Here is a 50193-nt window from a genome sequence, read left to right as displayed (position 1 = left end):
CGATGGTACTGCAGGGGGGACCCTGTGGGAGAGTAGGACACCGCCGAACAAATTTTGAGAGGGTTGGGTTCTGAACTTCGGTTCGGAGCCCAACCCTTTTTTGTTTGCCGTAACTTGACGTTCACGTTCCGCGCTCAGCATCCCCGTATGGGTACTGCTGCAATGCTGAGGGCCGCCGGCGTCGGAGTCGGTGACGAAGTCGTCGTTCCGGCCTTCGGGAACGTGGAAGTCGCCGAGGCCGTGACACTCGCCGGCGCGATACCGGTGTTCGCGGACATAGATCCGGTGACATACTGCCTCGACGCGTCCTCCGTCGACGCCGCCATAACGCCCCGTACCGCGGGCGTCGTTGTGGTCCACCGCTTCGGACGGCGCGCCGATCTCGGGCGGTTGCACACCCTCGGTCAGCGGCACGGGCTGCTGGTCTTGGAGCAGGGCGAGTCCGAGGCGCCGTACGACGAGGTCGCCCAGCGGCGGCAGCGGGCCGCCTATCTCGACGCCAAGCTCAGGGGCGTGCGCACGCCCGACGGCGGGGACGGGCACACCTTCCAGCAGTACGTCGTGCGTGTGCCGGGCAATGGCCGGCCGGACCGGGACGCCTTCGCACGGGCCGTGCGGACCAGGGGAGTCGAGTGCCGAGTGCCGGTGAAGACGCCCGTGCACCGGCTGCCGGAGTTCCGGCGCTGCGTGTCGCTGCCGGAGACCGAGCGGGCCGCCGACGAAACGCTGGCGCTTCCCGTGGACTCCTCGCTCACCAAGCGGGAGATGCAGAAGGTCGTGTCGGCGTGCAATGCCCTCGGTGGATTGCTTCAGCCCGCTTTCTGAACGGGTTTGGGAACGCGGCTCCGTTCGGGGTATGATTTCTTTCGTTGTCGCGGGGGAAACCTCGAAAACGCAACAGGCCCCTATAGCTCAGTCGGTAGAGCGTCTCCATGGTAAGGAGAAGGTCAACGGTTCGATTCCGTTTGGGGGCTCAGCCAAAAGGCCCCACCCATCCGGGTGGGGCCTTCGTCGTGTGCCCGATCTCGCTCCGCTTCCCGTCCTAGTCCTTGTGCAGACCCGGGACCCGCATTGCGAGAATCGCCATGTCGTCGGACGGGGCGTCCGATGCGAACCGCTCCACCGCCCGCATGATGCGTGCCGCGACCGCGCCCGCCGTGAGGCCCGTGCAGGTCGTCAGGACGTCGGCGAGACCGTCGTCGCCCAGCATGCGGGTGCCCTCGCGGCGTTCGGTCACTCCGTCCGTGACGCACAGGAGGACGTCGCCCGGGTCGAGGGTGACCGTCTGCTCGTACAGCTCGAGATCCTCGATCACGCCGAGGAGCGGCTGCGGTTCGGCCGCCGCCTCGACCGTGCCGTCCTGGCGCAGGCGGAGGGGGAGCGGGTGGCCGGCGCAGACCACCTTCAGCTCCGCGCTGCCGTCCTCCTGCGGGCACATCTCGCCGTAAAGGAGCGTCAGGAAGCGGCTGCGGGCGCCCTCGTCGAGAATGGCCGAGTTCAGACGCTCCAGGACCGCCGGACCGGTGAGGCCCTCACGGGCGAGCAGGCGCAGGGCGTGCCGGGCGAGGCCCGTGACGGCCGCCGCGTTCGGGCCCGTACCGCAGACGTCACCGATGGCGAAGCCGTACACGCCGTCGCGGATCGGGAAGACGTCGTAGAAGTCGCCGCCGACCTCGTTGCCCTCGCCCGCCGCGCGGTAGATGACCTCCACCTCGACGCCGTCGATCTGCGGGAGGCCGGGCGGCAGGAGGCTGCGCTGGAGCGACTGGCTGATGGCCGTGCGCTCCGAGTACAGGCGGGCGTTGTCCAGGGCCAGGGCGGCCCGGCGGGACAAGTCCTCGGCCAGTTCCAGGATTTCCTGCCGGAAGTGTTCGTCGGTCGGTTTGCCGAGCGTCAGCATGCCGATGACGCGGTTGCGCGCGACGAGCGGGAGGACCACGGTCTCGCCGCCCACCGCGGACGCCGTGGCGAGGGTCGGGCCGATGCCCGAGGAGATGTGGTGCGCGGGGCCGCCGGTGAGGCCGAGGCTGCGCATGGAGGTACGCAGGGCGGCCTGGTGCGCCACCTCGGCGGGGGCCGTCCAGACGCGGGCGCCCGGGGTCGGTACCGGGTCGGGCGGCGGCATCTTCGACAGCAACGACTTGATGCCGTCGATGAGGTCCTCGTCCTCGTGCAGGACATACGAGAGATACGGCTCCGAGGCCTGGTCGGCGATGGTGTAGACGGCGCACCACGTGGCCAGGGTCGGCACCGTCATCTGGGCCATCAGGGCCAGGGTCTGGTCGCGGTCCAGGGTGCCGGCCAGCAGGTCGGAGGCCTCGACGAGGAAGCTCAGCGAGCCGCGGCGCAGCCGCTCCAGCTCGCCGAGGCGGGCCGACTCGACGGCCAGGGCGATGCGGTCGGCGGCGAACTGGAGGCGCAGGGCCTCCTCGTTGGAGTAGCGGGTCGGTGCCTCGGCGGCGACGCCGAGGGAGCCGGTGAGGCGGCCCTCGACCTTCAGCGGGACGGTGACGACCGAGCGCATGCCGGTACCGCTGAGCAGCGGTACGGCGCCCGGTACGGCCGTCAGGTCGTCGTGGACGGCGGGCATGCGGGCCGAGCCGTAGCGGCCGGGGCCGGCCTCGACGGGCACGCGCGCGAAGCGCTGGCGGGCGGAGGGCAGGCCGGTGGAGGCGCGGACCTCCAACTCCGTTTCGTCGTCGGTCGCGAGGAGCAGGAAGGCCGAGTCGCCGTCGAGCATGTCGCGGGCGCGCTCCACCGTGCGCTGCAGGAGGCCGTCGAGGTCGTCCGGGGCCGGCGAGCCGATGAACACCTCGAAGGGGTCGGCGCTCTGGCCGTCCGCCGATGCGGCGGTGTCGGAGGCAGGCACGCGCAACGGCGTCTGGAGCACGGCGCGTTCGTGGTCCCTGACCAGGAGGCAGACCGTGGAGGGCTCACCGCCGGTGTCACGGACCCTCAGATGCGAGGCGTACACCGGGGTCACGCGGCCGTCGGCGCCGCGGATGCCGTAACTGCCCTCCCAGCGCGAGAGCTGGAGCGCCTCGGCGATGCCAGTGCTGGTGCCCGGGGTGTGCGGCCAGGCCGCCAAGTCGGTGAGGGGCTTGCCGGTGACCTGGTCTGCGGGGTAGCCGAAGAGGTCCCCGGCGTCCTCGTTCCACGCCGTGATGGCGCCCGTGCGGTCGATCTGGACGACCGCCACGCGGACCCGGCCGTCGGCCAGCGGCAGGAGGGCGGCCGGGAGGGACGGACCGGCGGTGCGCGTGCCCACCGGGCGCTCGGGGAGGTCGAGTCGGAACCAGACGTTCTTGTGCGTCGGCGTGTACTCGACGCCCCAGCGGGCGGCCAGGGCGGCGCAGAGCTGGAGGCCGCGGCCGCCCTCGCGGTCGGGGCTTCCCATGTTGACGGCCGAGCCCTGGAGGGGGACCTCGCGCTCCGGGTAGCGGTCGGCCACCTCGATCCGTACGCCGTCGTCGGCGCGCAGGCACAGCACGTCGGCATGGGTGCCGGCGTGTACCACCGCGTTGGTGACCAGCTCGCTGGTCAGGACCACGGCGTCGTCGACGATGTCGGCGAAGCCCCAGCCTTGGAGCGTGTCGCGGACGAAGGACCGGGCGGTCGCGACCGATCGTCCGACGGGCTCGAAGGTGGCGGCCGCGCGCGCGGTGATCACAGAACTCCTCGACCTGTTGTCGGCATGCAGGACTCCCTGGCCGGCCAGGTCCTGCCGCTGCTGCGGCATGCGCTTGCCCGTCGGCCCGGGGTCCGGGGTCTGTCCCCCGGGGATCACTCCGGTGGTCATGGTCTGCGGCCGCCCCTCCGATGCCCGCTCGTGCTCGTGCCACCGCCCAGGCCGGACGGACCGGTGCGGCTGGACAGCCGCATGCAAGGTTACTTACCTTCGCCGTCCGAGCGGGTGCCGGTCGCCGGTGTTTACGCCCCCGGGGTGTGCGGACGATGTGCGAAGCTGCCGAACTGTTATGGCCTGGTTCGGCAGGGGTGAAACACTGGGCAAGCTTCTTGTGAAGGTCCGGGCGGGCCGGGTGTGATCCGAGTACTGCGGGCAGCAGCCAGTGGTGTGGCCGGATCCGGACCGGCGGAAACGTCCGGCGGTCAGCAGCAGTAACCGGTGTCTGGTACGCCGAAGAGAAGTACCCGAGCACGGCAGTGACGGTCGACCCCTGCGGGAGGGACACAGTGGAGTCTGGCGCGGCGACGCGGGGCGCTAAGACGCGCGCGAAAGGCGGACAGTCCCTGAGCAGGCAGCGGGGCGGGACCACCGTGGTGGACACGGCGGCCCTGAACCGGCTGCTGGTGGCTCTCGTGGCGATGCGCGACGGGAACTTCCGCAAGCGGCTCACGGTGTCCGGGGACGGCGTGATGTCGGAAATCGCCGCCGTCTTCAACGAGGTGGCGGACCGCAATCTCCATCTCACGGGTGAGTTGTCCCGGGTGCGGCGCACGGTCGGACGTGAGGGAAAGCTCACAGAACGGCTGGAAACGGGTGCCTTCGAGGGCTCCTGGGCAGCCGCCATCGAGGCCTCCAACGCCCTGGTCGACGATCTCGTACGGCCCGTGTCCGAGGTCGGCCGTGTGCTGACCGCGGTGGCCGAAGGTGATCTGTCGCCGCGCATGGAGCTGCGGACGCAGGCGCCGGACGGGACCGGGCATCCGCTGCGGGGCGAGTTCCTGCGGGTCGGACGGACCGTCAACAATCTGGTCGACCAGCTCTCGACGTTCACCGACGAGGTCACGCGCGTGGCCAGCGAGGTGGGCACCCAGGGCAAGCTGGGCGGTCAGGCCCGGGTGCGCGGAATGTCCGGTTCGTGGAAGGACCTGACGGAGTCCGTCAACACGATGGCGAACCGGCTGACCGCACAGGTCCGGGACATCGCGCTGGTGACGACCGCGGTCGCGCGGGGTGATCTGTCGCGCAAGGTCACCGTGCACGTGGCCGGCGAGATGCTGGAGCTGAAGAACACCGTCAACACGATGGTGGAGCAGCTGTCGTCCTTCTCCTCCGAGGTGACGCGGGTCGCCCGTGAGGTGGGCACGGAGGGCATCCTGGGCGGTCAGGCGCAGGTGCCCGGGGTGGCCGGCGTGTGGAAGGAGCTCACCGACTCCGTCAACACCATGGCGGGCAACCTCACCGCCCAGGTGCGCGGCATCTCCCAGGTCACCACCGCCGTCGCCAGTGGTGATCTGTCGCAGAAGGTGACCGTCCCGGCGCGCGGTGAGGTCGCACAGCTCGCGGAGACGATCAACCAGATGACCGAGACGCTGCGGATCTTCGCCGACGAGGTCACGCGCGTGGCCAACGAGGTCGGTGCCGAGGGACGGCTCGGCGGTCAGGCGAACGTGCCGGGCGCGGCGGGGACGTGGAAAGACCTGACGGATTCCGTGAACACGGTTTTCCGGAATCTCACCACGCAGGTGCGGGACATCGCCGCGGTGACGACGGCGGTGGCCAGCGGTGATCTGTCGCAGAAGGTCACGGTCGACGTGGCCGGCGAGATGCTCGAACTGAAGAACACCGTCAACGGGATGGTTGATCAACTGTCGTCGTTCGGTGCCGAGGTCACGCGCGTGGCCCGGGAGATCGGGGTCGAGGGTGAGCTGGGCGGCCAGGCGCAGGTCGCCGGCGCGGCCGGTACGTGGAAGGACTTGACCGACTCCGTCAACACCGCGTTCCGCAACCTCACCGGTCAGGTCCGCAACATCGCGCAGGTGACGACGGCGGTCGCCAACGGCGACCTGTCGCAGAAGGTCACGGTCGATGTCTCCGGCGAGATGCTCCAGCTGAAGAACACCGTGAACACGATGGTGGACCAGCTCTCCAGCTTCGCCGACCAGGTCACGCGGATGGCCCGGGACGTAGGCACCGAGGGCCGGCTGGGCGGCCAGGCACGGGTGGACGGCGTCTCGGGCACCTGGAAGGAGCTGACGGACTCCGTCAACTTCATGGCGGGCAACCTGACCTCCCAGGTGCGGCAGATCGCGCAGGTGACGACGGCGGTGGCCCGCGGCGACCTGTCGCAGAAGATCGACGTCGACGCCCGTGGCGAGATCCTCGAGTTGAAGAACACGATCAACACGATGGTCGATCAACTGTCCGCCTTCGCCGACCAGGTCACCAAGGTGGCCCGCGAGGTGGGCACGGAGGGCCGCCTCGGCGGTCAGGCACAGGTGCCCGGTGTGGCCGGTGTGTGGCGCGACCTGACCGACTCCGTGAACGGCATGGCCGGCAACCTCACCGCCCAAGTGCGCAACATCGCGCAGGTCGCGACGGCTGTGGCGCGCGGTGACCTGTCGCAGAAGATCACCGTGGACGCGCGCGGCGAGATCCAGGAGCTGAAGAACACCCTGAACACGATGGTCGACCAGCTGTCGTCGTTCGCCCAGGAGGTCACGCGCGTCGCGCGCGAGGTGGGCACGGAGGGCATGCTGGGCGGCCAGGCCGAGGTGCAGGGGGTCGCGGGCACCTGGAAGGACCTCACCCAGTCCGTGAACTTCATGGCGAACAACCTGACCATCCAGGTGCGCAACATCGCCGAGGTCACGACCGCGGTCGCCAAGGGCGACCTGTCCAAGAAGATCACTGTTGACGCGAAGGGCGAGATCCTTGAGCTCGTCACGACGGTCAACACGATGGTCGACCAGCTGTCGTCCTTCGCCGAGCAGGTGACCCGCGTGGCCCGCGAGGTGGGCACCGAGGGCATCCTGGGCGGCCAGGCGCACGTGCCGGGTGTCACGGGCATCTGGAAGGACCTCAGCAACAACGTGAACCTGATGGCCAACAACCTGACCATGCAGGTGCGCAACATCTCCCAGGTCTCCGCGGCCGTCGCCAACGGCGACCTGACACGGCAGGTGACCATCGAGGCGCGGGGCGAGGTGGCGCAGCTCGCCGACACCATCAACACCATGGTGAAGACGCTGAGTTCGTTCGCCGAACAGGTCACCAAGGTGGCCCGCGAGGTGGGCACGGACGGCATCCTCGGCGGTCAGGCGCACGTACCGGGCGTGGCCGGCACCTGGAAGGACCTCACCGAGTCCGTGAACCAGATGGCGTCCAACCTGACCGGCCAGGTGCGCAACATCGCCATGGTCACCACGGCCATCGCCAAGGGTGACTTGACGAAGAAGATCGACATTGACGCCCGTGGTGAGATCCTCGAACTCAAGACGACGATCAACACGATGGTTGATCAGCTGTCCAGCTTCGCCGAGGAGGTCACCCGGGTCGCCCGCGAGGTGGGCACCGAGGGGCAGCTCGGCGGCCAGGCACGCGTGCGTGACGTCGACGGCACCTGGCGCGACCTGACGGAATCCGTGAACGAGATGGCCGGGAACCTCACCCGGCAGGTGCGTGCCATCGCGCGCGCGGCCACCGCGGTGACCCGCGGCGACCTCAACCTGAAGCTGGACGTGGACGCCGCCGGCGAGATCCAGGAGCTGCAGGACTACATCAACAAGATGATCGCCAACCTGCGCGACACCACGATCGCCAACGAGGAGCAGGACTGGCTCAAGGGCAACCTCGCCCGCATCTCCGCCCTGATGCAGGGCCGCCGCGACCTGGAGGACGTGGCGTCGCTCATCATGAGCGAGCTGACGCCGGTGGTCTCGGCGCAGCACGGCGCGTTCTTCCTGGCGATGCCGCTCGTCGACGGCAAGGACATGAGCGCGGAGGACGAGGAAGCGTACGAACTGCGCATGCTCGGGTCGTACGGCTACTCGATGGGCTCCATGCCGACGTCGTTCGGGCCCGGTGAGGGCCTGATCGGCACGGCTGCCGAGGAGAAGCGCGCGATCCTGGTGGAGAACGCGCCCAGCGGCTATCTGAAGATCTCCTCCGGGCTGGGGGAGGCCCCGCCCGCACAGGTGATCGTGCTGCCGGTGCTGTTCGAGGGCAAGGTGCTCGGCGTCATCGAGCTGGCCTCCTTCGCGCCGTTCACCCAGATCCAGAAGGACTTCCTCAACCAGATCGCCGAGATGATCGCGACCAGCGTCAACACCATCTCCGTCAACACCAAGACGGAGCTGCTGCTGAAGCAGTCGCAGGAACTGACCGAGCAACTCCGGGAGCGGTCGGCCGAATTGGAGAACCGGCAGAAGGCGCTCCAGGCGTCGAACGCCGAACTCGAGGAGAAGGCGGAGCTGCTGGCCCAGCAGAACCGCGACATCGAGGTCAAGAACACCGAGATCGAGGAGGCGCGGCAGGTCCTGGAGGAGCGCGCCGAGCAACTCGCCGTCTCCATGCGGTACAAGAGCGAGTTCCTGGCCAATATGTCGCACGAGCTGCGCACCCCGCTCAACTCGCTGCTGATTCTGGCCAAGCTGCTCGCGGACAACGCCGACACGAACCTGACGCCCAAGCAGGTCGAGTTCGCCGAGACCATCCACGGCGCCGGCTCCGATCTGCTCCAGCTGATCAACGACATCCTCGACCTGTCGAAGGTCGAGGCGGGCAAGATGGACGTCTCGCCGACGCGCATCGCGCTCGTCCAGCTCGTCGACTACGTGGAGGCCACGTTCCGGCCGCTGACCGCGGAGAAGGGCCTGGACCTGTCGGTACGGGTCTCGCCGGAACTGCCGGCCACCCTGCACACGGACGAGCAGCGGCTGCTCCAGGTACTGCGGAACCTGCTGTCGAACGCGGTGAAATTCACCGACTCCGGTTCGGTGGAGCTGGTGATCCGGCCCGCCGGCGCGCACGTTCCGGTGGGCATCAGGGAGCAGTTGCTCGAGGCCGGTTCGGTCAGCGATCCGGACGCGGCGCTGATCGCGTTCTCGGTGACCGACACGGGCATCGGCATCGCGGCCAGCAAGATGCGGGTCATCTTCGAGGCGTTCAAGCAAGCGGACGGCACAACCAGCCGCAAGTACGGTGGTACGGGGCTCGGGCTGTCGATCTCGCGGGAGATCGCGCAACTGCTCGGCGGTGAGATCCACGCGCAGAGCGAGCCGGGACGAGGCTCGACGTTCACGCTGTATTTGCCGCTTTACCCGAGCGAACTGCCGCCGCAGGGTTATCAGCAGTCCCTGCCGGCGTTGGCGGTGGGCGAGCTGCTCGCCTCGGAGCACCAGACGTCCGAGCTGTCCGACGTGGAGATCGAGACTCCGGCCGAGGTGAAGTCGTACCAGGAGACGCAGAACGGGGCGGCGGCGCTCTTCCGGCGCCGCCGCCGCGGCGCTCCGGCAGCCGAGCAGTGGCCGGCAGCCGCCACCGCCGAGCAGGTGGCGGCACCGGAGTCGCACCGCGGGGTGCGGTTCGGCGGGGAGAAGGTGCTGATCGTCGACGACGACATCCGTAACGTCTTCGCGCTGACCAGCGTCCTGGAGCAGCACGGCCTGTCGGTGCTGTACGCCGAGAACGGACGAGAGGGCATCGAGGTGCTGGAGCAGCACGACGACGTGGCGGTCGTCCTGATGGACATCATGATGCCCGAGATGGATGGATACGCGACGACGACGGCGATCCGCAGGATGCCCCAGTTCGCCGGTCTGCCGATCATCGCGCTGACCGCGAAGGCCATGAAGGGCGACCGGGAGAAGGCGATCGAGTCCGGAGCCTCCGACTACGTCACGAAACCGGTCGATCCCGATCACCTGCTGTCGGTGATGCAGCAGTGGATGCGCGAGGAATGAGAGAGGCGAACGACCTCGGCGTGAACGTTACGGGAACCTTCGGCGGGCGCAGGGAGTTGCTGACTCTGGGTGCCCGGGGCCGTGTAGAAGCGCGAGATTCCGGGAACCTTCTGGTCTCCCGCTGCGTTTCTGCTACGTGCACAGTGACATCGCGGTGACAGGGTGTGGCGACGGGCGGGGTGCGGCTACCATGACCGGCACAAGGACGGGCGGCGAAAGGGAGTCGTCCCCTGGGGCGGCGCCCGGTGTACCGCCGGGGCGAGGAGGGCGGGCCATGGTGCAGAAGGCCAAGATCCTCCTGGTCGATGACCGGCCGGAGAATCTGCTGGCGCTGGAGGCCATCCTCTCTGCGCTCGATCAGACGCTGGTGCGGGCATCGTCCGGGGAGGAAGCGCTCAAAGCACTGCTCACGGACGACTTCGCGGTCATTCTGCTGGACGTCCAGATGCCGGGAATGGACGGTTTCGAAACCGCCGCGCACATCAAGCGGAGGGAACGGACCAGGGACATCCCGATCATCTTCCTGACCGCGATCAACCACGGTCCGCACCACACCTTCCGGGGCTACGCCGCGGGCGCGGTCGACTACATCTCCAAGCCGTTCGACCCGTGGGTGCTGCGCGCCAAGGTGTCCGTGTTCGTCGAGCTGTACATGAAGAACTGCCAGCTGCGGGAGCAGGCGTCGCTGCTGCGGCTCCAGTTGGAGGGCGGCGGCAAGGGCGCGGTCGGCCCCGGCAAGGAGCCGGCGGGACTGCTCGCCGAACTGTCCGCGCGTCTCGCGGCCGTCGAGGAACAGGCCGAGGCGCTGTCCAAGCAACTGGACGACGAGTCCGCGGACGCGGCGGCGGTGGCAACGGCAGCCCATCTCGAACGCAAACTAACGGGGTTGCGCCGCGCGCTCGACGCCCTGGAGCCGGGCACCGCTGGCGGTGCCCCCACAATGCCGTCGCAGAACTGACGTCCGCGGGGAGGGCAGTTGCCCATGAGCGCGCGTCAGTTCCGCGCCGGAGCAAGGGCGACACGAACGGGTGAAGCAGTGGGCACACGTGTCCGCTGCCGTCTCCACCGGTAACCTCACACCCATGGCCTCACGTCCCTCCGCAGCCAAGAAGCGGCCCGCGAAGAAGGCGGCTGCTCCCTCGAAGGCTCCGGCGAAGAAGGCCGCCGCGAAGAAGGCGCCCGCCAAGAAGGCCGCCGCGAAGAAGGCGGCACCGGCACCCAGGCCGGCGCCGAGTCCCACCGGCGGCATCTACCGGCTCGTGCGCGCCGTCTGGCTCGGTCTCGCGCACGCCGTCGGGGCCGTCTTCCGCGGCGTAGGGCAGGGTGCGAAGAACCTCGACCCCGCGCACCGCAAGGACGGCGTCGCGCTGCTGCTGTTCGGCATCGCGCTGATCGTCGCCGCCGGCACCTGGGCCGACCTGAAGGGTCCTGTCGGCGACCTCGTCGAGATCCTGGTCACCGGCGCCTTCGGCCGGCTCGACCTGCTCGTGCCGATACTGCTCGCGGTGATCGCCGTGCGCTTCATCCGGCACCCGGAACAGCCGGACGCCAACGGCCGGATCGTGATCGGTCTGTCCGCGCTCGTCATCGGTGTGCTCGGCCAGGTCCACATCGCCTGCGGCTCGCCCGCCCGCAGCGACGGCATGCAGGCGATAAGGGACGCCGGCGGCCTGATCGGCTGGGCGGCGGCGACCCCGCTGTCGTACTCCATGACCGACGTCCTCGCCGTACCGCTGCTCGTGCTGCTCACGGTCTTCGGGCTGCTGGTCGTCACCGCCACCCCGGTCAACGCCGTTCCGCAGCGGCTGCGCGCCCTCGGCGTGCGCCTCGGCGTCCTGCACGAGCCGGTGGCGGACGAGTTCGGCGAGGACGACGAACGGTACGAGGAGCAGTGGCGCGAAGCGCTGCCCGCGCGCACCCGAAAGCGCCCGGGCGCCCCCGAGGCGTACGACCCCGACAACGCCGAGCAGGAGGCGCTCTCCAAGCGCCGGAGCCGGCCCAGGCGCTCCGCGGTCCCGCAACCCGACATGGGCCGCCAGATGGACGCCGTGGACGTCGCAGCGGCGGCAGCGGCGGCCCTCGACGGCGCCGTCCTGCACGGCATGCCGCCCTCCCCGCTCGTCGCCGACCTCACCCAGGGCGTGAGCGTGGGCGACCGGGAGGAGACCACGCCGACCCCCGTCCCGGCCCCGGCCGAGCGGCCCGAGCCGGAGAAGCTCAAGGTCGAGAACGTCCCGGACCTGACCAAGTCGGCTCCGGGCGAGGCCCGCGAACTGCCCCCGCGCGCCGAGCAGCTCCAGCTGTCCGGCGACATCACCTACTCCCTGCCCTCGCTCGACCTCCTCCAGCGCGGCGGCCCCGGCAAGGCGCGCAGCGCCGCGAACGACGCCGTCGTCGCCTCGCTCACCACGGTCTTCACCGAGTTCAAGGTCGACGCGCGTGTCACCGGCTTCACGCGCGGGCCGACGGTCACGCGGTACGAGGTCGAACTCGGCCCCGCCGTGAAGGTCGAGCGGATCACCGCGCTCACCAAGAACATCGCGTACGCCGTCGCGAGCCCGGACGTGCGGATCATCAGCCCGATCCCCGGCAAGTCGGCCGTCGGCATCGAGATCCCCAACACCGACCGGGAGATGGTCAACCTCGGTGACGTCCTGCGCCTCGCCGAGTCCGCGGAGGACGACGACCCGATGCTGGTCGCGTTCGGCAAGGACGTCGAGGGCGGCTACGTCATGCACTCGCTGGCGAAGATGCCGCACATGCTGGTGGCCGGCGCGACCGGCTCCGGAAAGTCGTCCTGCATCAACTGCCTGATCACGTCGGTCATGATGCGGGCGACCCCCGAGGACGTGCGCATGGTCCTCGTCGACCCCAAGCGCGTCGAACTGACCGCCTACGAGGGCATTCCGCACCTGATCACGCCGATCATCACCAACCCGAAGCGGGCCGCCGAGGCGCTGCAGTGGGTCGTACGCGAGATGGATCTGCGCTACGACGACCTGGCGGCGTTCGGGTTCCGGCACATCGACGACTTCAACCAGGCGATCCGGGAAGGCAAGGTGACTCTGCCCGAGGGCAGCGAGCGGGAACTCCAGCCGTATCCGTATCTGCTGGTGATCGTCGACGAGCTGGCCGACCTGATGATGGTCGCCCCGCGTGACGTCGAGGACGCGATCGTGCGCATCACCCAGCTCGCGCGCGCGGCCGGCATCCACCTCGTCCTCGCCACGCAGCGGCCGTCGGTCGACGTCGTCACCGGTCTCATCAAGGCGAACGTGCCCTCGCGGCTGGCGTTCGCGACCTCCTCACTCGCCGACTCCCGCGTCATCCTCGACCAGCCCGGCGCCGAGAAGCTGATCGGCAAGGGCGACGGGCTCTTCCTGCCGATGGGCGCGAACAAGCCGACCCGTATGCAGGGCGCGTTCGTCACCGAGGCGGAGGTCGCGGCGGTCGTCCGGCACTGCAAGGAGCAGATGGCGCCCGTCTTCCGGGACGACGTCACCGTGGGCACCAAGCAGAAGAAGGAGATCGACGAGGACATCGGCGACGACCTCGACCTGCTGTGCCAGGCGGCCGAGCTGGTCGTCTCCACCCAGTTCGGCTCGACCTCGATGCTCCAGCGCAAGCTGCGCGTCGGCTTCGCCAAGGCCGGGCGGCTCATGGACCTCATGGAGTCCCGGAACATCGTCGGGCCGAGCGAGGGTTCCAAGGCACGTGACGTTCTCGTGAAACCCGAAGAGCTGGACGGCGTGCTCGCCGTGATCCGTGGGGAGTCTTGAGGGACAGGGAAACGCACCGTCCGGTCCAGCGCGTGTCGTGTTGGGCCGGGTGGACGCATCGCCGTGATCCACTTGTTAGAGATCGGCGAGCAACCGTTTCCCTTTGTCGCACGTCAAGTTGAGCGAGAAGACAGGTGCGGAGCTCACACTGGGGTTCGCACCCGTCCTGTCGTCGGGATGTCGGGCCATACCGATGGCGTACAAAGTCCTACCGCCCGGTTGCCCCACCCTTTCGCACCCCCCCTAGACTGAACCTCCAGCACAGGTGGCTACACGCTCGAAAGGCGCCCCCGTGTCCATCGGCAGCAACTCCCCTGAAGACGAGCGTCCGTTCCGAGACGATTCCGAGGAATCCCGTCCCTCCGTGGGTCGCGCCCTCCAGCAGGCGCGTACCCGGGCCGGGCTGACCGTCGACGATGTCAGCAGCGCCACTCGAGTCCGCATCGCCATCGTGCACGCCATCGAGGCGGACAACTTCTCGCCCTGCGGCGGCGACGTGTACGCCCGTGGGCACATCAGGACCCTGGCCAAGGCCGTGCACCTCGATCCGGCCCCGCTGCTCGCACGGTACGACGCCGAGCACGGCGGCCGCCCCGCGCCGACGCCGGCCGCCCCGCTGTTCGAGGCGGAACGCATCCGCCCGGAGCGGCGCGGGCCCAACTGGACCGCGGCCATGGTCGCCGCGATCGTCGCCGTGATCGGATTCGTCGGCTTCACCGTGTTCAGGGGCGGCGACGACGGGAGCAACGCCAAGGACGAGGTCGCCCAGGGCGCCACGCCCTCGACCAGCAAGCCCGCCACACCCACCCCCGAGAACAGCAAGCCCGGCGACCAGAAGCCCGAGCCGTCCGACAGCGCCATCGCGGCCGCGCCCCAGGACAAGGTCACCGTCCAGGTCAGCGCCGTCGACGGGCGCAGCTGGATCTCGGCCAAGGACCACAACGGCCGCATGCTCTTCGACGGGCTCCTCAAAAAGGGCGACTCCAAGACCTTCCAGGACAGCTCGAAGGTCGACCTCATCCTCGGCGACGCCGGCGCGATCCAGCTCTACGTGAACGGCAAGAAGATCGAGGACGACTTCCAGCCGGGAGCCGTGGAACGCCTCACGTACACCAAGGGCGACCCCGAGGTCGGATAAAGACCCCGCAGCGGGGCGCGTCACCACGGGGTTGGCCGAGATCGGCCAACCCCGTCGACGTGGGCTGTCAGTGAGACAAAGTAGTCTTGAGCCCATGCCTGAACGCCGTACCGTCGCACTCGTCACTCTCGGCTGCGCCCGTAACGAGGTGGACTCGGAGGAGCTCGCAGGCCGTTTGGAGGCGGACGGCTGGCAGCTCGTCGAGGACGCCGAAGACGCCGATGTCGCCGTGGTCAACACCTGTGGCTTCGTGGAAGCCGCGAAGAAGGACTCCGTCGACGCCCTCCTGGAGGCCAACGACCTCAAGGGACACGGGAGAACGCAGGCCGTCGTGGCGGTGGGCTGCATGGCCGAGAGGTACGGCAAGGAGCTCGCCGAGGCCCTCCCCGAGGCCGACGGCGTGCTGGGCTTCGACGACTACGCGGAGATCTCCGACCGTCTGCAGACCATCCTGAGCGGCGGCATCCACGCCGCCCACACCCCGCGTGACCGGCGCAAGCTGCTGCCGATCAGCCCGGCCGAGCGCCAGGAGTCCGCCGCTTCGGTCGCGCTGCCCGGGCACGGCCCGCAGGACCTCCCGGAGGGAGTCGCGCCGGCGTCCGGCCCCCGCGCGCCCCTGCGCCGCCGTCTGGACGGCTCCCCGGTCGCCTCGGTCAAGCTCGCCTCCGGCTGCGATCGACGCTGCTCCTTCTGCGCCATTCCGTCCTTCCGCGGTTCCTTCATCTCGCGCCGGCCCGGAGATGTGCTGAACGAGACACGGTGGCTGGCCGAGCAGGGTGTGAAGGAGATCATGCTGGTCTCCGAGAACAACACCTCGTACGGCAAGGACCTCGGCGACATCCGGCTGCTGGAGTCCCTGCTGCCCGAGCTGGCCGAGGTCGACGGCATCGAGCGGGTGCGCGTGAGCTACCTCCAGCCCGCCGAGATGCGCCCGGGTCTGATCGACGTGCTCACGTCCACCCCGAACATCGCCCCGTACTTCGACCTGTCCTTCCAGCACTCCGCCCCGGACGTGCTGCGCGCGATGCGCCGCTTCGGCGACACCGACCGCTTCCTGGAGCTGCTCGACATCATCCGCGCCAAGGCCCCGCAGGCCGGTGTCCGCTCGAACTTCATCGTCGGTTTTCCCGGCGAGAGCGAGGCCGACCTCGCCGAACTGGAGCGCTTCCTGAGCCACGCGCGCCTGGACGCCATCGGTGTCTTCGGCTACTCCGACGAGGAGGGCACGGAGGCGGCGACGTACGACCAGAAGCTCGACGAGGACGTCGTCGCCGAGCGGCTGGCCCACATCTCCCGGCTCGCCGAGGAGCTGGTCTCACAGCGGGCCGAGGAGCGCCTGGGCGAGACCGTGCACGTGCTGGTGGAGTCGGTCGACGGTGAGGACGGCCCGTGCGGCCGTGCGGCGCACCAGGCCCCGGAGACCGACGGACAGGTTCTGCTCACGAGCGGCGAAGGCCTGAGCCGGGGTCGTATCGTCGAGGCGAAGGTGGTCGGTACGGAGGGTGTCGACCTGGTGGCCGAGCCCCTGCAGGGCTCGCTCGCGTGTAGTGAGGAGGCGGGCAGATGACGGGAGTCCCGGCATCCGCCGCGGGCGGGTCCTCCGGCGCGCGAGGGGCCACGGGTTCCGCGGGGTCCGGTGCCGCCGGCGGTTCCGGTGCGGCTTCCGCCTCGCAGGGCGGGGGCAAGTCCGCCCGCAGCGGGAAGGTCGTGGCCGCGGCCGTCAATCAGGCCAGCGTCTGGAACATCGCCAACCTGCTGACCATGCTCCGGCTGGTCCTCGTCCCGGGCTTCGTGGCGCTGATGCTGGCCGGTGGCGGGTACGACCCGGCATGGCGCTCGCTCGCCTGGGCGGCCTTCGCCATCGCCATGATCACCGACCTTTTCGACGGTCACCTGGCGCGCACCTACAACCTCGTCACCGACTTCGGGAAGATCGCCGACCCCATCGCCGACAAGGCGATCATGGGGGCGGCGCTGATCTGTCTCTCCTCCCTCGGCGATCTGCCGTGGTGGGTGACCGTGGTCATCCTCGGGCGGGAACTCGGCATCACGCTCCTGCGTTTCATCGTCATCCGGTACGGCGTGATCCCGGCGAGCCGGGGCGGCAAGCTCAAGACGCTCACCCAGGGCGTGGCCGTGGGGATGTACGTGCTGGCGCTCACGGGATGGCTGGCCACCCTGAGGTTCTGGGTGATGGCGGTCGCGGTCGTGCTGACCGTCGCGACCGGCCTCGACTATGTGAGACAGGCCATTGTGCTGCGGCGGCAGGGAATCGCCGAGCGGCAGGCGGCGTTGGAGGATTCAGAAGGGTGAATTCCACGGCCACCGAAGTGGTGCGACTACTCACGGTGAGAGGCGAGACGATCGCCGTCGCCGAGTCGCTCACGGGTGGCCTGGTAGCTGCGGAGATCACCTCGGTCCCCGGGGCCTCCAAGGCCTTCCGGGGTTCGGTCACCGCCTACGCCACCGGCCTCAAGCACGAGCTGCTCGGGGTCGATGCCACTCTGCTGGCCCAGCGCGGGGCGGTGGATCCGCAGGTCGCGGCCCAGATGGCGGCCGGAGTGCGCAAGGTTCTCGGTGCCGACTGGGGTATCGCGACGACCGGCGTCGCCGGGCCGGAGCCGCAGGACGGACAGCCCGTGGGGACGGTCTTCGTGGCCGTCGACGGACCTCTCGGACCGGATTCCGGTTCTGCCGCTGGCGGAAAAGTCGAGGCCCTGCGGTTGAACGGCGACCGCGCGGAAATTCGTATGGAGAGTGTACGGAGCGTGCTCGCACTGCTTCTGAGGGAGCTTGCGGGCGAACAGACCGGGAATGAGCGGACACAGGATACGGAACAGAACGGGGGGTTTTGATGTTTACAGCCCTGAGTGAACACGACATCGCTCCCCGCACGGCCGCGGCGCAAGGCGGTACGGTGGGGCGAGAAGGATGCGGCTACACGGTCCGAGGAGGGAGCCACCGATGATTCTGCTCCGTCGCCTGCTTGGTGACGTGCTGCGTCGGCAGCGCCAACGCCAGGGCCGTACTCTGCGCGAAGTCTCCTCGTCCGCCCGAGTCTCACTCGGCTATCTCTCCGAGGTGGAGCGGGGGCAGAAGGAGGCTTCCTCCGAACTGCTCTCCGCCATCTGCGACGCGCTGGACGTACGGATGTCCGAGCTCATGCGGGAAGTGAGCGACGAGCTCGCCCTCGCCGAGCTGGCCCAGTCTGCCGCGGCCACCGAGTCCGTGCCGGCGCCGGTTCGTCCGATGCTGGGTTCCGTCTCGGTGACCGGTGTGCCTCCGGAACGGGTGACCATCAAGGCGCCCGCCGAGGCTGTGGACGTGGTCGCCGCGTGACGTTCACGCGCGTGGCTCTGTGACGCGACACGTGTGAGGCCCCGGCCGGGGCTTCTCCGGGACACCCGGAGGAGCGCGGCCGGGGCCTTCGTACTGCCCGGAGCCCGTCAGACCACTCGCGCGATGGATCCGGTTTGCGTCCATTTGCCGGTATCCGGTGTGCCCGTCATGGTGGAGGGACGTGACGGGGCGAACCAACGGAGGCTATGGATGTACGTCGTGAAGAGCCCGCTGTCCGAGGCGGACCTCAAGACCGTGTCCGAGGCGCTGCAAGGGGCGCTCGTCGATCTGGTGGACCTCTCGTTGGTCGCGAAGCAGATCCACTGGAACATCGTCGGCCCGCGCTTCCGGTCGATCCACCTACAGCTGGACGAGGTCGTCGCCTCTGCGCGGACCCACTCCGACACCGTGGCGGAGCGCGCGTCGACCCTGGGAGTTCCGCCCGACGGGCGCGCGGCGACCGTGGCCTCCGGCAGCGGTATCGGGGCGACGTCGTCGGGCTGGGTCAAGGACACGGACGCCGTGGGGACGCTCGTGGACGCCCTGGGCGCCGTCATCACGCGCATGCGCGAGCGGGTGCTGGCGACGGGCGAGGCGGACCCTGTGACCCAGGACATCTTCATCGGGATCACGGCGGACCTCGAGAAGCACCACTGGATGTTCCAGGCCGAGAACGCGTAGCGGTGGCGGCGGGTGCCTCCCCCGCTCTCGCTCTCGGCTTCGCTGGAGCGGGGGAGCCCCACCGCCCATGCCGGGCCGCCGTCGGCGATGCGCTCGTGTGCCCCTGGTGCGCCCTCCCGCGCGGTGAGGGCCGCGTTCTAGCGTCCCGGCGGGAGGTGGCGGGCATGGTGGTGCGGCGGGCGGTGCGATGGGGGGTCGTCCTGGGCGTCGGGGCGATGTGGTGGTGGGCCGTGCTGCGGATCGTGCTGGGGGCGGACGCCGGGCTGGTGGAGGGCGCCGTTGCGGCCGGCGGGTGGGGGCTGAGCCTGCTGCCGGTGCACTGCGTGCCGAAGGCGCGGGCCGCGGGAGCCGTCGGGCCGGAGCGCTGGGTGGTGGCCTGGCGGGCGGGGAACGTCACCAAGGCATCGCCACACCCCCGTTCGGGCGGAGGATCTGACCCGTCGTGAACGACGAGGCATCGGACGCCAGATGAAGCACGGCGTGCGCGATGTCGTCCGCCTCGCCGACGCGGCCCAGCGGTGACACCCGGGCCATCAGGGCCTCGGTCTGCGCCTGTTGCCCCTCGTCGTGACGGTCCGTCATGGGTGTGCGGATCCAGCCCGGGGCCACCGCGTTGACCCGGATACCGTGCTGGCCGAGCTCGGTCGCCAGCGTCTTGGTCAGCTGCACCACGGCAGCTTTGGCCGCGCCGTAGCACAGCAGCCCCGGACCGCCGGTGTCCACGGCGCCCGACGCCATGGTGACGATGCTGCCCCGGGTGCCGCGGTCGAGCATCAGCAGGGCCCCCTCCTGACACGCGTACAGCACGCCCTTGAAGTTGACGTCCAGGACCCGGTCGAGGTCCTCGTCGCGGGTCTCCAGGACCGGGCTGCTGTGCATGATCCCGGCGATCGCCCCCATCACGTCCAGCCGCTCGCAGGAGCGGACGGCCTCCCGCAGCAGCGTCCGGTCGGTGATGTCGAGCGGGTGGAGGGGGGCGGTGCCGCCCTGGTCCTTGATGAGGGTCGCCGTCTCGTGCAGGCCCTCCCGGTCCCGGTCCGCGCAGTGCACCGTCGCACCCGCCTCGGCCAGCAGCACGGCCGAGGCCCGGCCGATGCCGCTCGCGGCGCCGGTGACGAATGCGGTGCGTCCGGTGAGGTCGTACGCCTTGACGGGTATGAGGGGACCGTACGAGCATTTCTGACGGGTCGTCAATCAATCGTCGTCAATCGGCCGTCCGGATCCGTCGTCACCGATGGGCCGTCGTCAGTCGGTCGTGCGGGGGCGGATCCGGCGTGCCTGCGGGGAGCCCGGTGCCGGGGCGGGGCCGTGCTGGCAGGCCGGGCACCAGTAGGTGGGGCGTTCCCGGGAGCCGTCGCCCTGGTCGGCCGCGCGGATCGGGGTGTGGCAGCGCAGACAGGGGCGGGGCGCGCGGCCGTAAACGAACAGGTCCTGGCCGCGCCGACCCGTGGTGCTGCGCACCGGAAGGTCGCGGTTGGCCTCCATGAGCCTCTTGGCGAGCACCGGCAGCTTCGCCGCGCGGTCGGCGGGCAGCGCGCCCACGGGCAGCCACGGGGTGGCGCCGATCAGGAAGCACAGCTCTGACTTGTAGATGTTGCCGATGCCGGCGAGGTTGCGCTGGTCCAGCAGGGCCTCGCCGAGGGGCCGGGCCGCGTCGGCCAGGAGGTTGGCGAGGGCACGCTCCGGGTCCCAGTCCGGGCCCAGGAGATCGGGGCCGAGGTGGCCCACGGCGCGGGACTCGTCGGTGGTGCGCAGGAGGTCGAGGACCGGCAGGCGGTACCCGACCGCCGTGCGGTCCTCGGTGCCGAGGATCACACGGATCTGGTGGGCCGGGCCGCCGCTCCAGCGCCGCCCGTTTTCGTACACCTTCCAGGCGCCGTCCATCCTCAGGTGCGAGTGCAGCGTCAGGCCGCCCTCGATGCGGGTGAGCAGGTGCTTGCCGCGCGGGGTGACGTCGAGGACCGTACGGCCGGTGAGGTCGACCGTGGCGTATCTGGGCACCCTCAGGTCGCTGCGGGTCAGCACGCGGCCCGCGAGCGCGCCGTGCAGCCGCCTCGCGGTCTGCCAGACCGTGTCACCTTCGGGCATGGCTCAAGGGTGACACGGGGAGAGCGGCGGGGGTGCGGGCGGTCTCATGCTCTCAGGCGCAGGCCGCGCGGGGTCGCGATGAAGCCCGCCGCCTCCAGGAGGGTGCCGAACGGGGAGGTCAGGGCCGAGGCGCCGTTGACGCGCTCCACCGTGACCGTGCCGAGGCTGCCCGCGCGCGCGGCCGCGGCCAGCGCTTCGGCGGCGGGCCGCAGGCTGGGGTCGTCGGTGGCCGTGGTGTCCGGGGCGGAGGGCCAGGCCAGCAGGGTCTTGCCGCCGCGCTCCATGTAGAGCGTCAGCTCACCGTCCACCAGCACCACCAGCGAGCCCGCCTTGCGGCCCGGCTTGTGTCCGGCCCCGGTCGGCGGCTCGGGCCAGGGGAGGGCGGAGCCGTAGGCGTTGGCGGGGTCGGCCGCGGCGAGGACGACCGCTCGGGTGTCGGCGGACGGGGTACGGCCACGGCGGCCCCCTTGGCCTGCGCTGTACGGGAGGGCGGGGGCGCCGTAGGGGAAGCCGGAGTCGGTGGTGCCGCTGCCGCCTCGGGGGCCGCCGTAGCCGGGCGTGGCGTAGTCCTTCGGGGAGATGTAGTCGCCGGGGGCGGGGCGGTGGTCGGCGGGCCGTCCCGCGAAGTCGCCGTCCGGGCTGAAGGGGGCGAAGCCGACGTCGGGTGAGCCGTCGGCCGGGCTCATGAAGTCGTCGGCGGGCGAGCCGTCGGGCCGGCTCACGGTGCCGAGGTCCGGGCCGGGCAGCCCCTCACCCCGGTCGCGGGCGTTGGACACCGCGCGCAGGCGGTCCACGGCACCGTCCATCGCGAACTGGGCGGCGCCGAGCCCCTCCACGACATAGCCGCGGCGGGCCTGACCGCTCTCCTCGAAGACGGACAGGATCCGGTACACCGCCGAGAAACCGCCCTCGACGCCCTCCGCGGAGACCGCCCCGCGGGTGACCACGCCGTGCCGGTCCAGGAGGGTGCGGGCCAGGGCGTGGCCGCGCACGGTCGTGTCCGGTTCGCGGTGCGGCAGCAGAGACCAGCGGCCGGCGACGGTCGGCGGGCCGCTGCGCGAGGCGGGGCGGGCGGCGGCCGTCAGAGAGCCGTAACGACCGCGCGGGACGGTCCGCTTGGCGCGGTGGGCCGTGGCGCCCGCGGTGCGGCCGGAACCCAGCAGGGAGCGCATCGGGGCGAGCGTGTCGTTGGTCAGCCGCCCGGACCAGGCCAGGTCCCATACGGCGTCGGCCAGTTGGGGATCGGTCGCGTCCGGATGGGTAGTGGCGCGGACCTGGTCGGCGATCTGCCGGAAGAACAGGCCGTAGCCGCCGGAGAGGGCGTCCAGGACGGACTGGTGGACCGCGGTCAGCTCCAACGGGTGGGGCGGCGGCAGGAGGAGCGGGGCCGCGTCCGCCAGGTAGAGCGAGACCCAGCCGTCCTTGCCGGGCAGGGCGCCCGCTCCGGCCCAGACGATCTCGCCGGCCGAGGTGAGTTCGTCGAGCATCGACGCGGTGTAGTTCGCCACGCGCGACGGCAGGATCAGTTTCTCCAGCGCGGACGCCGGCACGGACGCGCCCTGCAACTGCTCGACGGCGCGCACCAGTCCGTCGATGCCGCGCAGACCGTGTCCCTTGCCGATGTGCTGCCACTGCGGCAGGAACTGAGCCAACGCGGCGGGCGGCACCGGCTCCAGCTCATGGCGCAGGGCGGCCAGGGAGCGGCGGCGCAGGCGGCGCAGTACGGCCGCGTCGCACCACTCCTGACCGATGCCCGCGGGATGGAACTCCCCTTGGACGACACGGCCGTTCGCCGCGAGCCGCTGCAGGGCGCCCTCGGTGACCGCCACGCCCAGGCCGAAACGGGCGGCCGCGGTGGCCGACGTGAACGGGCCGTGCGTGCGGGCGTAGCGGGCGAGGAGGTCGCCGAGCGGGTCCTTGACCGGCTCGGTGAAGGCCTCGGGGACACCGACCGGCAGCGCCGTGCCGAGGGCGTCGCGCAGGCGGCCGGCGTCCTCGACCGCCGCCCAGTGGTCGGCACCGGCGATGCGCACCCGGATCGCGCGGCGGGCGCCGGCCAGGTCCTTCGCCCAGTGCGGTTCGGCGCCGCGCTCGGCCAACTCGGCGTCCGTGAGCGGGCCGAGCAGCCGCAGCAGGTCGGCGACGCCCTCGGCGTCCTTGACGCGGCGGTCCTCGGTGAGCCACTGCAGCTCCCGCTCCAGCTCGGTCAGCACCTCCGCGTCGAGCAGCTCCCGCAGCTCCGCCTGGCCGAGCAGCTCGGCCAGCAGCCGGGAGTCCAGGGACAGGGCGGCGGCGCGGCGTTCGGCGAGCGGCGAGTCGCCCTCGTACAGGAACTGGGCGACGTAGCCGAACAGCAGGGAGCGGGCGAAGGGGGACGGCTCCGGGGTGGTGACCTCGACCAGGCGGACCTTGCGGGACTCGACGTCGCCCATCAGCTCGACGAGCCCGGGAACGTCGAAGACGTCCTGGAGGCACTCGCGGACCGCCTCCAGGACGATCGGGAACGAGCCGAACTCGCTCGCCACCTGGAGCAGTTGGGCGGCCCGCTGGCGCTGCTGCCACAGCGGGGTGCGCTTGCCGGGGTTGCGGCGCGGCAGCAGCAGCGCGCGGGCGGCGCACTCGCGGAACCGGGAGGCGAACAGGGCCGAGCCGCCCACCTGGTCGGTGACGATCTGGTCGACCTCGCCCTTGTCGAAGGCGACGTCCGCCGCGCCTACGGGCGCCTGCTCGGCGTCGTATTCGGTGCCTGCCTTCATGGGCTCCTGGTCGAGCAGGTCCAGACCCATGAGGTCGGCGTCCGGCAGGCGCAGCACGATGCCGTCGTCGGCGTGCATGACCTGGGCGTCCATGCCGTACCGCTCGGAAAGGCGGGCGCCGAGAGCGAGGGCCCAGGGGGCGTGGACCTGGGCGCCGAAGGGGGAGTGGACGACCACCCGCCAGTCGCCCAGCTCGTCGCGGAAGCGCTCCACGACGATCGTGCGGTCGTCCGGGACGTGCCCGCAGGCCTCGCGCTGCTCGTCCAGATACGACAGCACGTTGTCCGCCGCCCAGGCGTCCAGGCCCGCGGCCAGCAGGCGCAGCCGGGCGTCGTCCTTGGGCAACGAGCCGACCTCGCGCAGGAACGCGCCCACCGCGCGGCCCAGTTCGAGCGGGCGGCCCAGCTGGTCGCCCTTCCAGAACGGCAGCCGGCCCGGCACGCCCGGCGCCGGGGAGACCAGGACGCGGTCGCGCGTGATGTCCTCGATGCGCCACGAACTCGTGCCCAGCGTGAAGACGTCCCCCACGCGCGACTCGTAGACCATCTCCTCGTCCAGCTCGCCGACCCGGCCGCCGCCCTTCTTGGGGTCGGCGCCGGCGAGGAAGACCCCGAAGAGCCCGCGGTCCGGGATCGTGCCGCCGGAGGTGACGGCGAGACGCTGCGCGCCGGGGCGGCCTGTGACCGTACCGGCGACGCGGTCCCACACCACGCGCGGGCGCAGCTCCGCGAACGCGTCCGACGGGTAGCGGCCTGCGAGCATGTCGAGGACCGCCGTGAACGCCGACTCCGGCAGCGAGGCGAACGGCGCGGCCCGGCGGACGGTGGCCAGCAGATCGTCGACCTGCCAGGTGTCCAGCGCCGTCATGGCCACCAGCTGCTGCGCCAGGACGTCCAGCGGGTTGGCGGGCACCCTCAGGGACTCGATGGCGCCGGTGCGCATCCGCTCGGTGACCACGGCGGCCTGCACGAGGTCGCCGCGGTACTTCGGGAAGACCACGCCTGTGGAGACCGCGCCCACCTGGTGTCCCGCGCGGCCCACGCGCTGCAGACCGGAGGCGACGGACGGCGGCGACTCCACCTGGACGACGAGGTCGACGGCACCCATGTCGATGCCCAGCTCGAGGCTGGAGGTGGCGACCACGGCCGGGAGGCGGCCGGCCTTCAGGTCCTCCTCGACCAGGGCACGCTGCTCCTTGGACACCGAGCCGTGATGCGCGCGGGCGATCACCGGCGGCGCGCCCTGGGCCGCGCCCGAGCCGCCCATCAGCTCGGCCGGGGAGTGGTGCTCCTCCAGGGACTCACCGGTCGCCCGCTCGTACGCGATCTCGTTGAGCCGGTTGCACAGGCGCTCGGCGAGACGGCGGGAGTTGGCGAACACGATCGTCGACCGGTGGGCCTGCACCAGGTCGGTGATCCGCTCCTCGACGTGGGGCCAGATCGACGGCCGCTCCGCGCCCTCGCTGCCGTCGGCGACCGGGGCACCGCCCAGCTCGCCCAGGTCCTCGACCGGGACGACGACGGAGAGGTCGAACTCCTTGCCGGACTTCGGCTGGACGATCTCCACCTTGCGGCGCGGCGAGAGATAGCGGGCCACCTCGTCGACCGGGCGGACGGTCGCCGACAGGCCGATGCGGCGGGCCGGTCGCGGCAGCAGCTCGTCCAGCCGCTCCAGAGAGAGCGCCAGATGCGCGCCGCGCTTGGTGCCCGCGACCGCGTGCACCTCGTCCAGGATCACCGTCTCCACGCCGGTCAGTGCGTCGCGCGTGGCCGACGTCAGCATCAGGAACAGGGACTCGGGGGTGGTGATGAGGATGTCCGGCGGGCGTGTGGACAGCGCGCGACGCTCGGCGGCCGGGGTGTCGCCGGAGCGGATGCCGACCTTCACCTCGGGCTCGGGCAGGCCGAGGCGCACCGACTCCTGGCGGATGCCGGTCAGCGGGCTGCGCAGATTGCGCTCCACGTCGACCGCGAGGGCCTTGAGCGGTGAGACGTACAGCACGCGGCAGCGCTTCTTCGGGTCGGCCGGGTGCGGGGTCGAGGCGAGCTGGTCCAGGGCGGCGAGGAACGCGGCCAGCGTCTTGCCGGAGCCGGTCGGGGCCACCACCAGCACGTCCGAGCCCTGGCCGATGGCCTGCCACGCGCCCGCCTGGGCCGCGGTGGGCGCGGAAAAGGCCCCCGTGAACCAGCCGCGGGTCGCGGGGGAGAAGCCGTCGAGGGCTCGGCGTGCGGAGCTGACCATGCGTCCATCGTGCACCCACCCACTGACAATCGCGCTGACCTGGGGAAACGGGCCCGGCCCTACCGTGTTTCGGCTGGCGGACGGCGGCGCCAGGCCCCGCGGCCGTGGCGGACAATGACCGCATGGTGGGTTCACATGAGCGGGCGCGGCACTGGCAGTACGCGGATCTGCCGGGCGTGGACCTGCTGCGGGCCCGGTACATCCACAAGACGTTCGTGCGGCACACCCACGAGCACTTCGTGATCGCGGCCATCGCCGACGGTGTCGAAGTCTTCCACCACGGCGGATCCGACGTGTCCGCCGGTCCGGGCGCGCTCGCGCTGGTCAACCCGGACACCCCGCACACGGGACGGGCCGGTGTTCCCGAGGGATGGCGGTACGGGGCGGTCTATCCGTCGCCCGAGGTGGTGGCCGAGATCGCGGCCGAGACGACCGGGATCCGGGGCACGCCCGGCTTCGTCAGCCCGGTGCTCGACGACCCGTACAGCGCCGGCCTGGTCCATCAGGTGCTCCGTGCCGCGGACGAGGGCAACGCGCTCGCCGCCGACACCCTGCTGCGAGTGGCGGTGACCCGGCTGTTGCGGCTGAACGGCGGGCCGCTGGCCCGGCGCGAGGTGCGGACGGCCGGGGCCCGGCTCGCCGCACGCGCGCGTGCCGTGCTGGAGGACCGGATGACCGAGCCGCCCACCCTGGAACGCCTCGCCGCCGACCTGGGCACCAGCCCGTTCGCGCTGCTGCGGGCCTTCCGCGACACCTACGGCATGCCGCCCCACACCTGGCTGACCGACGCGCGCGTGCGCCGGGCGAGACATCTGCTGGACGCGGGCACGACACCCGCGGACGCGGCCGTCGCCGTCGGGTTCACCGACCAGCCGCACCTCAACCGCCACTTCGCCCGGATCGTCGGTGTACCGCCGGGTGCCTACCAGCGCGAACGCGACAAGCGAGGGCGCAAGAACGTACAAGACCCCGGGCGACGACTGCTTGTACCGTCCGGGGCGTGGCAGAACAGACAGCTCTCGCAGACATACGCGCCGAAGACGCCGGCAAACCGGACACCGCCGTCGTCCGGGACGCCCTCGGAGTCGGCGTCGCCGTAGGACTGTCCGGGTTCGCGTTCGGCGTGACCTCGGCGGGCAGCGGGCTGAGCCTGCTGCAGACCTGCGCGCTCAGCCTCCTGGTGTTCACCGGCGCCTCACAGTTCGCCCTGGTGGGAGCACTCGCGGCGGGCGGCAACCCGCTCACGGCCGCCGCCGGCGCCTTCTTCCTGGGAGTGCGCAACGCGTTCTACGGACTGCGCCTGTCGCAACTGCTGGCCCTCCCGCGCGCGGTGCGGCCGTTCGCCGCCCAGTGGGTGATCGACGAGACCACCGCGGTGTCGCTGGCACAGCCGACCCGGCGCGCCGCCCGCCTCGGATTCGCCGTCACCGGGCTGAGCCTGTACATCCTGTGGAACCTCACCACGCTGCTGGGTGCCCTGGGAGCCAAGGCGATCGGCGACACGGACGCGTGGGGCCTCGACGCGGCCGGGCCCGCCGTCTTCCTGGCCCTGCTCGCGCCGATGCTGAAGACCACCGTCGAGCGTGCCGTAGCGGGCCTGGCCGTCGTCCTGGGACTCGGCCTGCTCCCCGTCCTGCCCGCCGGAGTGCCGGTCCTGGTCGCCGCGCTCGCGGCGCCGGTCGCCCTCTTCGCCGAGGGCCGCCGGGCGGGACGTACGCGCGACGACGTGTCGACGGAACGCTCCCGTACCGCCGCACCGGACACCCCTGACGACGCACCGGAGGAAGCACGTTGAACACCTGGATCGCCATCGGTGCGACCGCCCTCGGCTGTTATGCGGTCAAGCTCGCCGGACTGCTCGTGCCCGCCGGCGCCCTCGAGCGCCCGCTCGTCAAGCGGCTGGCCGCGCTGCTGCCCGTCGCGCTCCTCGCGGCCCTCACGGCCCAGCAGACGTTCGCCCACGGGAACGCGCTCGTGCTGGACGCCCGGGCCGCGGGGCTCGCCGCGGCCGCCGTCGCGCTGGTGCTGCGTGCCCCGTTCCTGCTCGTGGTCGCCGCGGCCGTGCTGGTGACGGCGGGCGTCCGCGCGATGGGCGGCTGACGCCCGGGCCGGGCGGGCTCAGCCCACGAACCGGCCGTACGCCCTCAGGGTGCGCAGCGCCTCGATGGTCACGATGGGGCGGGCCTCCAGGGCCGGGCCCGGCGCCCACCTGCGCCACCGGATCGGCCAGCCGCCGTCCGCCTGCTGCTCGTCGGCGAGAAAGTCCAGGGAGCGCTCCATCTCGGCGTCGGTGAACCACGCGCGCGCGAGGGATCGCGGAGTCCGAGCGAAGTCGTGCGGGAAGTGGTGCTCGCCCGGGACGTACCCGGGCGCGACGGGGTGATCCTCCAGGTTCTCCGGGTCCAGCGCCGCGAGCCGCTGCTCGCGCACCAGGCGGCCCAGCCGGTCGGCGGCCGCCTCCGCACGAGGGCGGTCGGGCACCGAGTCCAGGAAGGCCACGGCGGCCTCGACCTCGTACGGCCGGGACTTCTCCAGGGACTCCACGGTCTGCCAGCAGAAGTCGGTGGCCCGGAACAGCCAGGCGTGCCACACCTCGTTGCCGTGCAGCACCCCCACCACCGGTCCGGTTGCGAGCAGATCGCTGGGCGGGTCGTCGACGATCGGGATGAACGGCGCGGCCGGATAGCCGTGCTGGCCGGGGTGGACCGCGGGAAGGGCGCCGTCCGCGGTGGACACCGACGTCAGATAGCGGCACACGCGCTCCACCAGCTGCCCGGCGCACCGCCCGATGGCGTCCAGGACGCGCAGTGCGTGACAGGTGTGCAGCGGCTGGCTGACCGGGCCGCGCAGATCGGGCTCCAGGGCGTGGCCGTACCCGCCGTCCTCGTTGCGGTACGCGTCCAGTGCCGTCTCCACCGCATCGGCGCCGCCGTTCAGGAAGTGGTGGGCGAAGAGGCGCTGCTCCAGCACGCGCGCGGTGAGCCAGACGAACTGCTCGGCGCGGAAGAGCGGGGAGCGCGCCGGGGGCGCGGCGGGGAGAGGGGAAGCTCCTGATTCGGCCATGGGTCAGACCGTAGGGCGGAAAACGGTCCCGGCAAGCCGTCCCGGGCAGGGCCCACTCTCAGGGGCGGGATACTGGAGTCATGCGGTTGACGGTCTTCTGGCAGCGGATGGCGGAACATTTCGGCCCCGGGTACGCCGACACCTTCGCGCGCGATCACGTGATGTCGGAGCTCGGCGGACGCACGGTGCACGAGGCGCTGGAGGCCGGCTGGGACGCCAAGGACGTGTGGCGTGTGGTCTGCACCGTCATGGACGTGCCGGGGGAGAGGCACTGACCGGTAACGAAGATCGCAGGGCGGCGGCGGGCTGTCGGTGGCGTGGGCGAGACTTGCACCGTGGCACCCACTGACGAGACCGGGCGGACCGCCCAGGACGCACCCCTGTCCGATACGACGCCGCCCGCCCGGCCCCCGGCCGAGGGCACCGCCGTGCCGGGCGCCCGCATGCCCCGCTGGCTGCCGCGCGCCATGGTGCTCGCCCTCGCCCTGATCGCCGTGTTCCAGCTCGGCAGTTGGGCCTTTCACCAGCTCATCGGCCTGTTGATCAACGTACTCATCGCGTTCTTCCTGGCGCTCGCCATAGAACCCGCGGTGAGCTGGATGGCCGGTCGCGGCATGCGCAGGGGGCTCGCGACCTTCCTGGTCTTCCTCGGACTGGCGATCGTCACCGCCGGGTTCATCACCCTGCTCGGCTCGATGCTCGCGGGACAGATCATCAAGATGATCGAGGGGTTCCCGGACTACCTCGACTCGGTCATCAACTGGGTCAACGAGACGTTCCGCACAGAACTCAGACGGGTCGACGTCCAGGAGGGTCTGCTGCACTCCGACTGGCTGCGCAAGTACGCGCAGACCAGCGCCGCCGGTGTGCTGGACGTGTCCACCCAGGTGCTCGGCGGTCTGTTCCAGCTGCTGACGATCGGGCTGTTCTCGTTCTACTTCGCCGCCGACGGACCCCGGCTGCGCCGCGCCATATGCTCCGTCCTGCCGCCCGCCCGCCAGGCAGAGGTGCTGCGCGCATGGGAGATCGCCGTGGACAAGACCGGCGGCTATCTCTACTCGCGCGGCCTGATGGCGCTCATCTCCGGCGTCGCGCACTACATCCTGCTGCAGGCCCTGGGTGTGCCCTACGCCCCCGTGCTCGGTGTCTGGGTGGGCCTGGTCTCGCAGTTCATCCCCACCATCGGCACGTACCTCGCGGGCGCGCTGCCCATGCTGATCGCGTTCACCGTCGACCCCTGGTACGCGCTGTGGGTGCTGATCTTCGTCGTGATCTACCAGCAGTTCGAGAACTACGTACTGCAGCCCAAGCTGACCTCCAAGACCGTCGACATCCACCCCGCGGTCGCCTTCGGATCGGTCATCGCGGGCACCGCGCTGCTCGGCGCGGTCGGCGCGCTGATCGCCATCCCCGCGGTCGCCACGCTGCAGGCCTTCCTGGGCGCGTATGTGAAGCGGTACGACGTCACGGACGACCCCCGCGTCCAGGGCCGGCGCAGCCGCGGTACGAGAGAACCCGGACTGCTCACCCGCGCGCGGGCACTGTGGGCAGCTCGACCGGGGGCGCGGGTGCCCGAGGACGGCGTCTTGGAGGACGGCTCGTCCTGAGGGCGTGCCCGGTGCGTTCGGTTCGATACGTTGCGTCCGGTTCAGTATGTGAGGACCGCCCACACCCCGGCGATCAGCACCGCTGCCGCGTAGCAGCCGGTCGCCGCGGCCACGACGCGCCACCGCAGCTGCTCGCTCCACGTGGTGCGGGACAGGAGCCACGCGAGAGCAGGCAGGACCAGGACGGCGTGCAGGCTCACCCCGTGCAGCGGCTTGAGCGGAGCCGTCGAGTGGTAGGCCGCCTCCTGGTGGCCGGTCCGGGTGAGTACCACCCCGCGCGCGATCATCGCGGCGCCCGAGGCCAGTGCCACCAGCAGGACCGCGAACCCGGAGCGCACCGCGAGCGGCATGCCCACGGGACCCGTCGGCCGGTGCCGGAAGGACGCGACCGCGAAGACGGTGAGCAGCACCACGAGCACACCGCCGCCCACGGCGAGCGTCATGGACACGGCCGTGTCGAAGGGCGTCTCCATGTTGAGGTGCGAGGGCACCCGGCGCCACGCCTGGAGGGTGATGCCGCCGACCTCCACGACGCAGTCGGCGGCGAAGACCAGGAGCAGGACCGTACGCACGCGTGGCGCAACGCTCAGATACGACGTGACCCAGGTGACCGCGATCAGCGTCACGCCGAAGGAGAGCCCGAACGTGACGGGCTTGCGCCAGGACACGGGACCGTCCCAGGGGCCGCCGTCGACCGCGAACACCACGAGGTGCGCGAGACCGGAGAGGACGAGAAGCAGGCCGGTCGCATGACAGAGGCGCTCGGCGGGACGTGGACGAGGCATGCGCCCAGACTTCCGGGAGCGCCCGGCGGGGTCGTCGTCCGGCCGAAGACACTCGTCGTACGCCGGGGGAAGTACGGGCGGGGAGAGTACGCGGGTGGGGCGGTCGTCAGTCCCGCGAGTCGAAGAGCGCGAACCGTCGTCGGCGCAGGCACGGGACACCGAGCCGTTCCGTGCCTGCGCCGACAAGCACCCCGCGTTATGCGAACTGGCCGGGCCGGTAGTCGCCTGCGGGCTGCTGGACGATGACGTTTCCGCGGTTGAAGGCGTTGATGAGGGCGATGGCGCACACCAGGGCGGCGAGCTGCTCCACGTCGTAGTGCTTGGCGGCGTTCGCCCAGGCCTCGTCCGTGACGCCGCCGGCGGCGTCGGCGATGCGGGTGCCCTGTTCGGCCAGTTCCAGGGCGGCGCGCTCGGCGTCGGTGAACACCGTCGCCTCCCGCCAGGCCGCGACCAGGTTGAGGCGGACCGAGGTCTCCCCGGCGTGGGCGGCGTCCTTGGTGTGCATGTCGGTGCAGAAGCCGCAGCCGTTGATCTGGCTGGCGCGGAGCTTCACCAGTTCCTGCGTCGCGGCCGGCAGCGTCGACTCCTCGAGCACCTTGTTCGCGGCGACGATGTGCTTCGCGAACTTGGTCGCGACCGGGCTGGTGAAGAGGTTCAACCGAGGTCCCATGGCGGACTTCTGTGTCGTTGTGGGCGGCTACACCGTCTTGGACGGAACGACTCCCACGAGATGTGACACGGGCGAATGTGACCTGCCTCTCCTCGAGACCGGGTGGGTGAGCCCCGGAAGAAGCTTGGTGCGCAGCCCCGGGAGTGCCGCGTGATGCGCTTGACACGAAAATCGAACATCCATTCTTATGGAGGCTCGGGCGAGGCTCTCGACGGGTATTTCGACACGGTTTGAGTGGAGAAGGACCCGAGTTGTCCACAGGCCGGGCCGGCGTCGAGGCGCATTGTCAGTGGCAGGCGTTAGCGTTTTTGACGTGAAGCGATCGACTCAAGCAAACCGGGTGGAACCCATGGCAGGAACCGACCGCGAGAAGGCGCTCGACGCCGCGCTCGCACAGATTGAACGGCAATTCGGCAAGGGCGCGGTGATGCGCCTGGGTGAGCGGCCGAACGAGCCCATCGAGGTCATCCCCACCGGGTCGACCGCGCTCGACGTCGCCCTCGGCGTCGGCGGCCTGCCGCGCGGCCGAGTGGTGGAGGTGTACGGCCCGGAGTCCTCCGGCAAGACGACCCTGACCCTGCACGCGGTGGCCAACGCGCAGAAGGCCGGCGGCCAGGTCGCCTTCGTGGACGCGGAGCACGCCCTCGACCCCGAGTACGCGAAGAAGCTCGGCGTCGACATCGACAACCTGATCCTCTCCCAGCCGGACAACGGCGAGCAGGCGCTGGAGATCGTGGACATGCTCGTCCGCTCCGGCGCGCTCGACCTCATCGTCATCGACTCCGTCGCAGCACTCGTCCCGCGCGCGGAGATCGAGGGCGAGATGGGTGACAGTCACGTGGGTCTGCAGGCCCGTCTGATGAGCCAGGCGCTGCGGAAGATCACCAGCGCGCTCAACCAGTCCAAGACCACCGCGATCTTCATCAACCAGCTCCGCGAGAAGATCGGCGTGATGTTCGGCTCCCCGGAGACCACGACCGGTGGCCGGGCGCTGAAGTTCTACGCCTCGGTGCGCATCGACATCCGCCGCATCGAGACCCTGAAGGACGGCACCGAGGCGGTCGGCAACCGCACCCGCTGCAAGGTCGTCAAGAACAAGGTCGCGCCGCCCTTCAAGCAGGCCGAGTTCGACATCCTGTACGGCCAGGGCATCAGCCGTGAGGGCGGCCTGATCGACATGGGCGTGGAGCACGGCTTCGTCCGCAAGGCCGGCGCCTGGTACACGTACGAGGGCGACCAGCTCGGCCAGGGCAAGGAGAACGCGCGCAACTTCCTCAAGGACAACCCCGACCTGGCCAACGAGATCGAGAAGAAGATCAAGGAGAAGCTGGGCGTCGGCGTGCGGCCGGAGGAGCCCGCGGCCGAGCCGGGCGCGGACGCGGCGGTCGCCGCCACGGGCGATGCCGCGAAGGCGGTGCCCGCACCGGCAGCCGCCAAGGCCACCAAGCCCAAGGCCGCCGCAGCCAAGAGCTGACCCGTGACACGACGAACCGACTGGGCCGAGTACGCACACCTCGACGTTCCGCGGGAGCGGCGCGGCCGAGGGGGCGTCGGCCCTGCCCGGACGGGTTACGGCACGGATGGCGACGGCGCGTTCGGTGACGGTGCGCCGGGCGACGCCGACTTCGGCGACGGGCCGGGGTGGTACGGGGGTGGGTCCCGCGGCGGGACGGACGCCTCCGCGGCCGAGGGTCCTGACGCCTTCGGCGGCAACGGTCAGGCCGACGAGTACGGCAACGGCTCGTACGGCGATGACCGGCATGGCGATGACCGATACGGCAACGTCCGGTACGGCGACGAGTCGCACGGCGGTTCGCGTCGGGCCGGTCGGGGGACCCGCGGCCAGGACGGTGGCACGCGTGGGCGGCGTGGCTTCGGCGAGCCGTCCGGTGAGGACGGAGGTTCCTTCTCCTCGTCGAGGGCCGAGCGGGAGGAGCCCCCGGGGGACCCGGCTGAGCGGGCGCGGGCGATCTGTCTGCGCCTGCTCACCGGGACCCCGCGCACGCGAAAGCAGCTCGCGGACGCGCTGCGCAAGCGGGAGATCCCGGACGACGTGGCGGAGGCGGTGCTGTCGCGGTTCGAGGAGGTCGGCCTGATCGACGACAGCGCGTTCGCCGGTGCCTGGGTGGAGTCCCGGCACCACGGCCGGGGACTGGCCCGGCGCGCGCTCGCCCAGGAGCTGCGGACCAAGGGTGTCGACAAGTCGCTGATCGACGAGGCCGTCGGCCGGCTCGATTCCGAGCAGGAGGAGGAGACGGCCCGCGAACTCGTGGAGCGCAAGCTGCGCTCCACCCGGGGCCTCGACCGCGACAAGCGGATACGGCGCCTCGCGGGCATGCTCGCCCGCAAGGGTTACTCCGAGGGCATGGCCCTGCGCGTCGTCCGCCAGGCGTTGGAGGCGGAGGGCGAGGACACGGAGTTCCTCGACGGCGAGGCCCACTGAACGCACCGCCTGCGCCGCCACCCCCTCAACAGCCCGCCCACCGGGCACCGCCGCCGGGCCAACCGCAGCCGGTCACACCGTCACCGGCAACCCCGCCGCCTTCCATGCCTGGAAGCCTCCGACCAGGTCCGTGGCGCGGTGCAGGCCGAGTTGGTGGAGGGACGCCGTTGCCAGGCTGGAGGCGTAGCCCTCGTTGCAGATGACGACGATGCGCAGGTCGTGGCTGGTGGCTTCCGGGGTGCGGTGGCTGCCGCGGGGATCCAGGCGCCACTCCAGTTCGTTGCGCTCTATGACGAGCGCGCCGGGGATCAGCCCGTCGCGAGTGCGCAGGGCCGCGTACCGGATGTCGACCAGCAGGGCGTTTCCGGCGCGGGCCGCGTCGTGGGCCTCCTGCGGCTCGATCCGCCGGTAGCCCGCACGCACCCGCTCCAGCAACTCGTCGATGCCGACGGGAACTTCGCCCTCGCCCGCCGCGCTCACTGCCAGTCCTCCGGGCGCTCGACCTGCTCGAGCCGCAGCACTTGGCCGGTGCGGCTGTAGCGGCGGATCCGGGGGAGGGGCGGGTAGTAGGCGTGCACGGAGATCGCGTGCACGGCGGGGGACTCGTTGAGGACCTCGTGGACGTGCTGCTGCCCGAAGGAGCGGCCCTTCCCGGCCGGGAGCCGCCGCTCGCGGTCCACACCGTCGGTGAGTTCCAGGGTCTTCCAGCCGTCGGTGGGCAGCCGGGCGGCCAGCGAGTTCTCCTTCAGCTCGCCGGACGCGGTGAGGAAGGCGCCGACCGATTCGGCGTGGTCGTGCCAGCCGGTGCCGGTCCCGGGCGGCCAGCCGATCAGCCAGGCCTCGCTGCCGCCGGGGCCCTCGAGCCGTACCCAGGTGCGTCCCTGGGGGTCGAGCGGGAGCGAGGCGATCAACTCGGCGTCGGCGGCCGTACGCCGTACGAAGTCGAGGAGGTCTGCCTGCGTCGGAGCGGAGCCGGCGGATACGGCAGCGGAGCCGGCGGCCGGAGCGGACCCGGTGCGAGAGGGCACCGAGGAAGAGGGGGCCGGGGGAGAGACAGACACGTACACCGTCCTGATGAGCGTTCGCGGAAGGCGCGCGTCGTAACGTCGGCGGCGCGCGCGGGTGAAGAGGGGAGCGAATTCAGCAGGTACGGCGACACACGCAGCCCGCATAGCGGACGAGGTCCATATGGACCCTCCGCCACAGGCGTACACAGGTGTCGGTCACGATCCGGAGTACACCATGCCGGTGCACCTCGGTCAACCGACAGTCACTATGTGAGGCCGGAGCGGGCTCCGGCGTGCGCTCAACGTGTGCCGGAGCCCGCTCCGGCCTCGGCCTCCGTCTTCGCGGGCCCGCCCCAGGCGGCCTCCGCCGCCGCGTACAGGTCGGCCGGGCGGACCCCGCCCAGCGCGGTGACGAGGTGACCGTCGGGCCGTACGAGCAGGACGGTGTGTGCGGGCGCACCCGGGTAGCTCTCGGCGACCAGCAGCTCGGCCGGACCCGGCAGCGCTGTCACCGCGGCCGCGAGCCGGGGCATGACGCCGGCGGTCACCCAGTGCTTGCGGTCCCACACCCCCGTACCCGGCGCGATCAGGACGACCAGCAGCGCGTCCCGGCCGAGCCGGTCCCGCAGCCGTACGAACGAGCCGTCCTCCGCCGTGACCTGTACGTCCGTCACCTGAGCGCCGGGCGTGGTGCCGACCGGGACCTCCGCATCGAGGTGCCGGGGCGCGAGCGGCGAATCGGTGTATGCCCCCGGCGCGCCGAGCGCCCCCTGCCCCAAATGGCCGTCGCCGAGCAGCGCGTCGTGGCCCCGGGCCGTGCCGGGGACGTACACGCGCAGCCCGCCACCGCCGCGCAGTATGGGCAGCGCCTGGTCGGCGGCGCGCAGCCGGGCGGCGACGACCGCGCGCCGCTCGGTCTGGTAGCTGTCGAGCAGCGCCTCGTACGGGCCGTGGTGCCAGGCCGAGGCCAGCTTCCAGGCCAGGTTGTCCGCGTCCCTGAGCCCCTCGTCGAGGCCCTGTGTGCCGAGTGTGCCCAGCAGGTGCGCCGCGTCCCCGGCGAGGAAGACGCGGCCGACGCGCCAGCGGCGGGCCAGCCGGTGGTGCACCGTGTGAACTCCGGTGTCGAGGAGTTCGTACGGCGGTGTGGGGCCGCCCGTCCAGCCCGCGAGGGTCTCCCGGACGCGGGCCACCAGAAGCTCGGGCGTGACCAGATCCTTGCCCGGCGGCAGCAGCCAGTCCAGGCGCCACACGCCGTCCGGCAGGGGGCGGGCGGTGACCTCCCCGGCCGAGGGCCCGGACATCCGCCACGGCGGCATCCGATGGAGCAACGCCCGGTCGGGCCACGGAAGTTCCGCGCGCAGCGCGGCGACGGCGTGTCGCTCCACCGCCGTGCGGCCGGGGAAGCGGATGTCCAGGAGCTTGCGCACGGTCGACCGGGGGCCGTCGCAGCCGACCAGGTAACTTCCGCGCCACCAGGTGCCGTTGGGGCCGCGAGTGTGGGCCGTGACACCGGAACGCTCCTGCTCGACCGAGTCCAGCCGGCTGTCCACGGCGACCTTGGCCAGCGGCTCGCGGGCCAGCGCGGCGCGCAGGGCGCCGGTCAGCACGTGCTGGGCGATGTGCAGCGGGCCGGGCTCGCCCTCGTCGAAGCTGACCTCGCGCAGCACCTGCCTGCGCCGCACGGACCGCCAGCCCGCCCAGCGCAGCCCCTCCTCGCCTAGTGGGACACCACTCAGCCGCTCGGCGAGCGCGGCGGTGTCCTCGCGCAGCACGACGGTGCGCGCGGCGCGGGATTCGTCCTTGCCGGGGCTCTCGTCGAGGACGACGGACGGCACCTCCTGACGGGCCAGCGCCAGGGCGAGCGTGAGCCCGACGGGCCCCGCACCGACGATGATCACCGGGTCCACGGCGCGGCGCCCCCTGCCCGCGGCGATGTCCTTGCGGACGTATGTGAACACGAAGTCGGAGCAGGGTGCACGATCACAGAACGTATGCAACCCATTGCCGGTGTTTGCGTCAAGTGACGGAGGCAGTGGCGATCACGCCACTGCCTCCGTACGGGTCACACCAGTTGAATGAACGTCAGATACCGCCGCCGGTTCCGGTGCTGAGCGTGCCTCCGACCTCGGCCGCGTTGAGCTCCTCGACGTCCTCGCCGGTCAGCACCGTACCCGTGCCGCGCTTGCTGCGCCGCAGCCGGCCCTCCAGCCAGCTCGCGAAGCTGGTCAGCGTGAAGTTGACCACGATGAAGATGATCGCCACCACGATGAAGCTCGGGATGACGTTGGCGTAGTTGGCCGCGAGCGTGCTGCGCGCGCTCAGCAGTTCGGAGTACTGGAGCAGGACGCCGCCGAGCGCGGTGTCCTTCACGATGACGACGAGCTGGCTGACGATGGCCGGCAGCATCACCGTCACGGCCTGCGGCAGCAGGATGCTGGTCATCGTCTGGCCCTTGCGCAGGCCGATCGCGTACGCGGCCTCCGTCTGTCCCTTGGGCAGGGCCAGGATGCCGGCGCGGACGACCTCGGCGAGGACCGAGGCGTTGTAGAGCACCAGACCGGTCACGACCGCGTAGAGCGGGCGCTCGTCGCTGCCGATGTCCGTGGAGCGGACGTAGAACTCGTTGGCGAACAGCATCAGCAGCAGCACCGGGATGGCCCGGAAGAACTCGACCACCGCGCCCGCGGGGACGCGTATCCAGCGGTGGTCGGACAGCCGTGCGATGCCGAAGAGCGCGCCCAGCGGGAGGGCGATGACCATCGCGAGCGCGGCGGCCTTGAGGGTGTTGCCGAGTCCTGGCAGAAGATATGTCGTCCAGGCCTGGCCCGTGGTGAACGGCTCCCAGAGGTCCCACTTGAGCTGGCCCTTGTCGTCCATCTTCTGCCACAGCCACCATATGAGCAGGGCGAGCAGCGCGATGAAGACGAGGGAGAGGACCACGTTGCGCCGCCGGGCGCGGGGGCCGGGGGTGTCGTAGAGAACGGAGCTCATCGCTTCACCGCCAGTCGCTTGCCGAGCCAGCCGAGGATGAGGCCGGTGGGCAGGGTCAGTACCACGAAGCCGAAGGCGAACACCGCGCCGATGGCCAGCGTCTGGGCCTCGTTCTCGATCATCGACTTCATCAGGGTGGCGGCCTCGGCCACGCCGATGGCGGCCGCCACAGTGGTGTTCTTGGTGAGGGCGATCAGGACGTTGGCCAGGGGGCCGATGACCGCGCGGAACGCCTGCGGGAGCACGATCAGCCGCAGGGTCTGGGTGAAGCCCAGCCCGATCGCCCGCGCCGCCTCGGCCTGGCCGAGCGGCACGGTGTTGATGCCGGAGCGGATCGCCTCGCACACGAAGGCGGCGGTGTACGCCACGAGACCGAGCACCGCGAGGCGGAAGCCCTGGAGCTTGAAGTCGTCGGAGGCACCCATCGTCACGCCGAAGATGTCGGCGAGGCCGAGCGAGGTGAAGATGATGATGACCGTCAGCGGGATGTTCCGGACGATATTGACGTACACCGTGCCGAACCCGCGCATGAGCGGAACCGGGCTGACCCGCATCGCGGCCAGCAGGGTGCCCCAGACCAGGGAGCCGACGGCGGAGAGTGCGGTGAGTTTCACCGTCATCCAGAACGCCCCGAGGACGTCGTAGCCTTCTAGAAAGTCGAACACGATCTCCCGCACTTCCGGGTGTGTGGCGTAGGTGGAGGACCGGATGCGCCGCCGCCCGGGAAGCGGTGGGCGGCGGCGGGCCCGTGGAACCGTGCGTTACCTGCCGGATTCCTGCGTCGGCGCGGCTGCGCTACTGGACGATCTGCCCGATCTTCGGGGCGGGCTCGTTCTTGTAGTTCGCCGGGCCGAAGTTGGCGTCGACGGCCTTCTGCCACGAGCCGTCGCTGACCATCTTCTCCAGCGCCTTGTTGATCTTGTCCTCGGTCGCGGTGTCGCCCTTCTTGACACCGATGCCGTAGTTCTCGTTGCTCAGCTTGAGGCCGGCGAGCTTGAACTGGCCCTTGTACTTGTCCTGCGCGGCGAAGCCCGCGAGGATCGAGTCGTCGGTGGTCACCGCATCCACGGCACCGCTCTGCAGACCCGCGATGCACTCCGAGTACCCGCTGTACTCACGCAGGTTGGCCTTCGGGGCGATCGTCTTCTGGACGTTCTGCGCCGAGGTCGAGCCGGTCACGGAACACAGCTTCTTGCCGTTGAGGTCCGTGCCCTGGGAGATGTCCGAGCCCGTCTTGACGAGCAGGTCCTGGTGGGCCAGCAGGTACGGGCCGGCGAAGTCGACCTTCTGCTTGCGCTCGTCGGTGATCGAGTAGGTGGCCGTGATGAACTTGACGTCGCCGCGCGCGAGGGCGTTCTCACGGTCGGCGCTCTTCGTCTCGACCCACTCGATCTGGTCGGGCTGGTAGCCGAGTTCCTTGGCGACGTAGGTGGCGACGTCCACGTCGAAGCCGGAGAACGAGCCGTCGGGCTGCTTGAGACCGAGACCGGGCTGGTCGTACTTGATGCCGATCTTGATCTTGCTGCCGCCGCCCGAGCCGCTGTCCGAGTCCTTGTCGCCGCCGCACGCGGTGACGGCGAGGGCCAGGGCGAGGGCGGTTGCCGAGGCGGCAGTGACCTTGCGGAGCTTCATGGTGAACATCCTTTGCTGGTGAGAAGAAGCGGGCCGTCGGGCGGGTGACGCGGACCGTGAGGACAGGTCAGTGATGCAGGATCTTCGACAGGAAGTCCTTGGCCCGGTCGCTGCGCGGGTTGCTGAAGAACTGGTCCGGCGCAGCTTGTTCGACGATGCGGCCGTCCGCCATGAAAACCACTCGGTTGGCAGCCGATCGTGCGAAGCCCATCTCGTGGGTGACGACGATCATCGTCATGCCGTCGCGGGCGAGTTGCTGCATGACCTCGAGAACCTCATTGATCATCTCGGGGTCGAGGGCCGAGGTCGGCTCGTCGAAGAGCATGACCTTCGGGCCCATCGCAAGGGCCCGCGCGATGGCGACGCGCTGCTGCTGGCCGCCGGAGAGCTGTGCGGGGTACTTGTCGGCCTGGGTACCCACGCCGACCCGGTCGAGCAGGGCGCGGGCCTTCTCCTCGGCCTGCTTCTTGTCCGCCTTGCGGACCTTGATCTGGCCGAGCATCACGTTCTCGAGCACGTTCTTGTGCGCGAACAGGTTGAAGGACTGGAAGACCATCCCGACGTCCGCCCGCAGCCGCGCCAGGTCCTTGCCCTCCTGGGGCAGCGGCTTGCCGTCGATCGTAATGGTGCCCGAATCGACGGTCTCCAGGCGGTTGATGGTGCGGCACAGCGTGGACTTCCCGGACCCGGAGGGCCCGATGACCACCACGACCTCACCGCGGGTGATCGTCAGATCGATGTCCTGGAGTACGTGCAACGCGCCGAAGTGCTTGTTGACGCTTTTCAGGACGACCAGATCGCCGGTCGCGGCCACGTCTTCCTTGGCCACCGATACTTCGGTCATCGCTCTCAGGCTCCGTCCTCCTCGGTTTCGGAGGACAGTAGTAACCCTATGCGACCAGCGTCATTACATCTGAGGGGAATCTGAGCATCACGATCCGATTGCAATCGGACACGTGTCGTAGCACGGTGACCTGGCCGCGTATCGGCCGGATAACGGAAGCCGCGAGCAACCGGAATCCTCTTGACGCCGTCCTTGTTCATCGGCCTGACTGCCATGGTGCACGCGCGCGTGCGCGCGTTTTCTACAAGGCGACCGCGAACCGAGACCGTACGACCACTGAACCGGAGGGGGCCGGAATGAGACTGCTGCTCGTCGAGGACGACAACCACGTCGCCGCCGCTCTGTCCGCGGTCCTGGCACGGCACGGGTTCGACGTCACGCACGCCCGCAGCGGCGAGGAGGCCCTCCAGGCGCTCGTCCCCGAGAGCGCCGGTTTCGGCGTGGTCCTGCTCGACCTTGGCCTGCCCGACCAGGACGGCTTCGAGGTCTGCGGCAAGATCCGTAAACGCACCGGCACCCCGGTGATCATGGTCACCGCCCGCGCCGACGTGCGTTCCCGCATCCACGGGCTCAACCTCGGCGCCGACGACTACGTGGTGAAGCCGTACGACACCGGCGAACTGCTCGCCCGGATCCACGCCGTCAGCCGGCGCACCGTCCAGGAGGACGTCGTGCCGGGCGTCGAGAGCGCTCTGCGCCTCGGCCCCGTCCACATCGAACTGCCCACCCGTCAGGTCAGCGTGGACGGTTCGGTCGTCCAACTGACCCGTAAGGAGTTCGACCTCCTCGCGCTGCTCGCCCAGCGCCCGGGCGTGGTCTTCCGGCGGGAGCAGATCATCAGCGAGGTGTGGCGTACCAGTTGGGAGGGCACCGGGCGCACCCTGGAGGTGCACGTCGCCTCCCTGCGCGCCAAGCTGCGGATGCCCGCGCTGATCGAGACCGTCCGCGGCGTCGGCTACCGGCTCGTCGCACCGGCCGCCTAGCGGGGACGGGTGCGCACACGTCTTCTCCCGCTGCTCATCGTCCTGATGGCGGCCGTCCTGCTCGCCCTCGGCATGCCCCTCGCCATCAGCGTGGCCGCCGCCCAGCAGCAGACGGTGGTCGTCGACCGGATCGACGACACGGCACGCTTCGCGGTGCTCGCCCAGTCCGTCACCGACGGGCCCAGCGGTCCCCGCCGTACGACCACGGACGACCGCAGGGAGACCCTGAGCCGCGAACTCGACAGCTATTACGGCGTGTACGGCATCCGCGTGGGCGTCTTCTACCGCAACGACTCGGCGATGGCCAACGCGCCCGGCGACTGGCTCCTGCCCCGGACGGGGGAGGTGCGCGAGGCGTTCCAGGAGGCCTTGCTCAGCCGGCGCAGCCATGACCCGGAGCAGGTGTGGCCCTGGCAGCGCAGCCGCCTCGTCGTCGCGTCACCGGTGATCCGGGACGGCGACGTCGTGGCCGTCGTGGTCACCGACTCGCCCACCGGGGCGATGCGTTCGCGGACGCTGCGCGGGTGGCTGCTCATCGGGGCCGGGGAGATCGCCGCGATGCTGCTGGCCGTCGGTGCCGCGCTGCGGCTGACCGGCTGGGTGCTCAGGCCCGTGCGCATCCTCGACGTCACCACCCACGCGATCGCGAGCGGCCGGCTGAAGTCGCGGGTCGCGGCGGCCGGCGGCCCGCCGGAACTCCAGCGGCTGGCCCGTGCGTTCAACGAGATGGCGGACAACGTCGAGGACGTGCTGGAGCAGCAGCGCGCCTTCGTCGCGGACGCCTCGCACCAGTTGCGCAATCCCCTCGCGGCGCTGCTGCTGCGCATCGAACTGCTCGCCCTCGAACTGCCCGATGGCAACGAGGAGATCGCCTCGGTCCGCACCGAGGGCAAGCGCCTCGCACAGGTCCTGGACGACCTGCTCGACCTGGCACTGGCCGAGCACGCCGACGCGGACCTGCGACTCACCGACATCGGGCAGCTCGCCACCGAGCGGGTGGCCGCCTGGGCACCGGCCGCCGAGGCCAAGGGTGTTTTGCTCACCGCGGACTGCCCGCCGACCACCGCGTGGGCCGACCCGATCACCCTGTCCAGCGCTCTGGACGCGGTGATAGACAACGCGGTGAAGTTCACCCCCGAGGACGGCTCGGTCGAGGTGGCCGTCTCCTCCAACGGCGAGACCTCGACCGTCGTGGTCACGGACACCGGACCGGGCCTCACCGACGAGGAACTCGCCCGCGTGGGCGACCGCTTCTGGCGCAGCGGCCGCCACCAGAACATCAAGGGCTCGGGCCTCGGCCTGTCCATCACCCGGGCCCTGCTCTCGGCGGGCGGCGGCTCGATCACGTACGCCCACCACGAGCCGACGGGACTGAGGGTGACGGTGACGGTGCCGAGGAGCGGCGGCTGAGGGCGGTGCCTTCGTGGAGGTCCGGGCTTTGTTCACGGCCGCACGTTCTACGGCCGCTCGAGTTCATGGCAGCTCGAGTTCATGGCAGCACGAGTTCACGGCAGCACGAGTTCACGGCTTCACCGAGCGGTAGTAGCGCCGTGCGCCCTCGTGCAGGATCAGTGGGTCCGTGTAGATCGCGGTGCGCAGGTCGACGAGTTGGGCCGAGTGGACGTGGGCGCCGATGTCGTCGCGGCTCTTGATCACTGTGCGGGTCACCCACTCGGTGAGCCGGGGGTCCATGTCCTCGCGGGTCATCAGGAGGTTGGACACCGCGATCGTGGGCACAGTGGAGCCCTGCTGCACGGACGGGTAGGCCGACTCCGGCATGTTGGTGGCCCGGTAGTAGCGGGCGGCCTCGCTCTGGCGGTGCAGCGTGGCCACCAGGTCGGCTTCGATCGGGACGAACCGGAAGTCGAACTTCCGGGCCAGCTGGACCAGTCCGTTCGTGGGCAGACCGCCCGACCAGAACAACGCGTCGATCCGGCCGCGCATCAACTCGTCGGGACCGGTGTCGATGCCGTCCGACATCGGCGTGATGTCCTTCGCGGGGTCGATCCCCGCCGCCTTGAGCACCCGGTTCGCTATCAGCCGTACACCGGAGTTGACGGGACCGGTGGCCACCCGCTTGTGCCGCAGGTCCGGGATGGACTTGACGTCCGAGTCGTTCGGCACGATGACCTGCACGTAGTCGTCGTAGAGCCGGGCCACCCCGCGCAGCTCCTGCGACCCTTCGCGGCCCGCGATGTCGTACGTCTCCACGGCGTCGGCCGCCGCGATGGTGAAGTCGGCCTCGCCGGTCGCCACCCGTCGCACGTTCTCCTGCGAACCGGCGCTGTGCTGCAGCCGCACCGTCAGGCCCGGCATGTCCCGGTCGAGCTCGTTGCGCAGTCGCTCTCCGTACTCCTGGTAGACCCCGCGCGATGTGCCCGTGCTGAAGGTGATCGTCCCGCTCGGCGGTTCCTCGCCCAGGGGCAGCAGCCACCACAGCAGCAGCCCGAGAGCGACGACACCGGCGGCCGTGCCCTGGAGCGCCCGGCGGCTGCTGATGCGGGAGATCACCTTGGACATGCGCGCGATCCTGCCAGTCCGCCCGCGGTCCTGACCAGGCCGGGCTCAGGGCGAGACCGTCGGCGGCGGCCGGGACCGTCGGAGGCGGCGGTTAGAGTCGCGGCATGAGCTCCTCTCCCGCCGGCCTCGTCCATGAGTTCCACCGCGCCTTCGGTCTCGACGCCCGCAGCACGCCGACCGAAGTGTCCCCCGAACTCGCCGCGCACCGCGGGGAACTGCTGGCCGAGGAGGCCGCGGAGGTCGCCGAGGTCTCGGTCACCGGCCCCTTGGACCGGCTCGCGCACGAACTGGCCGATGTGGTGTACGTGGCGTACGGCACGGCGCTGGTCCACGGGATCGACCTCGACGCGGTGATCGCCGAGGTCCACCGCTCCAACATGAGCAAGCTGGGTCCCGACGGGCAGGTCGCGCGCCGGGGCGACGGCAAGGTGCTCAAGGGGGAGCACTATCGGGTGCCGGACGTGTCGGAGGTGCTGCGGCGGCAGGGGTGGACCCCCGGCGGCCACTGAGCCTGCGGGCGCCGGGCCCCCGGCGGCGTCTCACAAGCGCCGCCGCCCGGCATCCGCCGCCGGCTCCTGACGCCGTTCGGCGCCCTCCGTGTCGGCTGGGGCGCCCGGCTCCCGTCCGGCCACCGCCGCCGGCCTCCGGCCGCACCGGGCGGACGGGTGGCCGGCCCGATCCGCGCCGGCGGAGTGCTGTTCGGCGAGGGGACCACCTGCGCGGCGTGGCTGAGCGGTGCCCCGGCGTCCACGCCACCTCGCCTGCCCATCGCCCCCGTCGCCGAAATCCCGGACCGGGCTCCTCCAGGGACCACCTACCCTTGAGGAATGACCAGCAGCAGCGACCGGAGCCTCGCAGTGGACGTTCCCGCACCCAAGAGCTATGAGATCCGCACCTACGGGTGCCAGATGAACGTCCACGATTCCGAGCGATTGTCCGGGCTGCTCGAAGAGGCCGGTTACGTGCGTGCGCCCGAGGGGTCGGACGGGGACGCCGACGTCGTCGTCTTCAACACCTGTGCCGTGCGCGAGAACGCCGACAACCGGCTGTACGGCAACCTCGGCCGGCTCGCGCCCAAGAAGGCGAGCCGCCCCGGGATGCAGATCGCGGTCGGCGGCTGTCTGGCGCAGAAGGACCGCGACACCATCGTCCAGAAGGCGCCCTGGGTGGACGTCGTCTTCGGCACGCACAACATCGGCAAACTTCCGGTGCTGCTGGAACGCGCGCGCGTGCAGGAGGAGGCGCAGGTCGAGATCGCCGAGTCCCTCGAGGCGTTCCCCTCCACCCTGCCGACGCGGCGCGAGAGCGCGTACGCCGCCTGGGTCTCGATCTCCGTCGGCTGCAACAACACGTGCACCTTCTGCATCGTCCCGGCCCTGCGCGGCAAGGAGAAGGACCGCCGCCCCGGCGACATCCTGGCCGAGGTGGAGGCCCTGGTCGCCGAGGGTGTCTCCGAGATCACGCTGCTCGGCCAGAACGTGAACGCGTACGGCTCCGACATCGGTGACCGCGAGGCGTTCAGCAAGCTGCTGCGGGCCTGCGGAGGCGTCGAGGGCCTGGAGCGGGTCCGCTTCACCTCCCCGCACCCGCGCGACTTCACCGACGACGTGATCGCCGCCATGGCCGAGACGCCGAACGTGATGCCGCAGCTGCACATGCCGCTGCAGTCCGGCTCGGACACGGTCCTGAAGGCGATGCGCCGCTCGTACCGGCAGGAGCGCTACCTCGGGATCATCGAGAAGGTGCGGGCCGCCATCCCGCACGCCGCGATCACCACCGACATCATCGTGGGCTTCCCCGGCGAGACCGAGGAGGACTTCGAGCAGACGCTGCACGTCGTGCGCGAGGCGCGCTTCGCGCAGGCCTTCACCTTCCAGTACTCCAAGCGGCCCGGCACGCCGGCCGCGACCATGGAGAACCAGATCCCCAAGGAGGTCGTCCAGGCGCGCTACGAGCGTCTCGTCGCGCTCCAGGAGGAGATCTCCTGGGAGGAGAACAAGAAGCAGGTCGGACGCACGCTCGAGCTGATGGTCGCCGAGGGCGAGGGCCGCAAGGACGGCGCCACCCACCGCCTCTCCGGCCGCGCCCCCGACAACCGCCTCGTCCATTTCACCAAGCCGGACCAGGAGGTGCGCCCCGGCGACGTCGTCACCGTCGAGATCACGTACGCCGCCCCGCACCACCTCCTCGCCGAGGGCCCCGTCCTCGACGTGCGCCGCACGCGCGCGGGCGACGCCTGGGAGAAGCGGAACGCGGCGGAGGCGGCCAAGCCGGCCGGTGTGCTGCTCGGCCTGCCGAAGATCGGCGTGCCCGAGCCGCTGCCGGTCGCCTCGGGCAGTGCCTGCGGCTGCGACTGACCCCGTCCACCCCGCGCCGCTGCCGGGCGGCGCCCTGCGGAGTTACGCTGCCGATCATGCTTGTCGCCGCCGCCGTCTGTCCCTGCCCGCCGCTCCTCGTGCCCGAGGTCGCCGCGGGTGCCGCCACCGAACTGGACGCGGCGCGTGCCGCCTGCACGGACGCGCTCGGCGTGCTCGCCGCAGCCCGCCCCGACCGGCTGGTGGTCGTCGGGCCCGCCGAGGAGGAAGCGGTCGGGCCGTATCCGCAGGGCGCCCGGGGTTCCTTCCGCGGCTTCGGCGTGGAGGTGGACGTACGGCTCGGCCGGGACGAGGGCGCCGCGGCCGGCTCCGAGCGTGAGCTGCCGTCGTCCCTCGCCGTCGCCGCCTGGCTCCTGGAGCGGACCGGCTGGGCGGACGCCCCGATCGAGGGACTCGGTGTGGCGGAACCGCTGGCGCCCGAGCGGTGTATCGAAAGGGGAAGGGAGATCGCCGCGCGGGCCGAGCGGGTGGCACTCCTGGTGATGGGTGACGCGAGCGCCAGCCGCACGCTCAAGGCACCCGGCTATCTGGACGAGCGGGCGGCCCCGTTCGACGCGGAGGTCGCCCACGCCCTCGGCTCCGCGGACGTACCTGCCCTGAAAGTCCTGGATCCGGATCTGGCGCACGAACTGAAGGCGGCCGGCCGGGCCCCCTGGCAAGTTCTGGCGGGCGCGGGGGAGCAGGCACACCTCGAAGGCTCCCTGCTGTACGAGGACGCGCCGTACGGCGTGGGGTATCTGGTCGCCACCTGGTCGTAGACGAGGGACAAGCGGAAACGGCGGACGGCCGGGAGCTGCAATACCTCGCTCCGCGGCCGTCCGCCGATCGTCGTACCCTGCCGTGCCGTTCAGGAAGCCGGAGGCGGTGTCTCCGGGGGCGTGGGCGTCGTGGCGTCGGGCGCCTCGGGCGCCTCAGGGCCGCTCTTGTGCGCGAGCCGGTCCATCGCGTGCCTGGCCTTGTCCGTGCCCGTGTGGATCTTCTCGCTGTACTTGCCCTTGGTCTTCTCGTCGACGACCTTCGCGGCCTTGTCGATGCCGCCCGTGATCTTGCCCCCGTGCTGCTGAGCGAGGTCCGACACCTTGTCCTTGGCCGGGGCGAGCTTGGCCTTCATGTTGTCCAAAAGACCCATCGGTACACCTTCCCTCGCGGGACAGTTACTTGCGGGCGCCCTCGCCGGCCGCGCTGTCCGCGACCTCGTCGGCCGACTGCTGCCGGGGAATCTCGGCGCCTTCCGCTGCGGCGCGTTCGGCGGACGCCGTCTGCCCCGCGGACTGCTCCGCCGATTCCTCCGCCGCGCGCCCGGCCGGCTCCGTACCGGCCCGGGCCTCGACGGCCGACATCTCCTCCGCGGCCTTTGACTTCCTGAGAAGTCGCGCAAAAACACCCATATCCACTCCATACGTTACTCGTGCGGGCGGAATCCTGCGTCGCCCGGTGCACTCGTTCGTGCCGCCCCGGTCACCGCCCCCGAGACCGGCGACGGGCACCTCGCCGCGGGCAACGAGGCTGATCACGTGCCGTCATGTAACCCGTTCGAGGCGTGGCCGCGAGGTTTGCGAAACTGGTGCTGTGAGCAGTGCACTCCCCGCCCCCCGCGTCATCGCCGTCGTCGGACCCACCGCGGCCGGAAAGTCCGATCTGGGCGTCTTCCTGGCCCAGCGACTCGGCGGCGAGGTCGTCAACGCCGACTCCATGCAGCTCTACCGCGGGATGGACATCGGCACAGCCAAGCTGACGCCCGAGGAGCGGGGCGGCGTTCCGCACCATCTCCTGGACATCTGGGACGTCACCGTCACGGCCTCCGTCGCCGAGTACCAGAAGCTCGCCCGCGCCAGGATCGACGACCTGCTCGCCCGCGGCCGCTGGCCGGTCCTGGTCGGCGGCTCGGGCCTGTATGTCCGCGGTGCGGTCGACAATCTGGAGTTCCCCGGCACCGACCCCGAGGTCAGGGCCCGGCTGGAGGAGGAGCTCGCGCTGCGGGGCTCCGGAGCGCTGCACGCACGCCTCTGCGCCGCCGACCCCGAAGCAGGCCGGGCGATCCTGCCCAGCAACGGTCGCCGTATCGTCCGCGCCCTCGAGGTGATCGAGATCACCGGCCAGCCCTTCACGGCCAACCTCCCGGGCCACGACTCCGTGTACGACACGATCCAGATCGGCGTCGACGTCACCCGCCCCGAGCTGGACGAGCGCATCGCACGCCGCGTCGACCGGATGTGGGACGCAGGGCTCGTCGACGAGGTGCGCGCGCTGGAGGCACAGGGCCTGCGCGAGGGGCGCACGGCGTCACGTGCCCTCGGCTACCAGCAGGTGCTCGCGGCGCTCTCCGGCGAGTGCACCGAGGAGGAGGCCCGCGCGGAGACCGTGCGGGCCACCAAACGCTTCGCGCGCCGCCAGGATTCGTGGTTCAGGCGCGACCCCCGGGTGCACTGGCTGAGTGGGGCCGCGGCGGACCGTACGGAACTTCCGAACCTGGCGCTGGCATTGGTCGAACGACCGGTTACAGCCTGATCACGTGATGGCATCGGGATGCGCCGCCGGTCATCGGGGCCTGTGGCGCCATGCCATCATCGAGCTTCGATCGACCAAGTGGAGTCCGAGTTGGGAGGGCGCGTGGCGATGGAGGCCGGCCCTCGCGACACCGCACAAGGCACAGAGCCTGTCACCACCGACGGTGACGGGCCGGAGCCGGACGAGGACCGTCTGAGCCCCGACGGACCCGACGACACCGTGGGTGGCGTCACCGCCGACGGTCCGGAGCCCGAGGAGATGTTCGCGGGCGGCCCCGAGGTCGAGGTCGAGCTGCGGCCGCAGCGCCGGCTGCGCATCTGGCAGCTCGCTCCCATCGTCGGTCTGGCCGCGGTCGGCTCCCTGATGTTCGCCTTCCCGCTGGCGTTCGACTTCGGTGACAGCGGGGCGGTCATCGCCATGCTGGGTCTGCTGATCTGCTCCTGTGCCGCCGGCTGGGGCATGATGGCCGCCCGCCGTGTGGGCTACACCTTCCCGGGCCTGCCCGCGCGCGGTTCGGGGCCCCGGCCGGACTGGCGGGTCGTCCTCGCGTATGTGCTGGTCGTGGCCGTCGTCGCGGTCCTCGCCGTCTGGCGCGTGGCCCGGCTGCGCTGAGCCGGTATCGGGGACGAGGTCGTCGTACCGACCCCGTACGATCGAGGAATGAGCACGCGGATCGCCTTCCTCAAGGGTCACGGCACCGAGAACGACTTCGTGATCGTCCCCGACCCCGAGAACGCCCTCGACCTGACCCCGGCCACCGTCGCCGCCCTGTGCGACCGGCGCGCGGGCATCGGCGGTGACGGCGTGCTGCACGTCGTACGGTCCGCCGCGCACCCCGAGGCACAGGCGATGGCCGGCGAGGCCGAGTGGTTCATGGACTACCGCAACGGCGACGGCTCCGTCGCCGAGATGTGCGGCAACGGTGTGCGCGTGTTCGTGCGCTACCTCCAGCACGCCGGACACGTGGCCGAGGGCGACATCAACGTCGCCACCCGCGCGGGCGTGAAGAGGGTGCAGATCGCCAAGGACGGGGACGTCACCGTAGGCATGGGCAGCGCCCGCCTCCCCGAAGGGGACGACGTCACCGTGAGCGTC

At 70.9% G+C, this 50193-nt stretch carries 44 protein-coding genes and 1 tRNA gene (1 of these 45 only partly in view); 27 read left to right on the top strand and 18 right to left on the bottom strand.

Annotated elements, in window-relative coordinates; all coding sequences use genetic code 11:
- The first annotated feature begins 162 nt into the window (after positions 1–162).
- Together IEZ19_RS07690 and IEZ19_RS07685 are read left to right on the top strand one after the other, a co-directional pair.
- The gene (locus tag IEZ19_RS07690; protein WP_189310334.1) at positions 163–825 is read left to right on the top strand and encodes a DegT/DnrJ/EryC1/StrS family aminotransferase; all 663 of its coding nucleotides are present in this window, start codon (positions 163–165) and stop codon (positions 823–825) included.
- 76 nt (positions 826–901) lie between these two features.
- Positions 902–974: transfer RNA gene (locus IEZ19_RS07685), tRNA-Thr, on the top strand.
- 68 nt (positions 975–1042) lie between these two features.
- Here IEZ19_RS07685 and IEZ19_RS07680 read toward each other — a convergent pair.
- Positions 1043–3799, bottom strand: a complete 2757-nt coding sequence (locus IEZ19_RS07680; RefSeq protein WP_189310307.1) for a SpoIIE family protein phosphatase — start codon at positions 3797–3799, stop codon at positions 1043–1045.
- A 395-nt stretch (positions 3800–4194) separates the two neighbouring features.
- On the opposite strand from IEZ19_RS07680, the gene IEZ19_RS07675 reads away from it, so the two are divergent.
- From IEZ19_RS07675 to IEZ19_RS07630, 10 genes are all read left to right on the top strand, one after another.
- Positions 4195–9648 (top strand): HAMP domain-containing protein, encoded by a 5454-nt coding sequence (locus IEZ19_RS07675; RefSeq protein ID WP_189310306.1) that lies wholly within the window; start codon positions 4195–4197, stop codon positions 9646–9648.
- 274 nt (positions 9649–9922) lie between these two features.
- Complete coding sequence (locus IEZ19_RS07670) at positions 9923–10606, top strand: response regulator (RefSeq protein ID WP_189310305.1); 684 nt, start codon at positions 9923–9925, stop codon at positions 10604–10606.
- Positions 10607–10730: 124 nt separating this feature from the next.
- On the top strand, positions 10731–13427 hold the full coding sequence (locus IEZ19_RS07665) for a DNA translocase FtsK (protein WP_189310304.1): 2697 nt from the start codon (positions 10731–10733) through the stop codon (positions 13425–13427).
- A gap of 292 nt (positions 13428–13719) precedes the next feature.
- Positions 13720–14565, top strand: coding sequence for a helix-turn-helix domain-containing protein (locus tag IEZ19_RS07660; RefSeq protein ID WP_189310303.1), 846 nt, complete (start codon positions 13720–13722; stop codon positions 14563–14565).
- A gap of 94 nt (positions 14566–14659) precedes the next feature.
- Positions 14660–16132: a 30S ribosomal protein S12 methylthiotransferase RimO gene (gene rimO, locus IEZ19_RS07655; RefSeq protein ID WP_189310302.1), complete on the top strand. Its 1473-nt coding sequence runs from the start codon at positions 14660–14662 to the stop codon at positions 16130–16132.
- Complete coding sequence (pgsA, locus tag IEZ19_RS07650) at positions 16129–16878, top strand: CDP-diacylglycerol--glycerol-3-phosphate 3-phosphatidyltransferase (protein WP_189310301.1); 750 nt, start codon at positions 16129–16131, stop codon at positions 16876–16878. Before rimO ends, pgsA begins: the two co-directional genes overlap by 4 nt.
- Complete coding sequence (locus IEZ19_RS07645) at positions 16875–17420, top strand: CinA family protein (RefSeq protein WP_189310300.1); 546 nt, start codon at positions 16875–16877, stop codon at positions 17418–17420. The genes pgsA and IEZ19_RS07645 overlap by 4 nt, the downstream gene beginning before the upstream one ends.
- A gap of 109 nt (positions 17421–17529) precedes the next feature.
- Complete coding sequence (locus tag IEZ19_RS07640) at positions 17530–17904, top strand: helix-turn-helix domain-containing protein (protein WP_016432287.1); 375 nt, start codon at positions 17530–17532, stop codon at positions 17902–17904.
- 210 nt (positions 17905–18114) lie between these two features.
- Positions 18115–18585: a Dps family protein gene (locus IEZ19_RS07635; protein ID WP_189310299.1), complete on the top strand. Its 471-nt coding sequence runs from the start codon at positions 18115–18117 to the stop codon at positions 18583–18585.
- Between the two features lie 164 nt (positions 18586–18749).
- The gene (locus tag IEZ19_RS07630; RefSeq protein WP_189310298.1) at positions 18750–19031 is read left to right on the top strand and encodes a hypothetical protein; all 282 of its coding nucleotides are present in this window, start codon (positions 18750–18752) and stop codon (positions 19029–19031) included.
- Here IEZ19_RS07630 and IEZ19_RS07625 read toward each other — a convergent pair.
- From IEZ19_RS07625 to IEZ19_RS07615, 3 genes are all read right to left on the bottom strand, one after another.
- Positions 18979–19743, bottom strand: a complete 765-nt coding sequence (locus IEZ19_RS07625; RefSeq protein WP_189310333.1) for an SDR family NAD(P)-dependent oxidoreductase — start codon at positions 19741–19743, stop codon at positions 18979–18981. The two genes, IEZ19_RS07630 and IEZ19_RS07625, sit on opposite strands and share 53 nt — an antisense overlap.
- An 87-nt stretch (positions 19744–19830) precedes the next feature.
- Entirely contained in the window at positions 19831–20673 is an 843-nt protein-coding gene (locus tag IEZ19_RS07620) for an Fpg/Nei family DNA glycosylase (protein ID WP_189310297.1), read from the bottom strand.
- A 44-nt stretch (positions 20674–20717) separates the two neighbouring features.
- Positions 20718–25670 carry an ATP-dependent helicase gene (locus IEZ19_RS07615; RefSeq protein WP_189310296.1) on the bottom strand — a complete coding sequence of 1651 codons (4953 nt, stop codon included), beginning with the start codon at positions 25668–25670 and terminating at the stop codon, positions 20718–20720.
- A 122-nt stretch (positions 25671–25792) separates the two neighbouring features.
- Between IEZ19_RS07615 and IEZ19_RS07610 the strand changes: the two genes are divergently transcribed.
- The 3 genes from IEZ19_RS07610 to IEZ19_RS07600 are packed head-to-tail and all read left to right on the top strand — an operon-like array spanning position 25793 to position 27770.
- The gene (locus tag IEZ19_RS07610; protein ID WP_189310295.1) at positions 25793–26770 is read left to right on the top strand and encodes an AraC family transcriptional regulator; all 978 of its coding nucleotides are present in this window, start codon (positions 25793–25795) and stop codon (positions 26768–26770) included.
- On the top strand, positions 26671–27465 hold the full coding sequence (locus tag IEZ19_RS07605; RefSeq protein WP_189310294.1) for an AzlC family ABC transporter permease: 795 nt from the start codon (positions 26671–26673) through the stop codon (positions 27463–27465). The genes IEZ19_RS07610 and IEZ19_RS07605 overlap by 100 nt, the downstream gene beginning before the upstream one ends.
- Positions 27462–27770: an AzlD domain-containing protein gene (locus tag IEZ19_RS07600; protein ID WP_189310293.1), complete on the top strand. Its 309-nt coding sequence runs from the start codon at positions 27462–27464 to the stop codon at positions 27768–27770. The genes IEZ19_RS07605 and IEZ19_RS07600 overlap by 4 nt, the downstream gene beginning before the upstream one ends.
- Positions 27771–27788: 18 nt before the next feature.
- Here IEZ19_RS07600 and IEZ19_RS07595 read toward each other — a convergent pair whose 3' ends face one another.
- Complete coding sequence (locus IEZ19_RS07595; protein WP_189310292.1) at positions 27789–28733, bottom strand: hypothetical protein; 945 nt, start codon at positions 28731–28733, stop codon at positions 27789–27791.
- 80 nt (positions 28734–28813) lie between these two features.
- Between IEZ19_RS07595 and IEZ19_RS07590 the strand changes: the two genes are divergently transcribed.
- Positions 28814–29008 carry a DUF3046 domain-containing protein gene (locus tag IEZ19_RS07590; RefSeq protein ID WP_189310291.1) on the top strand — a complete coding sequence of 65 codons (195 nt, stop codon included), beginning with the start codon at positions 28814–28816 and terminating at the stop codon, positions 29006–29008.
- Between the two features lie 60 nt (positions 29009–29068).
- On the top strand, positions 29069–30340 hold the full coding sequence (locus IEZ19_RS07585) for an AI-2E family transporter (RefSeq protein WP_189310290.1): 1272 nt from the start codon (positions 29069–29071) through the stop codon (positions 30338–30340).
- Between the two features lie 41 nt (positions 30341–30381).
- Here the strand turns inward: IEZ19_RS07585 and IEZ19_RS07580 are convergent, their stop codons facing one another.
- Both IEZ19_RS07580 and IEZ19_RS07575 read right to left on the bottom strand, forming a co-directional pair.
- Positions 30382–31125 carry a hypothetical protein gene (locus IEZ19_RS07580; RefSeq protein WP_189310289.1) on the bottom strand — a complete coding sequence of 248 codons (744 nt, stop codon included), beginning with the start codon at positions 31123–31125 and terminating at the stop codon, positions 30382–30384.
- Positions 31126–31321: 196 nt separating this feature from the next.
- Complete coding sequence (locus IEZ19_RS07575; protein ID WP_189310288.1) at positions 31322–31795, bottom strand: carboxymuconolactone decarboxylase family protein; 474 nt, start codon at positions 31793–31795, stop codon at positions 31322–31324.
- Positions 31796–32144: 349 nt separating this feature from the next.
- Between IEZ19_RS07575 and recA the strand changes: the two genes are divergently transcribed.
- Together recA and recX are read left to right on the top strand one after the other, a co-directional pair.
- On the top strand, positions 32145–33269 hold the full coding sequence (gene recA / locus IEZ19_RS07570; RefSeq protein ID WP_189310287.1) for a recombinase RecA: 1125 nt from the start codon (positions 32145–32147) through the stop codon (positions 33267–33269).
- A gap of 3 nt (positions 33270–33272) precedes the next feature.
- Positions 33273–34238, top strand: a complete 966-nt coding sequence (gene recX, locus IEZ19_RS07565) for a recombination regulator RecX (RefSeq protein WP_189310286.1) — start codon at positions 33273–33275, stop codon at positions 34236–34238.
- 72 nt (positions 34239–34310) lie between these two features.
- Here the strand turns inward: recX and IEZ19_RS07560 are convergent, their stop codons facing one another.
- The 8 genes from IEZ19_RS07560 to IEZ19_RS07530 all read right to left on the bottom strand — a co-directional run bounded on the left by IEZ19_RS07560 (position 34311) and on the right by IEZ19_RS07530 (position 40712).
- Positions 34311–34718 (bottom strand): rhodanese-like domain-containing protein, encoded by a 408-nt coding sequence (locus tag IEZ19_RS07560; protein ID WP_373296928.1) that lies wholly within the window; start codon positions 34716–34718, stop codon positions 34311–34313.
- Complete coding sequence (locus tag IEZ19_RS07555) at positions 34715–35266, bottom strand: cupin domain-containing protein (RefSeq protein ID WP_229840023.1); 552 nt, start codon at positions 35264–35266, stop codon at positions 34715–34717. Before IEZ19_RS07555 ends, IEZ19_RS07560 begins: the two co-directional genes overlap by 4 nt.
- A gap of 112 nt (positions 35267–35378) precedes the next feature.
- The gene (locus IEZ19_RS53400; protein ID WP_373296930.1) at positions 35379–35465 is read right to left on the bottom strand and encodes a putative leader peptide; all 87 of its coding nucleotides are present in this window, start codon (positions 35463–35465) and stop codon (positions 35379–35381) included.
- Between the two features lie 79 nt (positions 35466–35544).
- Complete coding sequence (locus IEZ19_RS07550) at positions 35545–37152, bottom strand: FAD-dependent monooxygenase (protein WP_189310331.1); 1608 nt, start codon at positions 37150–37152, stop codon at positions 35545–35547.
- 175 nt (positions 37153–37327) lie between these two features.
- Positions 37328–38236, bottom strand: a complete 909-nt coding sequence (locus IEZ19_RS07545; protein ID WP_189310284.1) for an amino acid ABC transporter permease — start codon at positions 38234–38236, stop codon at positions 37328–37330.
- Positions 38233–38901: an amino acid ABC transporter permease gene (locus IEZ19_RS07540; protein ID WP_189310330.1), complete on the bottom strand. Its 669-nt coding sequence runs from the start codon at positions 38899–38901 to the stop codon at positions 38233–38235. The genes IEZ19_RS07545 and IEZ19_RS07540 overlap by 4 nt, the downstream gene beginning before the upstream one ends.
- Before the next feature lie 130 nt (positions 38902–39031).
- The gene (locus tag IEZ19_RS07535; protein ID WP_189310283.1) at positions 39032–39868 is read right to left on the bottom strand and encodes a glutamate ABC transporter substrate-binding protein; all 837 of its coding nucleotides are present in this window, start codon (positions 39866–39868) and stop codon (positions 39032–39034) included.
- Between the two features lie 67 nt (positions 39869–39935).
- Positions 39936–40712, bottom strand: a complete 777-nt coding sequence (locus IEZ19_RS07530; RefSeq protein WP_189310282.1) for an amino acid ABC transporter ATP-binding protein — start codon at positions 40710–40712, stop codon at positions 39936–39938.
- 296 nt (positions 40713–41008) lie between these two features.
- Here IEZ19_RS07530 and IEZ19_RS07525 point away from each other — a divergent pair, with 296 nt between their 5' ends.
- Positions 41009–41695 (top strand): response regulator transcription factor, encoded by a 687-nt coding sequence (locus IEZ19_RS07525; protein WP_189310281.1) that lies wholly within the window; start codon positions 41009–41011, stop codon positions 41693–41695.
- 9 nt (positions 41696–41704) lie between these two features.
- Complete coding sequence (locus IEZ19_RS07520; RefSeq protein ID WP_189310280.1) at positions 41705–43105, top strand: sensor histidine kinase; 1401 nt, start codon at positions 41705–41707, stop codon at positions 43103–43105.
- Positions 43106–43216: 111 nt separating this feature from the next.
- Here the strand turns inward: IEZ19_RS07520 and IEZ19_RS07515 are convergent, their stop codons facing one another.
- Positions 43217–44215: a TAXI family TRAP transporter solute-binding subunit gene (locus IEZ19_RS07515; protein ID WP_189310279.1), complete on the bottom strand. Its 999-nt coding sequence runs from the start codon at positions 44213–44215 to the stop codon at positions 43217–43219.
- Between the two features lie 104 nt (positions 44216–44319).
- Between IEZ19_RS07515 and IEZ19_RS07510 the strand changes: the two genes are divergently transcribed.
- The 3 genes from IEZ19_RS07510 to IEZ19_RS07500 all read left to right on the top strand — a co-directional run bounded on the left by IEZ19_RS07510 (position 44320) and on the right by IEZ19_RS07500 (position 47348).
- Positions 44320–44724, top strand: a complete 405-nt coding sequence (locus IEZ19_RS07510) for a pyrophosphohydrolase domain-containing protein (RefSeq protein WP_189310278.1) — start codon at positions 44320–44322, stop codon at positions 44722–44724.
- A 318-nt stretch (positions 44725–45042) separates the two neighbouring features.
- Complete coding sequence (gene miaB, locus IEZ19_RS07505; RefSeq protein ID WP_189310277.1) at positions 45043–46572, top strand: tRNA (N6-isopentenyl adenosine(37)-C2)-methylthiotransferase MiaB; 1530 nt, start codon at positions 45043–45045, stop codon at positions 46570–46572.
- Positions 46573–46628: 56 nt separating this feature from the next.
- The gene (locus tag IEZ19_RS07500) at positions 46629–47348 is read left to right on the top strand and encodes a class III extradiol dioxygenase subunit B-like domain-containing protein (RefSeq protein ID WP_189310276.1); all 720 of its coding nucleotides are present in this window, start codon (positions 46629–46631) and stop codon (positions 47346–47348) included.
- A gap of 89 nt (positions 47349–47437) precedes the next feature.
- Here the strand turns inward: IEZ19_RS07500 and IEZ19_RS07495 are convergent, their stop codons facing one another.
- Positions 47438–47719 carry an antitoxin gene (locus tag IEZ19_RS07495; RefSeq protein ID WP_189310275.1) on the bottom strand — a complete coding sequence of 94 codons (282 nt, stop codon included), beginning with the start codon at positions 47717–47719 and terminating at the stop codon, positions 47438–47440.
- Positions 47720–47744: 25 nt separating this feature from the next.
- Positions 47745–47930, bottom strand: coding sequence for a gliding motility protein (locus IEZ19_RS07490; protein WP_308428933.1), 186 nt, complete (start codon positions 47928–47930; stop codon positions 47745–47747).
- A gap of 229 nt (positions 47931–48159) precedes the next feature.
- Here IEZ19_RS07490 and miaA point away from each other — a divergent pair, with 229 nt between their 5' ends.
- The 3 genes from miaA to dapF all read left to right on the top strand — a co-directional run.
- A complete protein-coding gene (miaA, locus tag IEZ19_RS07485) occupies positions 48160–49098 on the top strand; it encodes a tRNA (adenosine(37)-N6)-dimethylallyltransferase MiaA (RefSeq protein ID WP_189310273.1) in 939 nt (312 codons plus the stop codon).
- A 108-nt stretch (positions 49099–49206) separates the two neighbouring features.
- The gene (locus IEZ19_RS07480; protein ID WP_189310329.1) at positions 49207–49710 is read left to right on the top strand and encodes a hypothetical protein; all 504 of its coding nucleotides are present in this window, start codon (positions 49207–49209) and stop codon (positions 49708–49710) included.
- 48 nt (positions 49711–49758) lie between these two features.
- A protein-coding gene (dapF, locus tag IEZ19_RS07475; protein ID WP_189310272.1) for a diaminopimelate epimerase crosses the window boundary here: on the top strand, positions 49759–50193 show its 5' end (the start). Its footprint extends 438 nt past the window's final position; 435 of the gene's 873 nt are visible here — the first part of the coding sequence; the start codon lies at positions 49759–49761; its stop codon lies off the right edge, out of view.

The organism is Streptomyces brasiliensis (genome assembly GCF_014647875.1).
In the GTDB taxonomy this organism is placed as follows: domain Bacteria; phylum Actinomycetota; class Actinomycetes; order Streptomycetales; family Streptomycetaceae; genus Streptomyces; species Streptomyces brasiliensis.
This window is presented reverse-complemented; position numbering and strand designations above follow the sequence as displayed.

Excerpts from the sequence above, each read along its gene's own strand:
- IEZ19_RS07535 (WP_189310283.1), bottom strand. The coding sequence starts at position 39,868 with ATGAAGCTCCGCAAGGTCACTGCCGCCTCGGCAACCGCCCTCGCCCTG.
- IEZ19_RS07495 (WP_189310275.1), bottom strand. The coding sequence starts at position 47,719 with ATGGGTCTTTTGGACAACATGAAGGCCAAGCTCGCCCCGGCCAAGGAC.
- IEZ19_RS07480 (WP_189310329.1), top strand. The coding sequence starts at position 49,207 with ATGGAGGCCGGCCCTCGCGACACCGCACAAGGCACAGAGCCTGTCACC.
- IEZ19_RS07690 (WP_189310334.1), top strand. The coding sequence starts at position 163 with ATGCTGAGGGCCGCCGGCGTCGGAGTCGGTGACGAAGTCGTCGTTCCG.
- IEZ19_RS07635 (WP_189310299.1), top strand. The coding sequence starts at position 18,115 with ATGTACGTCGTGAAGAGCCCGCTGTCCGAGGCGGACCTCAAGACCGTG.
- IEZ19_RS07515 (WP_189310279.1), bottom strand. The coding sequence starts at position 44,215 with ATGTCCAAGGTGATCTCCCGCATCAGCAGCCGCCGGGCGCTCCAGGGC.
- pgsA (WP_189310301.1), top strand. The coding sequence starts at position 16,129 with ATGACGGGAGTCCCGGCATCCGCCGCGGGCGGGTCCTCCGGCGCGCGA.
- IEZ19_RS07575 (WP_189310288.1), bottom strand. The coding sequence starts at position 31,795 with ATGGGACCTCGGTTGAACCTCTTCACCAGCCCGGTCGCGACCAAGTTC.
- IEZ19_RS07640 (WP_016432287.1), top strand. The coding sequence starts at position 17,530 with ATGATTCTGCTCCGTCGCCTGCTTGGTGACGTGCTGCGTCGGCAGCGC.
- IEZ19_RS07680 (WP_189310307.1), bottom strand. The coding sequence starts at position 3,799 with ATGACCACCGGAGTGATCCCCGGGGGACAGACCCCGGACCCCGGGCCG.
- IEZ19_RS07525 (WP_189310281.1), top strand. The coding sequence starts at position 41,009 with ATGAGACTGCTGCTCGTCGAGGACGACAACCACGTCGCCGCCGCTCTG.
- IEZ19_RS07630 (WP_189310298.1), top strand. The coding sequence starts at position 18,750 with ATGGTGGTGCGGCGGGCGGTGCGATGGGGGGTCGTCCTGGGCGTCGGG.
- IEZ19_RS07590 (WP_189310291.1), top strand. The coding sequence starts at position 28,814 with ATGCGGTTGACGGTCTTCTGGCAGCGGATGGCGGAACATTTCGGCCCC.
- IEZ19_RS07530 (WP_189310282.1), bottom strand. The coding sequence starts at position 40,712 with ATGACCGAAGTATCGGTGGCCAAGGAAGACGTGGCCGCGACCGGCGAT.
- IEZ19_RS07615 (WP_189310296.1), bottom strand. The coding sequence starts at position 25,670 with ATGGTCAGCTCCGCACGCCGAGCCCTCGACGGCTTCTCCCCCGCGACC.
- IEZ19_RS07620 (WP_189310297.1), bottom strand. The coding sequence starts at position 20,673 with ATGCCCGAAGGTGACACGGTCTGGCAGACCGCGAGGCGGCTGCACGGC.
- IEZ19_RS07670 (WP_189310305.1), top strand. The coding sequence starts at position 9,923 with ATGGTGCAGAAGGCCAAGATCCTCCTGGTCGATGACCGGCCGGAGAAT.
- IEZ19_RS07510 (WP_189310278.1), top strand. The coding sequence starts at position 44,320 with ATGAGCTCCTCTCCCGCCGGCCTCGTCCATGAGTTCCACCGCGCCTTC.
- rimO (WP_189310302.1), top strand. The coding sequence starts at position 14,660 with ATGCCTGAACGCCGTACCGTCGCACTCGTCACTCTCGGCTGCGCCCGT.
- IEZ19_RS07490 (WP_308428933.1), bottom strand. The coding sequence starts at position 47,930 with ATGTCGGCCGTCGAGGCCCGGGCCGGTACGGAGCCGGCCGGGCGCGCG.
- IEZ19_RS07580 (WP_189310289.1), bottom strand. The coding sequence starts at position 31,125 with ATGCCTCGTCCACGTCCCGCCGAGCGCCTCTGTCATGCGACCGGCCTG.
- miaB (WP_189310277.1), top strand. The coding sequence starts at position 45,043 with ATGACCAGCAGCAGCGACCGGAGCCTCGCAGTGGACGTTCCCGCACCC.
- IEZ19_RS07665 (WP_189310304.1), top strand. The coding sequence starts at position 10,731 with ATGGCCTCACGTCCCTCCGCAGCCAAGAAGCGGCCCGCGAAGAAGGCG.
- IEZ19_RS07610 (WP_189310295.1), top strand. The coding sequence starts at position 25,793 with ATGGTGGGTTCACATGAGCGGGCGCGGCACTGGCAGTACGCGGATCTG.
- IEZ19_RS07500 (WP_189310276.1), top strand. The coding sequence starts at position 46,629 with ATGCTTGTCGCCGCCGCCGTCTGTCCCTGCCCGCCGCTCCTCGTGCCC.
- IEZ19_RS07545 (WP_189310284.1), bottom strand. The coding sequence starts at position 38,236 with ATGAGCTCCGTTCTCTACGACACCCCCGGCCCCCGCGCCCGGCGGCGC.
- recA (WP_189310287.1), top strand. The coding sequence starts at position 32,145 with ATGGCAGGAACCGACCGCGAGAAGGCGCTCGACGCCGCGCTCGCACAG.
- IEZ19_RS07595 (WP_189310292.1), bottom strand. The coding sequence starts at position 28,733 with ATGGCCGAATCAGGAGCTTCCCCTCTCCCCGCCGCGCCCCCGGCGCGC.